Here is a 56,941-nt window from a genome sequence, read left to right on the forward strand (position 1 = left end):
GTGTCTTGCACCGCGGTCCCGGTGTCTTGCACCGCGGTCCCGGTGTCTTGCACCGCGGTCCTGTTGTCTTGCACCACGGTCCTGTTGTCTTGCACCACGGTCCTGTTGTCTTGCACCGTGGTGCTGTTGTCTTGCACCGCGGTCCTGTTGTCTTGCACCGCGGTCCTGTTGTCTTGCACCGCGGTCCCGGTCTCTTGCACCGCGGTCCCGAGCTCTTGCACCACGCTCCTGAGCTCTAGCCTCATACAAAAAGGCATAGCTCTTTATAAGCTATGCCATGAATGATACCTATTATTTTCCCTGCCTTTGTAACAGGGCAACGTTTATTTGATAAAAAGCTACATGGATTGAATCATTGATGTTATTAAAATTCAGCACACCAAAGTTCAATTTCAATTTTTAACTCGGGCAATCCTAATGCTGAGATGTAAGCCACAGTCATAGCTGGATAGCGGACGGAAACAGTTTATCCCATTGAGCGTCTAAGAAGTTCCAATCGATTTGTTCGGTCGCCCAAATGTTAACTTTAATAATATTTTTTTTCACTTAGAGTCTCTGATGTTAGGATTTTCTGTATGTTTGAAAATGTATTTGTGACTTGATCATTGAATTCAGGTGGGAGATTGCCATCTGAATCTGTTCCGATTTGACCTGATGTTACGACCAAACCGGCTCCTTTTGGAACTCGTGTAACATGACTGTAATTCCCTACGGGCTTAGCCATTGAATCTGGGTTTTTCCTGCTGATGTTTTGCATTGTATACCCTCACTTCTAGATTTTTTCTGCTCGATTTCTTAAAAAAAAGATAGACTTCACCAATATTATGAATTCTAGAAGAAAACAGCAGTAGAGAATCCATAGCCGAAAGATAAAAACATGAGAATTTTCTTCTTCATAACATGGACACTCCTTTTCTCCATTTTGTAAGGGTTCATTGCTCGTTTTATTAAATGTTTAAAGTACAAATTGTTTTGTCATTGTCGCTACAGCATTTTCTGAGAGTGTCATGAAGTTGTCTCTATAAACGTGTGCTGTGTCTTTAATCATACCAAAGAGTTTTATAAAGTGGGTAGAAAAAAACTTCTTTATAAAATGCTAGACGGCGTGATGTTCGAATGTTCCATGTTGTGTGAAATTAGTGTGATAGAATAGACCTAACATTTTATATGGGGGTAAAAGGATATGGAAATGGTAACGCCACAACGTTTAAATAAGGGTGACACGGTTGCCGTATTGTCCCCATCAGCAGGGGTGCCGAGCGTATTCCCACATATCTTTGATCAAGGAATACATATTCTAGAACAGGAACTCAATTTAAAAGTTAAGGAAATGGATACTGCCCGTGCAGCTGCTGAACAACTACATCAAAACCCGAAACAGAGAGCAGAAGATATTAATCGAGCATTTGCTGATCCGGAGATAAAAGCAATTTTCTGTTCCATAGGTGGTGATGATTCAATAAGAATTCTCCCCTATTTAGACACGGATTTAATAATGAAAAACCCTAAGATTATCATGGGGGCATCGGATAACACGACGTTCTTAACGTATTTGAATCAATTAGGGATGGTGACGTATTACGGTCCTACGGTTATGGCTGGTATTTCGCAGCTTCATCGTTTAGAAGAGAATTATAAACGCCATGTTCTCGATATGTTGTTTAACCCAAGTGATACGTATGATTTTCAACCGTATACACGCTGGTCTGAGGGCTATCCTGATTGGGCAGATCCCAACAACACAGGTAAAATCAATGCAAATAAACTGAATACAGAGGGCTGGCGTTGGTTACAAGGTGAAGGGATTAACAGCGGGAAGTTGTACGGAGGCTGTATTGAAGTATTGGAAATGTTAAAAGGGACAAGGTTCTTTTGTGATGTTGAGTTTTTTTAACGATAAGATTTTATTCCTAGAGAATGCTGAAGGCACAACAACAGTCGAGCAAATCAGAAGGACCATTCGTAGCTATGGCATGCAAGGGATGTTGGAACGAATACAAGGTCTCTTAATTGGCAGAGCTAGAGATTATTCCGATCAGGAAAAAGAACAATTAGATGATGCGATTACCAGCGTCGTTCGCGATGAATTTCAAAACCATACGTTGCCGATCATCACAAATGTTGATTTCGGTCACACCGATCCAATGTTCATTTTGCCAATTGGAATTCGTACTGAGATCAACTGTGAAGAGAAGCGAATCAGGTTGGTGGAGCCTAGTGTGTTGTAAAGGTGAACGCCAAACCAAACGTTCAAGAGAAGTAGCTCACAGTAATGACTCTACGAGTTATTACTTGATTATGGTGGAGGGTAGCAATGATCATTCGAAATGTCATACGTTCAGATTATGAACTCGTCTCGCCGCGATTAAATGAGTGGTGGGGTGGCAGGCAAATGTCGGACATGTTGCCAAGATTATTTTTTTTGACCATTTTAATGATTCGAGCTTTATTGCTGAAGTTGAAGGGGAGGTCATAGGCTTTCTAATAGGCTTCCTTTCTCAGACTCATAAGGATGAAGCGTACATCCATTTCGTCGGTGTGAATCCAAATCATCGCAAACGAGGGGTTGCTAAGGAGCTTTACCATACGTTCTTTACTTACGTCCTAAAAGAAGAGCGGTCGATCGTGCGCTGTATTACGTCGCCTGTAAATAAAACATCGATTGCGTACCATACAACGATGGGATTCTACATTGAACAAGGCGACAAAGAAATTGATCATGTACACGTTAAGTCAGATTACGATGGACCTGGTCAAGATCGGGTAATGTTTGTGAAGGAACTTTAGTATTCGACATTTGGACGAAGTAAAAAGACTTGTCGGAACAGTTGATGTAACCATACATGATCGTCAACTTGTAATGACTGAAAGGAACCCAGTGATGCAAATCTTCTTAGCTGTACTTTTTTCTGGAATAATTATAGCAATCACAGTAAGTTCAATCATTAAAGTATTACTTATTGCACACCGAAGAAAAGAAATTTCTAAACGTCAATTCGCTTCTATGGCGACTATGAGTACGATCGTTGGAATCGTTGTTTTAACAGTTCTACCAGCTTTATATGATGTTGTTTTTACATATTTCAATAGCCTCACCTAAAAGAACATCTCTATAAAGAAGTGATTAAAAAGGAGATGAGAGTATGACGTTAGAAGTTGGCAGCACACTTAGTTTTAGTCGTACATTTACGAAAGAAGATGTTGATACGTTTACTAAGCTTTCTCTTGATGAAGGTGTTCATCATGTAAATCCTGATGAGAATGGGAACGTAATTGTTCAAGGATTATTAACCGCAACTCTTCCAACGAAGATTGGGGGAGAGAATGACGTTCTTGCGCATACGATGAATTTCAATTTTCTTAAGCCAGTAGTCACTGGAGACACAATTTCATGTGTTGTGACCATTGATAAATACAAAAAGAAAGACAGTGGCCGAAGGTCGATAATGGCTTCATTTCGTTGTACCAATCAAGATCACATTGAAGTCATGAAGGGTTATTTGCAGGCGTTATAAAATAAATCGATGTGAACAAGGAACGATTTAGCTGCCTACTTTCTTGGATGGACGTAATGACTTGTACTATATTTGGATATAGTAAGAGTGTTTTTACGTTCGAATGGAGGAAGTTATGGATCAACGTAGGTATTTTTCCATTGGTGAGGTATCAAAATTAAAAAAATGTAACGATTAAGGCGCTTCGTTATTATCATACGATTGGTTTGCTTAATCCAGCTTATGTCAATCCTGACAATGGTTATCGATATTATACGATGGGTCAATTCATTTACATAGACATTATAAAACTTTGCCAACAAAGCAATGTCACAATCAAAGAGACTAAAGCTTTATTTGAAAAAGCAGATACGAATGAACTTAAGCTTTTCTTAGAAAAGAAGAGTAAAGAAATTGAAGAAGAGATGGTAAGTCTAGAGCAGCTTCAGAAACGAATAAGCTTATTGCAGAACACCATTCATTCTTCAGAAGTTGAACGTAAAAAAAGCGGGTATTCACATACAAGCATTTGAAGAGCGGTACCTTCTACGTTCACCTACACAAGAAGGCGAACTAAATGAGGTTTTATCATTTGATCAGTTAGACGAGCAGTTAGCTGAATTTACGAATCATACATTCGAGTATGGGTTAATTTATTCATTTTTGCACGACGAGCTGAACGTTCGTGACGTATTTCGAATGATCACCGTAGAAGACTACCAATTGCTAAAAGAAACTGCAACGGTTTCAGTATTGCCAAGCGGACAGTACGTAACGGTAAATTGCACGAAGGAATCTGAGGAAGAAGCGCTACATTTGTTGGTAGACTATTTAAAGACGAACGGTCTAGAGTACCATGATCTATACATGTTGTACTTAGTGGCGGACGTATTTAATCAAGATAATTATCATGCTCAATTCCAAGTAAACGTTCAGCCCACCCCATGACATGAGGTGGGCTGAACTTGGTATGCCTAAAACGTATATTCATAAATGAAATTTGTGTTCTTAAATGCACCATCAGGGAGATCAAACACGGTGATTTCTTCGTCTAGACAAACAAAGCCATTATGATCATAAAACCGTAGTTACTCATCGTGTCGGTATAGACATAGATCTTGTCTGTGTTCGTTTCGGTGAAATATGAAAAGAGCTCATTCAGCAATTTCTTTCCAACTTTTTTTCCTCGAGCTTGTTCAGATACAGCAAAGAATTCTAAACAACCTTGGAATTCATGTTCTTTGCCTTGTATTAATTTCTTGTAGGCTTCATTCGTTGAGTTCGTTAATTGAACGAACAAATCTCGGTCGTCGTTTTCTTGGTTGAGTAAGTGTAGCATTTCCTTCGTATAATCTTCTTGCAACATGCGATATGTCGGTGCCTCGCCAACTCTTGAACCGAAAATCACACCAACAACTTCTCCGTCTAACGTCGCAACTCTTCCGAAGCTGCTTTTATTTAAGATTGGACTTACAAACATCATCGTAACAGCAGCATCCAATAACTGTTCATCCTCAATAAACCCTTTAGCAAAAGCTTCAATGGTAATCGTTTTGATCGGTTCAATATCTTCTTTTCTTACTTCTCTAATCTCAACGTTCATGTTATTGCCTCCTTTGATTGATTACTTGTAGTGTAAGGCCTCCCCTATAGGGGAGAGTCAATCCATTACATGTAGCAGGAAAGTGAAAAGATTTAATTGAATAGTTATATCACTATTAGAAACAATTGAATAGGAGGTTATGATGAATCAAGTTACGCAGGAAATCACAGCCCAAGTGCAAAAAAATGCGTAAATTGCATGAGCAAATGGCAAGAGGAGAGTTCGAAGAATTAAATACGTATTAGTCAAAGGATTTTATTGGATATCTATATATGCCTAAAGCTGGCGACGTTGAACAGATGAATTACGAAGCGATTACCAAAGGAAATAGCGATGCTGCGAACTTCTATAAGGGGAAAGACATTCAATTTGAGTACTCTGCATTAACGATTATGCCTCAAGCGAGTGAGCAAGCTGCGGTTTCTTATGAAATTCTATTTAAAGAGCAAGATATGCAAGTAAAGGCACTGTCGCTAGAGGTCTGGAAGAAAGAATGTGACGGGGTATGGAGAATGATTAGATGGTATGAAGAGAAAGGACCTGCTTCGCAGCGTGAAAGAGTCACAGTTGACGACTAATGTTCAGTTTGGAAATGAACTGCCTGTCCTCAATTTACTTAACTTAGTAACAACTTTGGTATAAACAAGGAGGCCAAAGCTTTTATGAAACCAAGAATTACGATCATCACACTCGCTGTTGATGATTTAGAAAAATCAATCGCCTTTTATCAAAATGGATTAGGGTTCTCAGCAGAAGGGTTCGTTCAAGGTTCAAATCAAGTCGTGTTTGAATTAGAAAATGGAATCACCTTCGTATTAAATCTTCGAACTGAACTTGAGGAAATTGATCAAAGAAGCGCTGATTCTAAAAGATCTTCTGAAGTAATTTTGAGTAGTATTGCTGATCGTAAAGAAGAGGTCGATGCAACTTTAAGGAGAGTTTCGGAATTCGGAGGCACAATTTTGCCTCGTCAGCCGAAGGATTATGAGTGGGGCTATTCAGGCCACTTTAAAGACTTAGATGGTCATATTTGGGAAATTGTTTATTTTTATTGAGCGAAGCTAAAAGTAAAAGCGATCAGGCTACTTCGGGTAGCCTGATCGCTTTATTCATTCATGAACAATTGCTCTTCTAGCGCCTTCATCTGTTTGAAGTAGCCATCCTTTTGCATGAGCTCATCATACGTTCCACTTTCAATAATTTGACCATGATCTACGACGATAATCTGATCCATTTGATCAAGTCCAGTTAAGCGGTGGCTAATTAGGATAACGGTGGCATCTTTTGTGCGCTCAAGAAGAAGGCGCAGCATACGTTCTTCTGTAAGTGCATCAAGTGATGTTGTTGGTTCGTCTAGCACCCATAACGGCGCTTCACGAAGGAGCAAACGAGCGATTGCGAGTCGCTGTTTTTCACCACCAGAGAGGTTTTGTCCCTTTTCCTCAACACGACTATCGAGTTCAAGGTGGGGCAATTCCGCTGCGTGTAACGCTTTTTGGAGAGTAATGTCGTCTGTCGTCTCTTCTGTAACGAATAGATTATCTCGAACGGTACCGACAAAGAAATGATTCGACTGCAATGAGACATTTGTGTTCTTCCAAAGTGTGTCTTCTGAGATCGTTGATAGCTCGTGTCCATCGACTTTGACAGTGCCTTGATCATAAGGCAGTGCTTTTAGTAGTACATTCGCGATGGTCGTTTTACCCGAGCCACTTGCACCGATAATCGCAGTTTTGCTGCCTGATGGAATTTGGATGTTCACATGTTGAATTGCAGGGCGAAGTTGGTCCTCAAATTGAAGCGTAACATCTTGGAACTCGATGCCTAAGGCTTCGTTGAAGTGAACGTCAACAGATCGTTCAACGCGATCGTTCTCTTCTTCAAGGGATTCAATCCGCTTTGCTGCATGAGCGCTTTCTTGCAAATGATACGGTAAGGTTGCCATCGGTGTAATCTGTTCAAAGACGGTGAGTGTAATCATGAGTAGTAACGCCAGTAGAATACCTGCCAAATTACCTTCGGCAACTTGGAAACCAGCATAAAACAAGACGGCAACTGAAACGAGAAAGGAGAGCAAGCCGATTGTTGCATCGCTCCACATTTGAACTGATTGTGATTTTTGTTTTTGCTGTTCGTATTGCTTAATCGTGTTACGCACCTGTTGCTCCCGTTGTTGACGGGCTTGGTGAATGGTCAGTTCTCGAAAACCGTAAACGTATTCCGCAAACGTAGAAGAAAGTTCTCCACGCGTTTCTCGAATCTGGTCGTTGACTCGTCGTTGGCTGAGAAAGAACAATGCAGGGATGACGAGTAATGAGAGTGCTAAACCGACTATGATTAGTACAGCAGTGCCTATTGAGAACAAGGTCGTAAATGCAATGGTTGCAAGAAATACTGAAAGCATGACGATCGGTGGATAAACGACACGGAGTAAGACATTTTGAAGAGCGTCAACATCTCCGACAATCCTGGAGAGAATATCTCCACTCGTATAGCGGTTAAGAATTCGATTTGAGACGGGTTCTAGTTTTTCGTATACACGTAACCGAATGTTGCTAAGCATCGTAAACGTCGCTCGGTGAGAATAATAACGTTCACCGAAACGACTGACAGCGGATGTGATTCCGAGTAACTTTACGATCGCAACGATGACCATCAACGTTGCGATAGGAGGAGTTAGTGCAGCGTGAGAAATTAAATACCCGCTAGCAGAAAACAAACCAACGGCAGTTATTCCTGCGATAAAACCAGCAAGGATCGAAAGAAAGAGGTCCCTTTTTTTCAGCGAAAATGAGTTTGATAAAAGGTGTGAGTGCTTTCATGACTGAGTGCCTCCTTGCTGCGTAGTAATCATGTCACGGTATAATTCGTCCTCGTTCCAAAGTGTTTCGTGTGTACCGCTCGCACGAATCGTCCCGTCTTCTAATAAAAAGATGCGGTCAGCTTCTCGAATCGTGTACAGTCGGTGAGCGACAATAATTACGGTCGACTGTTCGCTCAGTTTTTTTAAGTGATGTTTGAAGCATCGCTTCCGTTCGAAGATCAAGTCCGGTTGTAGGTTCATCGAAAAACACGACGTTTGGTTTTTTGTAAAACGCTCGAGCCATAAACACTCGTTGACGTTCCCCGCCAGACAGGCCTCGTCCTCCTTCACCAACAAGGGTGTGGATGCCATCAGGCAATTGCTCGATCCACTCGATAATTCCAGCTTCTGTTGCCGCATTTAAAACAGCTTCATCAGTTGGTTTCATTTTGAAACCAAGTGTAATGTTCTCCGCAATCGTCCCTGCAAACAAATAGCCATCTTGAGAGATCAACGTCATTTGGTCGTACCAAGAAGACGCTTCAATCTCATGTAAATGCATGTTCCCTAACTGATAACTTCCTTTTGTGTGGGGGAGTAGTCCAGCTAATATGTGCAGAAGAGTCGTCTTTCCTGACCCAGTAGCACCGATCAAAGCAATCTTTTCATACGGTTTGGCAACAAAGTTGATGTGGGACAGTTGAAAGCCTTCAGGATAAGAAAACTGTACATCATTCATTAAAAGTGTCGGTGGTTCTGTCTGATCAAGTGCGTTCGAACCGAACGGTTGCTTTTCATCGGATTCTTCGAGCAATGCTTCAGTTTTTTCCAGAGCTCCTTTACTCACTTTTCCTGAATGAAATGCGGAGCCGAGGTCTTTTAGCTTATTAAACAGTTCAGGTGCCAGAATCAACATTAAGAACCCTGAATAAAAGGTTGTGTCTTGTACGATGATCATACGAATGGCAACTTCTAAAGCGATAATTCCGATGCTTAACATTGAAATGAACTCAAGTGCGAGCGAGTTCGTGAACGCGACTTTTAAGACATTCATCGTAGCGTCACGGAATTCAATACTCTTATCTTTAATTCGTTGATGTTGCTGCTTCGTTCGTCCAAAGAACTTAATCGTGGACAATCCTTGAAGTGTGTCGAGAAACACACTTGAAAAATCAGCCATTTTCTCAACTTGTTGTTTCGACTGATCACCGGTACGCATACCAATAATGATCATATAGACGAAAATAAACGGAGCTGTAATGAGAATAATGACACCTGATGCCCAATGTTCATAGAAAATCACTATTAAAAGCATAATTGGGATAATGGTTGATTGAATCATTTGTGGGATGTATTGATTAAAATACGCAGCCGTTTCATCGACTGTATCTAGAAAATAACTCGTCGTCTCACCTGTTTTTGTTTTCTTAGATGAGGTAAGGGTGCGATTTGAAAAGTGATGCAATAGTCGTTCACGTAGCGTGATTTTAACGTTTGTGGCAATGGTGTTCGCCAATCGATCAATTAGAAATCGACTAAAAATGCGCGCGAACAATGCAATCAGTAACGTGACAAATTGAGGCATAACTTCTTGAAAAGAAAGCGATTGAAGAAATAACCGATCAATAATTGAAACAATCATAAAGGCTTGAACTACGATCGCAACCCCTGTAATGACGGTAAGTAGGGTCATCGTAGTGAGGTGTGTACGACTAGGACGCAAGTGTTCGTTCAACAGAAGTCCTCCTAAACGTTTCTTTCTAGCTCTAGTGTATCTCTTATGTGAAGACTTTCACAATCCTTAGCTCTTATTCATCGTTATTGTTCCAATTATAGTCACATTCTAGTGACTGATCTGTCAAAAAAGCTTTGTGAAAGTAAAAAAAATGCCACATAGGCGTGGCATCTTACTTGCGAATTTCATCCAAATAGTTATAGATCGTTTGTTTCGTAACACGGAGGTAATCAGCAATTTGCTCTGCAGAACCTTGAATAAGAAAGGCGCCTTTACGGTCAAGATGTTTAACAAACGCAATTTTGTCATCACGCTTCATTGAAGTAATCGAAATACCGATCGTTTGCTTTGCTTCTTCAAGAAGGGCATGGAACATTTCTTGAATATCTTTGCCGTAAAATTCTTGTTCTACTGGAGCTTGATCGTCGCTTGAGGAAACAAGTGTATTCAGAAACTTTGAGGTTGAAATGAGTGCTGTGATATCAAGGTTAATGCCGAGACAACCGATTACATGTCCATCGGAATTGCGGATGTAAGAGAGTGAAGCTTTTAGCCAAAGGCCATCTTTTGTCCGGGTCGTAAATCCGTAGTTATCTTCAATTTCATTCCCGTACTTTCGCCAATCTTGAAACATGCGATCGGTCATCGGTGCGCCAACTTTTCGATTGGTGACGTTTCCTTTTATATAAACGAGAGATGCGCTTACATCGGCAAAGTCGTGGATGACAACTTCTCCTTGATCACCGAAGTTCTCTGCAATCATGTTCGCGATCGGTACATAGCTTGCAAGTTCAGGTCGAATGGTAACCATTGCTTCAACCCCTTTCTAGTCATTCAATGAGAGTGTATCACATTTATATTTTATTATTAGTAAATATTTATTTTACTTATTTTAAAATATGGTATACAGTAGACGTAAATCGATCGGAGGTGGTCATGGTGATTGAATCGGTCCGTTGGCCAGATGGCCAAACAGTAGCTGCTGTTTTGACGTTTGATGTAGATGGAGAGACTGCACATTTAGCAGAGCCACGTAATCAAGATCGTCCATCATTGTTGTCCATGGGCACATATGGCCGTGGAATTGGACTTGATCGTTTACTGTTGATTCTTCGTAAACATGACGTTCTCGCAACCTTTTTTTGTGCCGGGGGCAATCGCAGAAATGGATTCGACAGTCGTAGAGCGAATCATTGGCGGAGGCCATGCGATTGGACATCACGGTTATTTGCATAAGCCAAATGATCAGTTGACAAAGGAACAAGAAGAAGCAGAACTCATAAAAGGAATCGAAATGCTTGAGAAAACGATGGGAAAAAAGCCGATTGGTTATCGTGCGCCACTTTGGGAAATGCATGACCGTTCTCTTTCCCTTCTTAAGCAGTATGGGTTTTTGTATGATGCAAGCTTACAAGCAAACGACATCCCTTACGAGGTCCAGGTAGAAGGTGGGAAATTGCTCGAAGTTCCTGGAACATGGGTCTTAGATGATTGGGAGCAGTTTGCATTCTCAGGAGATTGGGGAAGTTCGTTTCACATCGAGGAGCCTGACAAAGTGTATCGATTGTGGAAGGCGGAGTTTGATGCACTTTATGAAGAAGGGCGAATGTTTCATTTAACGATGCATCCTCAATTAATGGGACGAGCCTCTCGCGCTCAATTGCTTGACCAGTTAATTACACATATGAAATCAAAGCCCCATGTCTGGTTTACGACCATTGATGAGGTTGCGCTTAGATGGCAAGCAGGAGAATTGTCTTTTCCAGTTATGGACCAACCAAATCGTGAACTATTATTTCCAGCGAAAGGAGAACAAAGTCATGATCATTAGAAATGCTAAATTGTATGGTCAAAGTAGGCTAGTTGACCTTGTGATGACGAACGGAATCTTTGAGAAGATTTCGCCTGCTTCTAGCGAGCGAAATGAAGGGGAGATTGATGCTCAAGGAAAGTTGGTCATTCCACCGTACGTGGAGCCTCACATACACCTTGATTATGCACTCGCCGCTGGCACACCAAGATGGAATGAATCAGGAACGTTGTTTGAGGCGATTCAGCTATGGTCCGAACGTAAACAAGTCGTTCATGAAACGAAAGAAGATATAAAATTGCGGGCGAAACAAGCGTTGTTCATGCAAATCGAACATGGTGTTCAGCACGTCAGAACGCACGTTGATGTGACAGACCCATCGTTAACCGGGTTACATGCATTACTTGAGCTACGAGAAGAAATGAAGCTATGGGTGGATGTACAACTTGTCGCTTTTCCTCAAGAAGGAATGTACGGTTACCGTGGTGGCGATGCACTCGTTGAAGAAGCAGTAAAGCTCGGTGCGGACGTTGTTGGTGGAATTCCACACTACGAACCGACGTATGAAGAAGGCGTTGCATCCATTAAGAAAGCATTTGATCTTGCTGAGAAATATGACAAACTGCTCGATTTTCACTGCGATGAAGTTGACGATGAACAATCTCGTTTTGTCGAAGTCATCGCAAGAGAGGCAGATCGCAGGCAGATGGGGGGGCGTGTCGTTGCCAGTCATACGACTGCCATGGGCTCTTATAACGATGCATATGCCTACAAGTTATTCCAAAAATTAAAGCGCTCTGGCATTCACTTCGTTTCTCTACCAAAAGCGAATTTACACTTGCAAGGTCGGTTTGACACGTATCCGAAACGGCGCGGTCTAACGCGTGTGAAAGAACTGCTCGAAGCAGATATGAACGTTGCCTTCGGACTCGATTCGATCCAAGATCCGTGGTATCCACTTGGTAATGGCAATTTAATGAGCGTGCTCGATACCGGCATTCACGCGGCTCATTTGACCGGGTACAACGAGATTGTTCGATCACTTGAACTCATTACTTTGAACGGAGCAAAGGCGTTAAACCTTATGCAGTACGGAATTGAAGAAGGGCATTCAGCGAATTTACTCATTATTGATGCAGAAGACGAATACGAAGCTGTACGCAAAGAAGCAATTGTCCTTTATTCAATTCGAAACGGAGAAGTCATCGTAAAGCGAAAAGCGCCGGTAGTGGAGTTTCCTCAGTTTAATAGGATGACATATGAGAAGAACGGAGCTGAACGACAGGCCCCGTCCCTGTGAAAAAGAGATAACCATTGAAATTGGTCATCTATAAAACACGCCCGCCAACAATTAGTGTTGGCGGGCATCTTTATTCTAATAACCACTGTCACTTTCACTAAGACTTACATTCTTTAATTGCAATACTCCGTTTGGCAAGTGGATAAAGCCATCTACGTGGTCAGACAAGCCGACGATATAGTCGTTGTGAACGGTAAAGATTGCAGGTGCATCATCTACGATTTGTTGTTCAATTTGTTCATAGAGTGCGAGTCTTGCATCTTCATCTGTTTCTTCACGTGCTTGAATGAGCCACTCGTCAACCTCTTCGTTTTGGTAGAATGTCTGGTTCCCAGCTGAACCTAGGTTGTCAGAGTGATAGTTCGGGTGCAGTGCATAATCCGCATCCCCTGTAGCTGAAGACCAGCCAAGAACGAACATGTCTGAATTCCCCTCGCCAACCGCATCGAGGTAAGCTCCCCATTCCATTAATTCAATGGACAACGTTACGCCAACTTCTTGAAAGTAATCTTGTACAAGTTCGGCGACTTGTACACGTAATGGATTCGCATCGTTCGTTAAGATTGTTGCTTCAAATCCATCTTCATACCCTGCTTCTGCTAGTAATTCTTTTGCTTTTTCAGGGTTGTATTCTAACGGTTCAATGTTGCTTGAATACCCAAACGTATTCTCAGTAAGTGGCGATTCAGCGACAAGTCCATACCCATCGTACAAACCTTCAAGTAACGTTTCACGATTTACGGTCATTGTTAACGCTTGGCGAACGAGTGGATCGTCAAACGGTTCCACCTCGGTATTGAAGCCGATGTATTCGTAGCCTAATTGTTCTTGAGTGATTACAGAAACGTCATCCATATGTTCGAACTGACCGACATTTGCAGGTTCGATTTGTTGCATATAATGAGCTTCTCCTTGCTCCATCATGGCAATACGAGTTGACTGTTCAGGTACAACTTTGAATGTTGCTTGGTCAATTGCAGGAACTTCTCCGTAATAGGATTCATTTGCGGATAATACGAGTTCATTTCCTTGTTCCCAAGAATCGAATTCGAAAGGACCTGTCCCAACAGGATTCATCGTTAGATCTGATTCACCTGCTTCATCTTGCTCAATTGCTTTTGGGCTCACAATTCCAGCTGATCCGTGAGCAAGGTGAGCGGGAAGAGGTGCAAATGGCGCCGATGTTTTGAAATGGACGGTGTACTCATCAACCGCCTCAATGTCTTCAACGAGTTCAAATAAAGACGCGCGTGGTGATGCGGTGTCAGGATCTAGAAATCGCTCGAAATTTGTGACAACGGCATCTGCGTTAAATGGCTCGCCGTCATGGAATGAAACGTCTTCACGTAAGTTGAATTCCCATGTCAAATCGTCGATCTGATCATAAGATTCAGATAACGCAGGTTGTAATTCCATGTTCTCATCATTCATCACAAGATTCTCATAAATGTTCGTAAAAACGATGGTTGAAGGAATATCCGTCGCTGCGTGAGGGTTTAACGTAACAGGATCTGAGGGCATCGCCAATATGAAATTGCCGCCTGCTTCAACTTCACTACTCGTTTCATTAGCATCTGAACTTGTCTCGCTCTCTTCTGGATCACTTGAACAAGCGGTGAGTAGCAGTGCACTACTAAGTCCAAGGGCAAGTGCGTTTCTTTTTCTCATCATTATCAATCTCCTTATTCTCTTAGGTGTCTACTTCCTTTAGAAGTGTAACGCGTTACTACTAATTAGTCCTTTAAGTATACAAGTAATTCTGAATAGTTCAATGACCAATTCACTGCTTTTTGTTATTTTTGGAAAGTTGTTGACGTAGATTATGACATCAACCGAACATGTACTATAATAAAAAAGTTGTTACTTTAGCCTTTGTATGATGGAATGGGGTTTATTTGTGATTGAATTGCAAAACGTAACGAAAAAGTTCGGTAACTATACGGCTATTCAAAACGTTTCCTTAACAGTACATAAGGGCGAAATTCATGGTTTGATCGGGGCAAGTGGGGCTGGAAAGTCAACGATGCTACGGGTAATGAATTTACTTGAAATTCCAGATTCGGGATCGGTTTATGTCGGTGATCGTGAGTTAACGACACGTTCAAAACGCGAGCTGCGAGAAGCTCGCAAACGAATAGGCATGATCTTTCAACATTTCAATCTTGTCTTAAATAAAACTGTCGAACAAAATGTAGCGGTTTCTTTACAGCTTGCACAAGTGCCTAAGCATCAGCGAACGGATCGTGTGCGGGAATGTTTACGCTTTGTTGGATTAGAAGATCAAATGGATAAGTACCCTGCTCAGTTAAGCGGAGGACAAAAGCAACGTGTTGCTATTGCACGCGCATTAGCAAATGAGCCTGAAGTTCTTCTTTGCGACGAACCGACGTCGTCACTTGATCCTCATACGACTTCAGAGATTCTAACCGTAATCCGTGATATTCATGAACGACTCGGTGTGACAGTGATTATCGTAAGCCATGAAATGACCGTCATCAAAAGCATCTGTCAACGAGTCACCGTTATGGATCAAGGAACGATTTATGAAACGGTTCCGATTGAATCTTCGGGAATACCGAGAAGTGATCGAAGTCCTGAAAGGTTTATAAAGGAGTTAAAAAATTATGCCTGACATTCTTTTGCGTTATCAAGCGGAAATTTGGCAGGCAATCGGAGAGACGTTTATTATGGTAGGCGTTTCACTTCTTGCTGCTATTCTAGTAGGACTGCCTGTTGGAACACTGCTGTATTTGTGTCGAAAAGGCAATTTGTTAGAAAGTCGTTTCGTTTTTTTCTTCGTTGAACCTTCTCGTTAACATTATTCGCTCGTTCCCGTTTTTGCTTCTAGTCGTCTTCTTAATTCCTTTTACTCGTCTTATTATGGGGACAGCGATTGGTACTGCAGCTGCAACGGTGCCACTATCAATCATTGCGTTTGCCCATTATTCTAGGCTCGTGGAACAATCCATGTTAGAAATTCCTAAAGGTGTGATCGATGCAGCGGTTTCCATGGGAGCTTCGGTGAAAGAAGTCGTCTTTAAATTTCTACTTGTAGAATCAAGGTCGGGATTAGTCGTTGGACTTACGATGTCGACGATTAGCTTTATTAGCTATTCAACGATTATGGGGGTAGTTGGAGGCGGAGGCGTTGGTGACTTTGCCATACGTTATGGTTATCAACAGTTTCAAACGGATTTAATGCTATATGTCATTGTTATTATGGTTATACTCGTTCAGATGATTCAATTTATCGGAATGACCATTGCAAGAAAGATCGACAAACGTTAGGAGAGATTGATTCACCATGAAAAAACTTACGACACTAGTTGCAATACCTGCTCTATTATTAGCTGCATGTGGAACATCTGAAGATCAACAAGAAACAGATTCAACCGAAGAAACGACGGAAAGTGCAGAAGAAGCAACTGAGGTAAGTGAAAAAGTTACTCTAGACGTTGCTTCCTTAATTCCTCCAATGACTGAAATTCTCGAACTAGTTGAACCAGAACTGGCTGAAGAGGGCATTGATCTAAATGTTGTTGTACTTGGAGACAATATTCAACCGAATGATGCTTTGCATCATGAAGAAGTAGATGCGAACTTTTTCCAACACGTTCCGTTTATGGAAGAGTACAACATTAATAACGATGCATCTCTAGTACCTGTGGAGCCAATTTATTTCGCTAATTACGGTGTGTATGCTGCTGATTATGAATCGATGGACGAACTTCCAGAAGGTGCAACGATTGCAATTGCAAATGACATCTCTAATATTGACCGTTCGCTACAGCTACTCGCACAGCATGACGTTATTGAGCTAGAAGAAACAGATGAGCGTTATTATACACAGTCTCATATTAGCGAGAACCCGAATGATTACAACTTTGAAGAAGTCGATTTGCTTATGCTCGCCAGAATGTATGACGATGCAGATGCGGTTGTCATAACTCCGGCTTATGCTGAGCCGTTAGGATTAACTCCTGCAAATGACGCGCTTCTCACTGAAGGCACAGAAAATGAATTCGCAATTACACTTGTCGCTCGTGAAGATAACGTAGACGAAGAGGCAATTCAAACACTCGCAGAGGTGATGACGAGTGACATCGTTCGTGACTTTCTAGAAGAAAATTACGACGAAACAGCAATCCCTGCTTTTGATCATGAATAGAAAACGAATGACTTGGATGAATTTCCAAGTCTTTTTTTTGTTGTTTTTGTATTCAAAAGTAAGCAAAATCATTGTATTTATCTAGTAGAAACTGGTATCGTAATTCTAACTAATTGAGAAAATGTGAGGTGCAACGATGAAAATTGCGCTACTTATGGTAGTTAGTATGTTGTCAGTTGTCATTGCAAGTCACGTAGAACCATCCAGTGAAGAAGTCATCCAAGCAGCCGATGAAAAAGACGATGAAGGCACTTTATAAATGTTACTCTACAATGTTTTTCTTCTGCCGCTTTGCCAGTGACAAGTAGTCATAGGCTTTCTCGTAATTGCTATTGACATAGTAATAATCGGATACCTCGTGAGCCAACTCAATGAGCTCGATTTGGATTCCGAATTTCTTTAATAGCTGAAAACCTTCCCAAATCATCCCATCATGAAAAGGCTTATATAAGAACACACCTCTAGAGATCATGCTTTTAGCACGAAACTCTTCATATCGATTGTGATCTTTTGTAAGTGCTTCTTCAATTTTATGTAATAACTGATCTCCTTCTTTTTGTTTACCTTGTCGAAAGCACGAATTTGCAAGCCGATAGAGGGTATCCGCTTGGAATTCTAGTCGTAATTCTTCATCAACGTTCAAAGCATTCTTAAATCCATGTTCTGCATCATTGTTGTAATGAAAAAGGTAGTCATTTTTAGCGATGCTTTGATATAAAACTGCACGTTGGCGGTCTTTAAGTCCTTGAATGGTAAGTGCATCTTCGAATGTGGATTTTGCTTTTTCATAATAGCCAGTTTTTGAATAGATGTTCCCGATCAGCACTAGCGCACGGACGGTTTTTTTTCGTAGATGCATGACTTTTCTTATATGTGTCGTAGGCTTTGATCGCATAGTTTAAGGCTGTTATGCTTTCTCCTAAATGATGGAATGTGTTCGCTTGTCGAAGATAAAAGTTTGCTTGATCGATATCGCATAACACACCAAGCTGTTTTTCAGCGGCAGTGTAATGCTTTAACGCTTTATAATAGTTTTTGGAGTGATTAAGGAGCGTCCCTTCCATATAATGATAAAGGTACATTAATGTTTGTTCTGAATCCTTTTCTGAAGAAGGTTGCTCTTGAAAAGGTTCATTTGGATGGTCGTTTTGTTTTTTCGTTTTTTTTGAGAGCATCATTTGGTGTTTAGAATAAAGCAAGTTGTAGTATGATTTTGTTTGTGGATCTAACTGTAGAATGGTAGATTTTCAGTAAGTTGATCTCGGATCTGAGCGGCTTTTTCAAGATCGTTAAGAGATAAACAATGTAGCCAAGATCCTAAGTCTTTTATGATTTCGTATTCTTCAGTCAAGTTGAAATACTCCTTTCCTGTGTCATTCCATGAATAATCGCACTTTCTATATATTTAACTAGCATAATACAACAAAAATCTCTCGAATAAAATATATTCTGGTAGTTTAAGGAATATTAGATAGGATTCGACAGCGGTTGTCTAAAACGAGACTGAACGATGTCGTAATTTAAATGGAGGATGAATTTTGTCTAACGAAGTAAACGTTTATAAGGAGGAATAATAGGGCGAACGAAACGCTACTTATTTATCGAGGGAGGTAGTGCGATGAAGCATTCTCTGAGTGAAATTGCATTTGATGGCAGAGTTTATCGTTGGCAAAAGTGGCTTGGGGTGCTCTTTTTCGTTGTAATTGTGTTAACCATTGGCTATTTTACAGATTTGATAGCGGTATTGTATGCAGCAACTGTTTTATCTTCGCTCGTTGCATCTACTATTCTCCTTTTAGCGATCCTATTATATCGCCATTACAAACCTCGAGGAGAGGTAATTAAAGATGGTGTTAGTCTTGCAGTTTGTGTGATAATTTTTATCGTTTTTTTGAATCTCTAACATGAAAGTGGGGAATTAAAGTGACTAAACAAGTGTTATTTATTCATAGTGCAGGCCCGCAAAATGCCCACGAAGGAAGTGACGCTTTAAAGGGGTCACTTGTTCAACAATTAGGCAATGACTATGAATGGATGGCCCCGCCAATGCCGTTCCCAGAAGATCCTAAATACGCTCAATGGAAAGCCGTTCTAGATGAATCCTTTGCATCTATGCATGACGGCGTAGTTTTAATCGGGCATTCGTTGGGTGGATCGGTTTTGTTGAAATACCTCTCTGAAGAAAAGTGTCATGTATCCATTTCTGCTTTGTGTTTAATCGCATCGCCATTTTGGGGTGTGGCTGATTGGAGACGAGAGGACTTTGTGTTATGTGAGGACTTCGGTACGAGGTTGCCAACCATTCCTCACATGTATTTCTATCAAAGCAAAGATGATGACCAAGTGCCGGATACACATATGGTGTATTATGCAGAGAAAATCCGAAGCTTAAATCCGAGACTGCTTTCAGGAAAGGATCACCTGTTTCAAGACGGCTTGCCTGAATTGGTTACTGATTTAAAACAGCTGCAATAAACACTGTTCGAAGCTTCATTGTTGATTCACGTAAGGTGTTCGTTCTAAACTAAGAAAGAAGCACAGTTTAATCGCATCGTAGAGGCATAGAGGAGGAATAATGCGCATGAACTGTTTAATTTTAGGCGCTACTGGAAGGGTAGGAAGTCATGTCGTAAATCATGCACTTCAAGAAAACTACCGCGTGACGGTCTTGGTACGAACACCAGAGAATGCCAAGACTGAGCATGAAAACCTAACGATTATAAAAGGAAATGTCTTAAATAAAGATGATATTACTCATGCAATCGAAGGTGTGGACGTTGTCATTAGTGCACTCAATACAGATGGATCAACAACGCTGTCGGAGAGCATGCCACTCATCATAGACGCTATGAAAGGACAAGGGGTAAGGCGAATCATTACGGTAGGTACAGCTGGGATTTTACAAAGTAGAACATCACCTGAATTGCTTCGTTATCAATCGAGTGAATCAAAGCGTAAGCTAACTCGAGCAGCAGAAGACCATCACCGAGCATATGATTTTTTGAAGGCATCAGGTCTTGATTGGACGATCGTTTGCCCAACCTATTTACCAGATGGGGAGTACACTGGACAGTATCGAGTAGAACGTGACTTCTTGCCAGAAGGTGGAGCGAAAATATCCGTGCCTGACACAGCGGAATGTACCTGGAAGCAAGTCGAATGTGATAAGTACATAGGAGCTAGAATCGGACTAGCTTATTAGAGATAGGGATTTCATTCATGTTTATGTGCATACATTAAGCTCGCAATTTACTTAGAGTACTAGAACGTGTTGATGAAAAAAGCCTCAAAGATTGAGTAGTCGTAAATGAAAGTTAAGAATTATGCACGCAGTTCTGATTATGCAAAAATGCATAATTAGAACTGCGTTTTTTCTTGATGGGACTGTAAAAGTAAGTTGGCAAGTTTTTGCAGGTTCAATTCTCTTAAAAAGATACACGCAAAAGGAGAGAAGGGAATGAAAGAAGCAAAGCAACCGACATTGCTCATAGCGTTATTGCCAATTGCTTTTATGATTGTTGCATTGGTCGTTGCGATTGGGGGATACGGTGCAGACCCACACTTTCCACTGTTTATTAGTGCAGTAGTTGCCGTCATCATTGCGATGGCTCTAGGTCACACGTGGAAAACATTAGAATCGGGGATGTTAAAAGCTATTGGACTTGCCATGCAAGCGATCATCATTTTAATTATTATCGGAACGATTATCGCGTATTGGATTGCCGGGGGAATCGTACCAACGATGATTTATTACGGGTTGAGTATTCTATCTCCTGGCTATTTTCTTGTTGCTGCTTGTATTATCTGTTGTGTCGTTTCGTTAGCTGGCGGTAATGCCTGGACGGCCGCGGGTACGATCGGTATTGCTTTAATGGGTGTTGGTGAAGGACTCGGAATGAATCCAGCGATGGTTGCAGGTGCAATTATTTCAGGTGTTTACTTTGGAGATAAAATATCACCGCTCTCTGAGACGACGAACTTAGCGCCAGGGGTGCTCGGGGTGAATTTGTTTGAGCACATACGTCATCTCCTTTATACGACGATTCCCGCACTGATTATTTCGTTGATCATTTATACGATTATGGGCTTTTTCTTACATCAATCTGGATCGGATACGTCTCAAATTGCTTATCTGCAACAAAATTTAACAGAATTGTTTACGATCACACCGTGGTTACTTCTTGTTCCTCTGATCGTTATTATTCTCATGATCATGAAAACCCCTGCAATTCCGGCACTCGTCATCGGTTCAGTACTTGGGCTAATCTGTGCTATTTTTGTTCAAGGGGTAGCGTTTGAAGATACAATCGGCATGCTTGTTGAAGGTTATGTCGTCGAAACGGGTGATGAGGCTGTCGACAACTTGTTAACAAACGGTGGCGTTGAAGCGATGATGTGGACCGTTTCGTTAATTATCATTGCGATGAGCTTTGGAGGAATATTGGAGTCCGCAGGGTTTTTCAAGGCGATTGTTGAAAGTCTGATGCGTCTTGCAAAATCTACAGGAAGTTTAATTGCAACGACAGTTGCCACTGCGTTTGCATCGAATGTCGTTGGGTGTGATCAATATTTGAGTATTATTTTACCGGCGCGAATGTATGAAGGTGAATACAGAAAACGTCGCTTGAAATTAAAGAACTTATCACGGACGGTTGAAGATGCAGGGACGATGACATCACCATTAATTCCTTGGAACACGTGTGGAGCGTTTATGTTCGCAACGCTTGGTGTAAGCGCGTTTAGTTATGCGCCGTACGCATTCTTGGCGTTGTTAAGTCCGATTGTAGCGATTATTTATGGCTATATTGGCTTTACAATTGAGTATGAAGACGATGAACCGACGACAGAAAGTAAGCAAGCTAGTTAGATAATTTATCAACAATTCTAACAATCTCTCTACTTTTTTTAGTATACTGATAGAAAGGGAGAGTTTTGTTATGTTAATGGAACAACTGCGACCAATTTACACCATTCCTGAACATTCCGATGAAATAACAGAATACTTGCAAGAGTGCAAAGAGCCGTTCCTTTTCTTGGAAAAGGATAATCAACTGCAAGCCTATGTCGAGTTGAAAGATAGTGACGGCATTCAGTCGCGCAAAGACTTAGAGTTAGTTTCTACATCCATGCACAATGTCGGGGTGATTCAACCGGATCAATCGTTTACACTTCCATTGATATTTCATTTAATGGGTGAGCCGATTGTGATTGTTCATGATGAATCAGAGTCACCAATTGGATTCATTGAACGAGAAGATGTGTTAATTGAGCTGTTTCAACGAGAACATCATAACGCGAATCTACTAAAAATTCTGTTGTCTTCGATTCCAATGGGCATGTTCATCGTTGATAAAAATGAACGAATTATGAATAGTAATGATAAGGCGCTGCAGATGATTCGGTCGACACATAAACAAGTCGTCGGTAAATCAGCTGGTGAAGTGTTTCAACAAGATCACGTACATCGTGTGTTTACATACGGTGAAACGCTTCTGAATCAAATTCTCATTACAGATGAAATGGGAATCCTCGTCGACTATAGCCCGATTAAGAATGGAACCGGAGAAGTAGAAGGGGCAATAATCATCGTTCAAGATCTGCCAATGTTGAACAGATGGCAATGGAAATAGAATTTGTGAAAGACTTGAACCGGGACTTAAATGCGATTTTGTCCACGATGTATGATGAAGTGTTAATTGTTGATAAAGATGGCACATTGCTACGCCATAGCGACAAGTATATTGAAGGATTATGGCCTGATGGGATCGATGCGCTCGTTGGTAAGAATTTATTAGAAGTTGATTTACAAGGGTTACCTCCATCGGTGACAAAGCTCGTCTTAAAACAACAAAAGAAAGTGTCTGTCGTTCAAGAGATTCCTTCGGGTGACAAAGTGCTTGCGATTGGAAACCCTGTATTTAATGCAAGAGGGGAACTTGAGCGAATTATTATTGCCTCGAGGGACATAACAGAGAATATTCAGTTGAAATCAGAGTTGAGGCAAACGAAGGCCATCTCGAATCGTTATAAGGAAGAACTAGAAAGTCTAAAGAATCAACAAACCCCAAAGCATACGCTTATTTACGCTAGTGAGAAGATGGAAAGAATCATGAAGAACATCGAAAAATTATCAATGTTCTCGTCGACTGTCCTCATTCACGGGGAAACGGGTGTTGGAAAAGAACTGATTGCGAAATCCATTCATGAGAAAAGTGCAAGAAGTAGCGAACCGTTTTTAGCGCTAAATTGTGGCTCTATTCCTGAATCACTCCTCGAAAGTGAGCTGTTCGGTTACACGAAGGGATCATTCACTGGTGCTGATTCAAAGGGAAAGCCGGGCTATTTTCAGCAGGCAGATCGCGGTGTGCTTTTTCTAGATGAAATTGGTGATATTCCAATGTCATTACAAGTGAAGTTGCTTCGTGTCTTGCAAGAAGGGGAAGTCGTGCCAATTGGTTCACAAACGCCAATTCCTGTTGATGTGCAGATTATTGCAGCCACGCATAGGAATTTGGATGAAATGGTACAAGAAGGTAGTTTCCGTGAAGATTTGTTTTACCGCATTAATGTCGTGCCCATCCATGTGCCACCATTACGAGAGCGACCTGATGATATACCACTGTTAGCGTACCACTTTATACGAAAGCTAAATGAGCGTTATCAGATGCGCCATTCGTTCTCGCCCGATGCACTTAGCTTACTTGAGACGTACGTATGGCCTGGGAATATTCGCGAACTTCAAAATGTCGTCGAGCGATTGTTCGTGACTGCAGACGATGATTTAATTTCTGCAGAAGCAGCTAGTCAATTTTTACGTGTCGAAAAAGTGATTAAACCGTCAACAACTTCACCGGTCTTGGCTTCTGTTATGCCTTTAAATGACGCAAAGCAACTCATTGAGAATCAGTTATTGCGTCTTGCGATGGAACAATTTAAGACAACGACAAAAGCTGCGAGAGCATTAGGAATTAGTCAATCGGCTGTTAGTCGAAAATGGGCAAAGCTACAAAGCGAAACACCTGCAAGAGAGTAAGGCGTGCAGGTGTTTCGTTTTACATGTATGCACCGAATCATCATTTATGCAATTATGCATAAAGTGAAGTGGGTTTATGCGTGATTGAGTAAGGTTTTGTGTTGGCATAAGAATTGCATTTTAACTAGGTATAGATTGCATACTTAGGAGGCGTTTTTCATGGTTAAAACGGTAGCAAGCGATGTTCATACATTAATTGAGCAAGATAAAAAGCACTATATTCATCCGACATCATCACCGAAGCTGCAACAAGAAGAAGGAACGCCGCTTATTTTCACGAGTGGCGAAGGTGTCTACGCCAACAGTAAAGACGGAAAGCGATATTTTGACGGCTTATCTATGCTTTGGAACGTAAATATCGGCCATGGTCGTAAAGAACTTGCGACAGCGGCGTATGAACAAATGACTCAAATGGCTTATGCTTCTTCTTTTAAAGGGTACTCAAATGAACCGGCGATTAAATTAGCAGAGAAACTAGCAAGCATCTCACCAGGCGATTTAAACGCAGTGTTTTACACGTCGGGTGGTTCAGAGTCAAATGATACGGCGTTTAAATTAGCACGGTTTTATTGGGCGCAAAAGAACAAGCCGAAAAAGCGCAAGATTATTGCATTAGAAAATGCGTACCACGGTGTAACAATTGGTGCACAAACGGCAACGGCAATCCCGTTGTTCCATAACTTCTCAGAGTCAGGGATTGCAGATGTTCTCCATGCGAAAGCTCATATTACTGCTTGTGAAAGCGGTGACAAAAATGACTCGGATTATGAGTTATCGATTCGCGCGACGATTGAGCGTGAAGGTGCCGATTCCATTGCTGCTGTTATATTGGAGCCTGTTCAAGGTTCTGGCGGTGTGTACATTCCACCTGCAGGATATTTGGAAGCAGTACGAGCACTGTGTGATGAGCATGAAATTTTGTTCATTGCAGATGAAGTCATTTGTGGGTTTGGACGTACAGGCAAGATGTTTAGTGTAGAGCATTGGGGTGTTACACCAGACATGATGAGCATCGCAAAAGGAATCTCGAGTGGCTATGCCCAATTAGGTGGGGTCATGGTTAACGATGCAATTCATACGGTTATTAACGAATATGACGGTGTATTGGCTCACGGGTTTACGTACAGTGGACATCCGACGGCTTGTGCGGTTGCGTTAAAGAATATTGAGATCTTAGAAAATGAGAAAATCGTAGAACATACTGCTCAGATGGAAAAAGAGTTACTTGCACAATTAAAGAAACTTGAAGAAAAACATGCTCACGTTGCCAATAGTCGTTCGATCGGTATGTTAGCGGCATTTGAAGTCGTAAAGAATGCTGAAACGGGAGAACGCTTCGCTGAAGATGTTGCACCTGCAGTCAAAGTCGTTGATGAATGCTTTGAACGCCAACTTATTTTACGAGCATTAGGTCCCAATCGAGATGTAATTGCCATTGCACCGCCGTTAACGATTACTAAAGAAGAGATTGTGGAAATGATTTCGATCATCGATGAGGCATTAACAGCCTCCTTTTAATCCATGAAAAGGAAGTGAGCGGATGATTAAACGTTTAACGTTAGCAGGTTCTGCAAAAGAAATCGGTAAGAAACACGGTGAGCTTGGAAAAGAGCAAGTTGTACAAAGTTTGGATTTATACGAGCGTCTTTTCCATGGATACCAAAATATCACGTGGCAAGAAGCGCGTGAGCGGGCGCTCGTTCACGTAAAAGCGATTGAAAAGCACGATCCATCGATGTTAGAAGAAATTGAAGGTATTGCGTCAGGTGCTGGAGTTGATTTTGAAGACATTTTAGCGTTAAATGCGCGAAGTGAAATTGCTCTAGCAGGTAGTGGACCGAGTTTTTCAGATGGCTGTACAGCGATGTCTGTGTATCCGCCGTTAACCAATGACACGATCATTGCACAAAATTGGGACTGGAAAGGGGAACAAGAGAAAAGCTTGTTACTCCTTGATATCGAAGCGGTTAATGCGCCAAAAATTACGATGGTAACTGAAGGTGGCATGATCGGCAAAATTGGCTTTAATGAAGCGGGGGTTGGGATTTGTTTTAACGCTCTCATTACAGACAAAAAGTCTGATCAGTTGCCAATTCATCTCGGATTACGGGCTGTGCTCAATTCTTATAGTATGAGCGAAGCCATTGCGAAGATTAAGCAAAAACAAATCGCGGCAGCAGCAAGTTTTCTTATTGGTTATGACAATGGCAAAGACGCTGGAATGAGTGTCAACGTTGAAGTATCACCTTTTGGAATGGATTACGTGAGTGGTGAAGACGGCAGGCTTGTTCATACGAACCATGTACTATCACAGAAAGTATTGCAAGATTTAACCGATATGAATGAGTTGCGTTTTGAAGATTCAATGCTTCGTAAAAACGTGCAGAACAGCTTATGCTCGGCGCGCTCGTAGATAATGAGCGTATTGATGAAGACACTTTTAAATCATGGCTAGGTGATACGTACAACGCACCGAATGCAATCAATCATTTCAAAAACAAAGCGGCACCAACGCATCGACAGATGGAAACGGTCTTTTCTGTTGTGATGAACTTATCAAAGCGTACGATGGATCTTTGTGTCGGCAAACCTAGCGAAAATGAATTTGTATCGATTACTCAGGAGGGGCATTATGGCGTACATTAATGGAGAATGGTTGGAAACGACTGATCAAGAGAATGTGTATAATCCAGCAACAGGAGAGGTCATCGGCTCTGTCTCTGTCGTTGGCGCAAACGAAACGAAAGAAGCGATTCAAGCTGCCAGTGAAAGCTTCAAAACGTGGCGTAAGCTACCGGGTGCAACGAGAGGTGCCTATATGGCAAAAGCAGTTGAGATTATGCGCTCTCGTGCAGACGAATTGGCTAATACGATTACAAAAGAAAATGGTAAGCCACTTGCTGATGCAAAAGGAGAAGTCACGAGTGGAATTAACTACTTAGAGTGGTATGCAGAAGAGGCGAAGCGTGTGTATGGCGATGTTGTACCAGCATCTCATGAAGACAAGCACCTTATGGTTCTTCGCCAACCTGTCGGAGTCGCAGCGGCAATTACGCCATGGAACTTTCCTTTTTCAATGATTACGAGAAAAATTGCTCCAGCATTGGCTGCGGGGTGTACGGTCGTATTGAAGCCTGCACCGGCTACACCACTTTCTGCGATTAACGTATTTGAATGTTTCCATGAAGCGGGAGTGCCTGCAGGAGTTGTGAATTTAGTCATTGGAGATGCAGAAGCGATTGGTAAAGAAATGACGAGCAGCACGGATGTGCGTAAGTTGACGTTTACGGGTTCAACGGCTGTCGGTAAGATGCTCATGCGTGATTCTGCGGCGACAATGAAACGCATGAGTATGGAGCTTGGCGGTCATGCCCCTTTTATCATCTTTGAAGATGCGGATCTTGAAGCAGCGGCAAACGGTGTGCTCATGTCTAAGTTTAGAAATGCAGGTCAGACGTGTATTAGCACAAACCGTGTTTACGTTCAACAATCGGTTGCTTCAGAGTTTGGAGATCTTTTAGCGCGTAAAGTATCAGAGTTAACGGTTGGTGATGGGACGAAAGAAGGTGTAGATGTCGGTCCTCTAATTAACGATGGTGCGGTTCAGAAAGTAAATGAACATGTTCAAGATGCTTGTTCTAAAGGTGGCAAAGTCTTAAGTGGAGGGAACATCATCGAAAGTGATGGGAATTTCTTTGAACCGACAGTCATTCAAGGAGCAACCGACACCATGCGGATTGCGACTGAAGAAACGTTCGGACCGGTCGCGCCGATCTTCTCATTTGAAACGACGGAAGAAGTCATTGAACGGGCAAATAACAGCCGTTATGGATTAGCAGGGTATTGCTTTACGAATGATCTTAGTCGTGCATATGAAGTGATGAATGAACTTGAATACGGCATTGTTGGCATTAACGACCCGACTCCAATTACCGTTCAAGCCCCATTTGGTGGAATAAAAGAAAGTGGAACAGGCAAAGAAGGCGGCAAATATGGGCTTGACGACTATCTTATCGAGAAATTTGTGTCCATAAAAACCAACTAACTCGTGATGGAGGTTGCTTTATGAGTCGTGAACCCAAAATCATCGTTAGGCAGACGACGTTTGCTGATATCGATCAAATCATTACTGTAAATGCGATTGGCTTTGGTATTCCTGAAATCGCTTTTAAAAGAAAACACTTTGAAAGCCAGTTGCGAACATTCCCAGAAGGTCAAGTCTGTGTCGAATACGACGGTAAGATTATCGGTTCTTGCTCAAGTTTAATTATCGATTTTGATGATTATGGAGAAGACCATCGTTTTGAAGACATCGCCGATGACGGATATATTCGCAACCACAATCCGAATGGTCGACATTTGTATGGCATTGAAGTCGTCGTACATCCAGACTATCGCCATATGAAAATTGGCCGTCGCCTATACGAAGCAAGACAACGGATTTGCCAATTATTTAATCTTGAAAGCATTTTATTTGGCGGACGATTGCCGAACTATCATAAGTATGCGGATCAATTTAGCGCAAAAGAGTATGCTGAAGAAGTGATTAAGAAGAATATTTACGATCCAGTATTAACGTTTCAATTATCGCACGGATTCAAATTGCGAAAAGTTTTAGCGAGCTACTTGAAACATGACCGTGAATCGTTAGAGTACGCGTCACTCATGGAATGGAAAAATCCTCATTATGTACAGCCTGATGAGGCGTTGTATCAACGTTCATTGCCTGTGACATTTGCAGCAAGCCAATATGAACTATCTCAAATTTCATCTTTTGAAGATTTTGCGATTCATGTGGAGAATGACGTGCAGATCGCATTGGAACACCATGCGCAAGCGATCGTATTTCCCGAATTGTTAACGTTGCAATGGTTATCGTTCAAAGAAGAAACCATTCCAAGCAAGCAAGCGAGAGCGGTTGCTGAAGATTACGAGAACTACCGTTCATTGTTTCATACTCTTGCAGTTCGTTATAACATGAACATTTTTGCAGGTTCAACTTTTGTAAAAGACGAAGGAACGCTTAAAAATCGAGCACACCTTTTTCACCGTAATGGGACGGTTGATGTTCAAGACAAACTGCATATAACTGTCGAGGAAGAACGGAAGTATGGTGTAGCACCTGGAGATGAATTAAACATCTTTGAAACGGACTTTGGCAAGGTGTCGCTCATGTTAGGGTATGATTTGCAGTTCCCAGAAATTGTAAGGTTGGCAGTCGAACGTGGTGCACACTGGGTAGTCGTACCTTTCGCAGGCTCAACCCAAGCGTCGTCACTAGAAGTGGAGCGAATTGCCAAAGCACGCGCAATCGAAAACCAAGTTTTTGTTGTCACATCGTCACTCGTTGGCAGAGTGCCAACTGTGAGTCAGAGCAAAACGTATCACGGAGTAACAGGCATCTACTCGCCACTTGCACCGCAACTTTCAACTACCGGTGTGCTAATTGAATCGAACGTTTCAACTGGAGATGTACTCGTTGCAACAACAGATAAAGAAGTGCTCCGCCGTGAGAGAATCAACGGTAGTTGGAGTCAGCGACGCCAGAGTTTGTATAAGGCTTCTGATCTTGAAGTCGTTCATCCTTAAGGAGGATTAAGTTTATGCGTATTGGAATTCCAAAAGAAGTAAAGAACAACGAAAACCGTGTGGCCATTACACCAGCGGGTGTTAGTCAATTGAAGGCAGCAGGACACGACGTACATATTGAGACGGAGGCAGGAGTTGCTTCTGGTTTTTCGGACCAAGAGTATCACGTAGCCGGTGCTGTTATTGAGCCAACTGCAGCTGATGTTTGGAAGATGGAAATGGTGATGAAAGTTAAGGAACCAGTTGCAAGTGAGTATGAGTATTTCTATGAAGGGCTGATTTTGTTTGCCTATCTACATTTAGCAGCAGAGCCTGAGCTTACATCAGCTCTCGTTTCAAAGAAAGTGACAGCAATTGCATTTGAAACGGTAGAAAGTGATAAAGGAACGCTTCCGCTTCTTACACCGATGAGTGAAGTGGCTGGACGGATGGCTTCTCAAATTGGCGCTCAGTTTCTTGAGAAGCCTAAAGGCGGGAAGGGAATTTTATTAAGCGGAATTCCTGGTGTGCCTCGTGGTAAAGTAACTGTCATTGGTGGTGGCGTTGTTGGGACTAATGCAGCCAAGATTGCAATCGGTCTTGGAGCAAGTGTGACAATTCTAGATACGAACCCTGTTCGTTTGCGTGAATTAGATGAGTTGTTTGGTAACCAAGTAACGACTGTGATGAGTAACCCCGTCAGCATTCACGAAAACGTCATTGATTCAGACCTTGTTATCGGAGCCGTATTAATTCCAGGTGCAAAAGCACCTCGTCTCGTCCGTGAATCAACAGTTCAGTTAATGAAAGCTCATTCTGTCATTGTTGATGTGGCAATTGATCAAGGTGGAATTTTTGAAACGGTTGACCGTGTATCTACACACGATGATCCGACGTATACAAAGCACGATGTCGTTCATTACGCTGTTGGGAATATGCCAGGGGCAGTGCCGAGAACGTCTACGATTGGATTAAGTAATGTGACAATTCCTTATGCTGTTCTAATCGCTAATGATTTAGATGGAGCATTACTTCACAATGTGAATTTACGTAAAGGTTTAAATACGTACCGAGGCCAAATCACATACGAAGCGGTTGCCACAGCGCACGGAAGTAAGTACGAGCCATTTGCAACGGTATAAACACATGGTTTTAACGGGTCACACGAAGGGTTATACCTTTCGTGTGATTTTTTGTGCAATATTACTTTGACACAAATAGTAATGTTGCATATAATGTATTTTAGGAGGTGAGGTTATGTCTGGAATTTCTACTGATTTGATCCGAGGACATACGGTCACAATTATTCTAAATATACTTCGTCAAGGAGATAGCTATGGCTATGACATTTATAAGAAGATCATTCAATTGAGTGACGATCAATACGAGCTCAAAGAAGCTACGCTTTACACGGCCTTTCGTCGACTTGAGAAAGAAGAGTTGATCACGTCTTACTGGGGCGATGAAACGCAAGGTGGGCGAAGGAAGTATTATCGTTTAACACCAGAAGGAGAAGAGCGGTATGAACAAAATCGACAAGATTGGGATTTTGCAAAAGAAGTCATCAATCAACTTATTAAAGGAGAGATTCTACATGACTGATGCGTTAGATAGAAAGATTGAGACGTACATCAATCATCTATTTAAAAATGTTGGAAGTAGTCAAGAAGCCTATGAAATGAAAGAAGAATTGTTTTCCAACATGAAGGAGAAGATAAGTGACTACAAGTCACGTGGCCTAGAAGAAGATCAAGCGTTTAAGGAAGCGAAAGCATCACTTGGGGATTTAAGTGGTCTAATTGAAGATTTGCAACGATCTTCACAAGAAGAAGCGAAACACAACATGTATTCATCAAAGTCTGCGCGCATTTCAAAAGTAGGGATTGTCGCTTCTGCAGTCCTCATTCTATTCGGTACTCTAACGTCGTTAATGCTCGTGTTTATGGATCTTGAGTCTGTCTCTGTTGTTGGACCGAACATTTTTACAGTTTCAGGTGGTGCACTTCTTGTCTATAGCATCCTAACTATTGAGACTACAAAAAGATATGCCATGCATCAAGGTCGTGCAGCGCTCTATGCTTTAGCAGTTGGTACGATGTTGTTCGCGGTGTTTGTTGGTTTCTCTGCAGGTGCTGCAACTGGAGAAATGTTCATTGCCATTTCTTCACTTATGGTGTTCTTAATCGCTGGTTTTGCTTTGTGGCTCGGTCTTTTACTATCAGGAAGGTCACGGAAGAAACAATAAGGAGTAGGTGCGATGCTTTCATTTTCTCATCAAAGCTCGACGAAACTAATCGTTGGGACCGACTCAGTTGAACGAGTAGGAAAAGAAATTCGCCAAGTAGGTGGTACGCGAGTTCTGCTTCATTACGGCAGCGATCGCATTAAACAAAATGGATTGTATGATCAAATCACCCAGTGGTTACAACGAGAACAAATCTCCTATGTAGCACTTGGTGGTGTGAAACCAAATCCGACACGCTCGCTTGTTCTCGATGGCATTGAGCTTTGTCGGGAGGAAAACGTAGATTTCATTCTTGCTGTCGGCGGTGGAAGTGTCATAGATTCAGCTAAGGCAATTGCAGTGGGCGTGGAGTATGAAGGTGACGTATGGGACTTCTTTAGTGACCAAGCGTCTGTGACGAAGGCACTTCCGATCGGTGCCTTGGTCACGTTACCTGCATCGGGTTCTGAAGCGAGTGCGGATTGTGTTCTCACTCACGATACGTTAGCGTCAAAGCGAGATATGGAGAGCAATGACTACATTCGCCCACAGTTTGCACTTTTAAACCCTGATTTTACGAACAGTTTGAGTAAGAAACAACTTGCGATCGCCTGTACAGATATTTTTTTCACATGTGTTTGAACGGTATTTTTCACAGCTTGAGCCCTTACCCTTTGTGCGAGAATGGCAAGAAGCGACATTGCGATCTATTGTTTCTGTAGCGAAAGATTTAGTTGAAGGTACAGACGGCGAGAGGACGCGTACGGAAATGATGCTACTTGCTACGGTGGCCCACAATGATTGGTTAAGTTTAGGTGGTATTGAAGGGGATTGGTCAAGCCATGCGATTGAACATGAACTCAGCGGCAAATACGCGGATCTTCCTCACGGTACAGGACTTGCAATCGTGATGCCTGCATGGATGAAATACGTGTACAAAACACACCCGGAACGATTCGCGGCGTTTGCTCATAACGTGTTCTCGGTTATACCAACTTCAGATGTTACCGTCGATGCCTACGAAGGAATTAAGCAAGTAGAGGCGTTTCTTACGACGATTGGAATGCCAACAAGCTTACAAGCTGCTAATCTTGCTGCAGAAGGATTCGAAGAAATGGCGAAAAACGCCACTTTATATGGTCCGATCGGTGACCTAGAACAATTACATGATAAAGATATCATACAGATCCTAACCCTTGCACAGAAATAGCCATTCCACTATTGGAATGGCTAGTTTTCATTAATGTTCAGGTTGATTTGCATGGGGATCACGATCTTCAAGCAACGGGAAATCGAGAATTTCTTGATTGCCTTCATCAACAAGCCTTGCATTGGTCGCATTAAAGTCGAGTGCGGTTAGAAATACGGCATATTCAAATGCTTGTTGTTGTTCCTCATCCCACTCACTCTCATCGGTAATTGAATAATGAAGTTGTGCTTTACCGTCGTCTTCGATCCAAGCGTCATGCAATTCGATAACGTCTGAAATTGGTGATTCATAATAAGCTCCGCCTTCAAATGTCTGCAACTCACGAAGGACTTCTCCGAAGTCTTCACTTATAATCGGATCGTCCGTTACTCTTGAAGGTATGAATACATTCTCATATTCACTATCTTCTGAGGAAATAGTTGGTCGATAATAACCGATTCCTTCTTCAAGCTCTACAGGTACTTCTTCCATTTCAGCAAGAGGATCTATCAGTACGCCAGGCTCGTCTCCGGTGTAGAAGTTCATTTGTTCTGCGCCAAAGCCGTCACTTACAGCGTGCAACATTTCCATAAACCCACGACTCTCGGTAGAAGCCATGCTTATAGGAGCTGTAGAAAGATCATCAGAAAATGTGAAATGAATAACATCATCTTCATCAATTTCTATGTTCGTCACGTACTCTGTAATGTTACCTTGAGTTCGATCGCTCGACGTAAATGAAGCTAGAAGTCGATGATCTAGATCCGATGCCGATGCAGTAATTGTCATCAAGGGTATTAATCCATATTCTTCATCAAAGAACTGATCATGATTCAATACGATATTCTCTGTAAAATAGTGTTCATCATGTTCGACAGACTCCTCTTCATTCGCTTCATCAACTTCATGACCTGGCGTTTCTGCGTTGTCTTCATCAGGATCTGCATTGACAGCCTCTTCTTCGACAGGCTCGGGATCTTCATCAGGATCTAGATCTTCATCGCTTGCTTCAGTCGTCTCAACGGGTTCATTTGTCGTGTTTTCGCCTTCTTGTGTATCACAAGCCATCGTTAGAAGGAAAGGTAAAGTTGGAACAAAGGCCATAATTTTCTTGTTCAAAATCTTCCCTCTTTTCTACGCTTTTACTCATCGATTCCCTTTGAATTCAACCGATAAACGCAATCCCTTGATTTGTGATACGATACGGGAAACGATTCGTAACGAAAGAGGGATCTAAGTGATGTGGAAGTTCGACCATAGTTATTTGCAGTTACCAGAAACGTTCTATTCTAAGGTAGAGGAAACACCAGTCCAGTCCCCTAAGATGTTTATGTGGAATGATGAATTAGCGAAAGAAATCGGTCTCGATGACCTTCATGAACAAGAAAAGGTCGATGTTTTTTTCAGGAAGCGAGCTACCGGAGTCATCAGCAAAGATTGCCCAAGCATACGCAGGTCACCAATTTGGCAATTTCACTATGCTCGGAGATGGTCGTGCGCTGCTCATCGGTGAACAACAAAAACCGAATGGCGAGCGCGTTGACATTCAGTTAAAAGGTTCCGGACGTACGCCATATTCTAGAAGTGGCGATGGTCGTGCCGCGTTAAAACCGATGCTTCGAGAATATGTGATCAGCGAAGCGATGCACGGCTTAGGAATCCCAACGACTAGAAGTTTGGCGGTTGTTACAACAGGTGAGCTTGTCCATCGAGAGACCGCGTTACAAGGTGCAATTTTAACCCGCGTTGCGAGCAGTCATTTGCGTGTCGGTACGTTTGAGTACGCCCGAGCGCTAAAAGACGATTCAATGCTAAAAGATCTTGCAGACTATGCGATTCAACGTCATACCCCGCAATTTCAAGATGAGGACAACCGTTATGCTTATTTTCTTGACGAAGTGATCAAGCGTCAGGCGAAGCTCGTTAGCAAGTGGCAACTTGTCGGATTTATTCACGGTGTAATGAACACAGATAATATGACGATTAGTGGAGAAACAATTGATTATGGACCATGTGCATTCATGGATACGTACGACCCGAGAACGGTGTTTAGTTCAATTGATCAAGACGCACGCTATGCTTATAGCAATCAACCGTACATGGCAAATTGGAATTTGGCTCGTCTTGCAGAGGCGTTAGTTCCCCTTCTAAGTGATTCACAGCAAGAAGGTGTTGAGGTCGCACAAGAAGCCATCGGCCGTTTCAAAGACTTGTATCAGATTGAAATGATTCAAGGTATGCGTTCGAAGCTTGGGCTAATGAGTGAGGAAAGTGGAGACGGTGAGCTTATTGGAGAACTGCTGTCGCAAATGGAACAACGTAAGACGGACTTTACGAATACGTTCCGTGCGTTAACACTACGAGAGTGGGCTGAAACAGGGTTATATGGGACGAAGCGTTTTGATGATTGGCTTGAGAATTATGAAGCGCGTCTCTCGCGTCAAGAAGCGACTAAAGAAGAAGTCATGTCACAAATGAAACGAGTTAACCCAGCGATTATTCCGAGAAACCATATTGTAGAAGATGTGTTACGCCATGCAAATCAGGGGGATTCATCACACCTCATTCAATTTGTTGAGGCGCTAAAGGATCCGTACTCTTATTCAAGTGATCACGATCTGTACACAAAACCGCCAGAAGGTCATCAGCCGTATACAACGTACTGTGGGACGTGAATTTGAACAGGGGTAGATGAGTGGACTCATCTACCTGATTTGTGATGCGTGTTATGATGTTCGTCTGTATATGTTAAGTGAACAGGGGATTTGACTATGAACTTTTACTCGCAATTACGAGCGAATCAACATTACAATAACGAACTTGAACAAGTCATCTTTCGTACGTATCATAAATTAGCTTCAGAAGCGACATCTTCAAATCGACCAGGTATGCTACTTGGAAACATTCAATCTGGGAAAACGAGAGCATTTATCGGTGTAATTGGTGTAGCATTTGATCGGGATTACGACCTAGCAATTGTATTAACAAAGTCATCAAATGCTTTGCTAAAACAGACGTGTCAACGGTTAATGAGCGAATTCCATGATCCGATTGAAAACGACCAAGCGAGAGTGTACGACATTATGAAGCTACCAAATCGCATTCGAAAGTATGAACGTAATCAAAAACTCATGCTCGTCGTAAAGAAGGAAACGAAGAATTTAGACCGATTACATGAGCTGTTTTTTGAGACGCATCCAGAACTCAAAGATAAACGTATTTTATTTATTGATGATGAAGCAGATTATGCAAGTGTTTCATATCATCATAATCAAGCTTCTAACATTACGGAATTACGAGTCATCTCTCGAAACTTGATCAACTTCGAAAGGGTCTATCGTATTCTTCTTATTTACAAGTAACTGCCACGCCGTACTCGTTGTACTTGCAACCTGAGGACCGTACGGTTCATGAACAAAAGAGTTACCTGCCTATTCGTCCAGCGTTTACTGAGATTGTGCCGATTCATGATCAGTATATTGGAAGTAAAACGTATTTTGATAGCGAATTATCAAACACGTTATTCTGGCCAGTGAATGAACAAGAAATAGAAGTCCTAAAAAAACAAGATCGTAGGCGCGTGAAGGAAACGACACTTTTAACGACGGGTAATGTGAAAGGACTGCGTCATGCGTTTATTAATTTTATCACCGCAGCTGCAGTTCGGTGGGAACAACAGCGACACGCCAATGAGCGTTGGAAGAAGTATTCGTTTCTGATTCACACAGACCGTGGGAAAAAAAGCGCATGAGTGGCAGGCGGACGTTGTCATAAAGATGGAAGAACAATTTCGCCAGCTCATGCACGGTGATGAGTTGGCATTTCAGAAAATCGTGCATGAGTCATATGAACATGTGATTCAATCGACGACACGTTTTAAGCCTACCTTTGAGCGCGTGTACGAGTGTGTGAAAAAAAGCTTTAAATGATGAGCATGTCGTAACGGAGGTCGTGAACTCAGAACAAGATGTGGAGAATTTGCTCAATAAGCAAGGTGAATTGCGATTGCATGCGCCACTTAATATTTTCATAGGTGGTCAAATTCTTGATCGTGGAATCACCGTTCAAAACGTCATTGGGTTTTATTACGGTCGAAATCCGAGGAATTTTCAACAAGATACGGTGATGCAGCATTCAAGAATGTACGGTGCAAGAGCAATCGACGACGTTGTTGTAACGAGGTTTTATACGACGCAAAAAATCTACAACGTGATGAAGCGGATGCATGAATTTGATTCTGAGTTACGCAGGTCACTTTCTAAAGAAGGGGAAGACCAGCAAGTCGTCTTTATAGAAAAAGCTGAGAACGAAGAACTGATTCCTTGCAGTCCGAACAAGTTATTGCTTTCTGAATTACAGACGTTGGCACCTCATAAGCGGATTTTGCCGACAGGCTTTCAAACGGATTATCGTACGAAGATTATTCCGCACGTAAAACGAATCGATCGGTTATTGCTTCCTTTTGAGGATAAGCAGGTTGGGAAGCTTTCGCTTTCTGCGGTCTCTAACATTTTTGATTTGATCAGTGAAACGCTCGTCATGGATGAAGGCTATTCTTTTCACGTTGATGATGTAAAGGCGATGATTGCGTATGCGGCAAAGAAAGATTTTGCTCACATTGTCGTAAAAACGAATCGTAACATCCGACGACTCACAAAAACAGGAGTATACGAGACATCACCGGACACAGCGAGTACAAAGAGCAGTGAATTAAGGGTTGCTCGTCAGTTAGCGAAAACAACACCAGCGATTATTTTCTTGCGTCAAAATGGAAAGGAAGAACACGGATGGAGTGGCACGCCATTTTGGTGGCCAGTTATTGTTCTGCCGAGCACGATGACATCGACGATCTATGCTAATAAAACGATCCAGACTCGTTAGAGTTTGGATCGTTTTATGTTCAATTGAATGGCAGTTATTTCTTCGGGCAAGCTATTCATAGACAAGGAGGTTCATGTCATGACACTCGTACGCCTAGGGTATGTAGCGATGAGTCAAGAACTCACGAACGCGTCACCATCTCAAACGATGACGTTTAAGCAGTTTCAATCAATTGATCACCGTGATGCAGCAATTCGAAAGTTAGAGCGAATTGCGTTATCGAATTTAGACAATACGTTGCGCATTTTAAAGCACAATAGAGCTTCTGATATTGCATTTTACCGATTAACGTCTAGGCTTATTCCACTTGCGAATCATGAAGAATTGCTTGATTGGAAATACATGCGTCCTCTTCGTGACAAACTTAAAGAGGTTGGTAAATACATTCATGAACATCAAATGCGCGTTGACTTTCATCCTGATCATTTCGTACTTTTGAATTCTCAAAAGAAGGAGATCTTTAAAGCTTCCCTTAAAACGCTCGGAATGCATTACAAGTTACTAAGAGGATGAACATTGACCCTACTCATCGATGTGTGATGCATGTGGGTGGTCTATACAAAGAGAAGGATCGTGCATTAGAACGGTTTATAGATAATTGGGGCGATGTGCCGTCTTCGTTACAGCAGATGATTATGCTCGAAAATGATGATAAATCGTTTACGTTAACTGATACGCTATATCTCTGTGAAAAACTACAGATTCCACTCGTATTTGATTACCATCACCATCTTGCGAATCATCATGATGAGCGTTGGGAAGATCATTGGGAGCGTGTTCTTTCGACGTGGGAGATGTCGCCTTTACCAGTGAAAATGCACATATCAAGTCCAAAAAGTGATGAACAATTTCGAGCACATCATGATTTTGTGCAACCAGACCTATTTTTCGAGTTTTTACATACGATTAAAGGAACTGTAAACCAAATTGACTGCATGATTGAAGCGAAACAAAAAGACAGTGCCTTGTTTACGTTAATGAATCATCTCAAACTAAGAGATGATGTGGAAATTATCGATGGCGCAAGCTTTAGAATGTTATGACTTTTTGTTGACAGCGTACTTCTTAATTATATAACATAATAGAAGAAGCCGTTTTGAAATCATGATATTTTAAGGTGGTGCAATCATTGTGAGTTCTACTCGTGAAGAAGAAGTGATGAAGGTTTTAGGTACGGTTGATGATCCGGAGCTTGCAGGAGTACGAATTCGAGATTTGGGCATGGTTCGTGAAGTTGCCGTTTGCGGTGAAGATGTACGCGTCATTCTCGTGCCAACATTTGTCGGATGCCCAGCACTCACGATCATTGAGAAGAACGTCAAAGAAGCGTTATGCACATTACCTTGGATCGCATCGTGTGACGTATCATTTTCGTTCGAAACGATGTGGTCAACCGAACAATTAACAGATGAAGGAAAAGAAAACTTGAAGAAAAATGGGATTGCGCCTCCTCCAACGGATTATGTGGAAGGTGAAGAATGGCACGTGGATTGTCCTTACTGTGATTCCCCGTATGTTTCGATGGATAACGTATTTGGTCCGACTGCTTGTCGTTCAATTTTATACTGTCGCAGTTGTCGGAATCCATTTGAAGCGATGAAGCCTGTTGTCCCTTTTACGTTAAACAACGCTCTTTCATAAGAAAGGGCTTTTTTTATTCCTTCTTTGTGATCCTATAGTACACTAGACAACAACGATGATTAAGGGGAGAACGTGATGGAATATCTTGATGTATTTGATGAGTTTTACAAGCATATCGGAGTTGAAGAACGAACGAAAGTTCATCAAAAAGGGCTCTGGCACCATACGTTTCATTGTTGGTTGATTAAGAAGGAACACGATGAGATGTACGTTCTTTTTCAAAAACGCTCGAACACAAAGGAAGACTATCCGAATTTGTTTGATATTAGCGCAGCTGGTCATCTTGAAGCAGGGGAAACGCCGAATGATGGGGTACGAGAAGTTGAAGAAGAATTAGGTTTGTCGTTCGCAATAGAAGAACTAGATTTCCTAGGTGTGATTCCAGTTGAAGCTTCGATGGGAATGGGGAAAATTGATCGAGAGTATTGTTACACGTACAGCAAACGAGTTGATGACCAATTGCTTAAGCAACTTAAGTTAGATACTAAGGAAGTTGAGTCTGTTTCATGGTTTTCTTTAAAAGAATGTGAACAGCTCTTATGTGACAACGAGGTTGACCCTCGTTTCGTTCCGCATCCGAAAGCTTACTATCAAAAAGTGATCGATGCGCTTTCTAAGATGTAAGGATCATTAGACGCACATCGTCAGCAGATTACAGAATTGACAGTTTTTTTCAGCGTGCTATACTTGTTCCAAAAGACACGTTAGCGCTTCGTCGTAGTGCATAATTGATGATCAGCTTTAACGTCGTGCCAATGGATTTACCGGGGGACATCATGAGAAAATTAATTACGTATTTAAAGCCCTATACATTAATTATCGCCTTAGCACTATTCATGATGGTTATAGAATTGACGGTTGAGCTTGCTCAACCGTTGCTTATTGCCCGAATGATTGATGAAGGATTGTCGTTGGAGAACTTAGCGTTGTCTTGCGATTAGGGTTGTTCATGGTCGCTTTATCGTTCGTGTCACTCGTTGCAGGAGTACTGAATTCCTTTTTAGCTGCACATGTTAGTCAACAAGTCGGTTGGCAATTGCGACAAGATCTCTTTACGAAGATTCAACGATTTTCTCTACATAACGTCACTCGTTTCAACAATGCGAAATTAACGACAAGGTTAACGAATGATGTCACTCAAATTCAGAATACGCTACTTATGTCAATGCGCATTATGGCCAGAGCACCGGCTTTAGTTGTCGGTGGTGTCATCATGGCTCTTGTTGTGAATTGGCGCATTGCGATCATCTTACTTATTACCGTTCCACTACTCTTCGTTTTACTACTTTGGCTATTTATCGCTGCTAGTTCACGTTTCCGTAAAGTCCAGCATCATTTAGATGAATTAAATACAATCGTCCATGAAAACATTCAAGCCATCCGTTTAATTAGAGCTTATGTGAAAGAACGCTCAGAACAAAAGCGCTTTGTTCAAGGAGCAAGCAAGTTACGTGATCAGACAATTTCTGCCTTTCGTTACGTTGAAGTGACGATGCCAATCATTCTTTTGTTAATGAATGTGAGCATCTTGGCAATTCTTTGGTTTGGTCAAGCGTATATTCAGACAGGTCAAGCAACGACAGGTGAAATTGTCGCCATCATTAACTATAGCACTCGTACAGCGATGGCTTTAGGAATTTTCTCGATGATTATTATGAACTTATCGAGAACAAAAGCGTCGAGTGCACGTCTATTTGAAGTGATGGAATCTCCAGTTGATGATTTAGAGAGCAATGTCCATCAAGGAGAAACTACAAAACTAAGCGGAAAGCTTGAATTTAGGAATGTGAGTTTCACCTACGATCCTAATCAGCCCCGTGTTTTAAAAAAGATATCGTTTACGATTAAGCCTGGTGAAAAGGTCGCCATACTCGGTGCAACAGGTTCAGGGAAAACGACGTTAATGCAGCTCGTCTCAAGGCTTTATGAACCGAATGAGGGAAGTATACTATACGACGATCAGCCAGGTTCAACCTATGCAACTTCTTCAATCCGAGCTCAAGTCGGGTACGTTGCACAACATGTGCATTTATTTTCTGGGCAGTTAAAAGAAGTTGTTGCCTTTGGCAAACAAAATGCGACTGAATCTGAGATCATAGATGCTTTAGAACGGGCTCAGTTATCTGAAACGATTGAAAAGCTACCAGAAGGAATCAAAACTAGAATTGGTCAAAAAGGGATCAACTTATCAGGAGGTCAGAAACAGCGACTCACCATTGCTCGGGCGTTACTACGGGATCCTGCAATTTTGCTGTTAGATGATAGTACGAGTGCATTGGATATGAAAACGGAGCATGCTTTCTTGCGTGCACTTGAAGATTTACGGTGTACGACATTGCTCGTAACACAAAAGGTCGCAACGACGAAGAAAATGGATCGAATTATGTTGTTAGACGATGGTGAATTAATCGCCACAGGTACTCACAAAGAGTTGTTAAAATCGAGTACGTTGTATCGAGAGATTACGAAGTCGCAACAAGATGGTGATCGTCTATGAAAACACAATTAAAAGCACCATTCAGCATGATGTCACCCATTTAGATGACATGCTAAAAAAAGCATTCTGCCACGGATCAACCGAATGGAAAGAAGCCAAAAAACATCGGTCAGACGCTATGGCAGCTGTGGGAAACGATGCGCAAAGAGCGTCTTAAGCTCGTAATCGTGTTTGTACTCGTTGCAATGAGTGCACTACTTGCATTAGCGGGACCATTTATCGTAGGAATGAGCATTGATCGTTTTATTGCGACTGGGGAAGTTAATGGATTCGTATGGATGCTCGGGTTGTTACTAATCGTATATCTATTTCATTCACTCACCGTATGGCTGCAACAATTTGTCATGATTGGCATTTCACAACGAACCGTTTATCGATTGCGCTCTCAACTATTTGATCACCTTTTGCAGTTGCCGATTCGATTTTTTGATCGCTCTGAGCAAGGTGATCTCATGAGTCGAGTGAACAATGACATCGAGAACGTTAGCAATACGTTGAACTCATCGGTAATTCAAGTGTTTACGAGTGTGATTACACTTCTTGGAATAGTCATTGTCATGCTTTACTTAAGTCCAATTTTAACGCTCGTTGCCATGCTGGTCGTTCCGATGATGTTCTTTGGTATTCGATGGATTACGAAACGAACGCGAGTGTTATTTAAAGAACAACAATCTCATCTTGGCGAGCTGAATGGTTATAGTGAAGAGGCGATCTCCGCTCATTCAATTACGAAAATGTTCTCACAAGAAGATCAAATGATAGAGCGGTTTCAAGAGAAAAATGCAACACTTAGGGAAACTGGATTTTGGGCGCAAGTGTATTCTGGCTGATCCCTAAGTTTATGAATGCGTTAAACAGCTTTAGTTTTGCGATTATCGCCTTAGCAGGTGGTGTGTTAGCTGTTAATGGACTCGTCACTGTTGGTGTAATTGTAATTTTTGTAGAATATTCAAGGCAGTTTACACGTCCGTTAAACGATCTTGCTAACCAATTTAACCTTGTATTGTCAGCGATTGCAGGAGCTGAGCGGGTATTTAGTGTGCTTGAAGAAAAGAAGGAACAAGCAGATGAACAGGATGCAAAAGTCATCGATTGGGAAGTCCAAGGGAATGTTCAATTTCAAAATGTATCGTTTTCTTATGATACAACGCCGACTATTCAAGATGTTACGTACCATGTAAATGCAGGGCAAACGGTGGCTCTTGTCGGTAAGACGGGAGCAGGAAAAACGACGATGATGAATTTGTTGACTCGATTTTATGAACTTGATGAAGGGGAGATCCTTCTTGATGGCATTTCCATATCGACACTAACGAGAGACAGTTTACGAGAGAATATGGCAGTTGTTTTGCAAGATCCATTTTTATTTCATGAGACGGTATTGGAAAATGTTCGCTACAGTGTACCAGAAGCAACAAGGGAAGAGGTCATTGAAGCATGTAAATTAGCCAATGCCCATCCGTTTATCCGTGAGTTGTCTCAAGGATATGACACGTTGCTTGAAGATGGAAAAGGAATTAGCCAAGGCCAAAAACAATTGCTGTCCATCGCCAGAGCAATATTACGTAACCCTAAGTTATTGTTGCTTGATGAAGCCACAAGCAGTATCGATTCAGTAACAGAAATGCATTTGCAACGGGCATTGGATACGTTGATGCAAGGAAGAACGAGCTTTGTTATTGCCCATCGACTCAACACTGTGAAAAATGCTGATCAATTGTTCATCTTTGATGACGGTACAATTGTTGAGCATGGAAGTCATGAAGAACTGATTGATCAACGTGGGGTGTACTATGAACTTCACACAGCCCAACAGTTTGATTAAAGGGGAGATCTCGGTGATGAAGACTGTGATTGCAATTGATGGAGGCGGGACAAAAACGATTGCGGTGCTCGTGCACGAGCGTAGGGTTGTTGCTTACTCGAAAGTCGAGGGAACAAATCTCGCAAGCGTTGATACAAACAAAATCCAAGCGCTATTAAAACAAGCGATGAACGACTTAGAAACGCAGGATGAACAGGCATTTGCAAGTGTTTCCGCCGTATTTGCCGGAATGTCTGGTGGTGGAAGGGCGACTGAACAGCTGCGCGTGAAACGGTCATTACAACCATACGTAAGTGCAAATGCCAAAATCATCGTCGATAGCGATGTGTTATCAGCATTGTATAGTGGGACATTCGGAGAACGAGGAATCGTATCCATTGCTGGAACTGGTGCTGTTGTTTACGGGCTAAATGCTCGTGACGAGTATGCGCGAGTGGGTGGATGGGGTTATTTGTTTGAAGATGCAGGCAGTGGGTTTGAACTCGGGCGTCAAGCAATTCTTCGAAGCATGCACAATGACGATCAAAATCGTACGCGTACTCGTCTCGATCAAGCAGTGCTTCAGCATTACGACGTGAAAAATACGCAAGCGTTGATTCCGATCATTTATGAGAACGGTAAAGAACGGGAGCGAATTGCTTCATTTAGCCCAGTGTTATCACAATTAGCGTGTGCTGGCGATCTTGAAGCTAATGAGATCATTTCAAACGCTCGTGTGAAGCAAATTGACGCAATTAAACAGGTGAAATCACAGTTGTTTCAACAAGACGAGGCGTGTGTGGTCGTCCTTGCAGGTAGTGTTTATCAACAGCTGCATTTATGGAAACCATTCTTCGAAAAAAAGCCTTGATTTAGTAAAAGTGACTCGCCCGCAGTACCAACCTATTGCTGGTGCAATTGTTGCTTGTGATCTTGCTATGCAGCAAATGCGTACAAAAGAAGCGTATAAAAAGTTATTTGAAATGTTGCCGTAAGTCGTTTCCGTTCTATCACTAATGAAGAAGTGATACACTTGCACCAAAGAAATTCGTGGATTTGTTTTGATGAAATACCATTTCCCGGGGAATAATTCTTTTGTACTGTTTCTTAACGTTTAGTTAAAAACCGGTGTGAAAGTAAGCAATCGTGATGGAGAGTTCTGGAGGGTGTTATTGTGTTACAGCCTATGAAAGGTCAATTGGAACTAGCGATATTTGTAGAACGTCCAAACCGATTTATAATTATGGCGAGACGTTCAAATGGGGAGCACGTACGTGTACATCTTCCTGACCCTGGTAGGCTTCAAGGGATTCTCGAACCGGGTAGAGAGCTTTATTTACGTTTTCATGACAATCCAAACCGCAAAACGAACTGGTCGGCCGTTTTAGCGGAGCGAGAAGATCAACGTGGCTTTGTCGCACTTGAGACGACAAACGCGAATGCCCTTGCAAAGCTTGCTATCGAAAATCAGGTAATCCCATCACTTGAGACGTGGTCGATTGTTCGTCAAGAATATACGTATGGTGACTCAAGGTGGGATTTTCTTTTAGAAAACGGAAAAGAACAAGCTTTGTTAGAAGTCAAAAGTGTTACATATGGTATTGACGGAACGGGTTACTTTCCGGACGCAGTGACAAAGCGGGGCACAAAGCATGTTCAAGAATTGCAGCGAATTGCCAAGTCAACAAACTACAAAAGTATTGTATTATTCATTGCTCAGCGAGACGATCTTTCGTGTATTCGACCTGCTGAACACATTGATCCGCAATTTGCAAAAGCGTTGACTGATGCGTACGAAGATGTAACGATTGTTGGTTTGAAAACGAGACCAACAATAGAGGGATATGAGATACTTCATGAACTACCAGTTATATTTTCAACAGAGGGAAGTGAGGAAGAAAAATGACCTTAGAGCAATGGTTTGAAAAGGGAATGTCAATTGAGCGATACGTGAGTGAGATGGAAAAGAATAAAGAACATCTACACTACATTTATGAGCAGTTTAAGCTGCCAGAAGGGCAAGATCAGTTTGGGCAAAACCTTAGAGCAATTATTTTAACTGAAGATTGGTGCGGAGATGCGATGGTAAATGTGCCGATTCTTATGCATATTGCAGAGCATCACAATATCGAATTACGTGTGTTATTGCGTGATGAGACTTGGAGTTAATGGATCAATACTTAACAAACGGTACAGCTCGCTCGATTCCGATCTTTATCTTTATCGATGATGAAGGACATGAAGTTGCCAAGTGGGGACCAAGAGCACCAGAAGTACAAGAGCGCGTCAGTGCTCTTATGAGCAAATTGCCTGAGAAAACAGCACCAAACTATGATGAAGAATTCAAAAAAAGTAATCAAGACAATGACGACGATGTATCGAGAAGACGAGCAAATTTGGTCAGACGTCTATCATAGCATTCAGTCAACATTGCGATAAAAAAACAGAGCGAGTTATACTTCCTCGCTCTGCTTGTAAGTCCAAAATGTTTCGTAACGAATCCATGCTTCAGGGTCAGTTGCACCTTCTTTGAGTTTTTGCTTCGTAATGGCGTCAACTTCGAGTGCTTGCGATCGGTGCGCGCGAATGGCTTCTTTCTTCATCTCTAGATATGGAGAGATGTCGAAGACTACGTCAGGTTCACCGATATGTTGCTCAGCATCTGCTGTGATGGCTTTTGTTAGGAGTGTTGGCCTTTTAGAATGATCCATCATTTTGATTGCTTCGACGACAGCTTCGCCAGTTGCATCATGGTCGGGGTGAATACTAAGGCCAGGATAGAACGTAATTACCGTTGTTGGTTGATGTTCTTCAATAACGTTAAGCAAGTGGTTAGCCACTGTACTCGTCAGTTCAAATTCTAACGTTTTGTCACGATAGCCAAGGTGAATAAATTGGTCAACGCCCATGATACGTAAGGCATCTTCCAGTTCTTTTTTTTCGGATGTGTGGCAACGTCTCACGATTGGCAATCGGGGGCATCCCGAAGTTCCTGCCCATTTCACCGAGTGTTAAAGAGACTGCGCTAACATACGCGTCTTTTGTACGTTTATAGTGTTGAACCGTTCCGGCAGCTGAAAAAGTTTCATCATCAGGATGTGGGAAAATTAACATTACGTGTTCGGTCATCGTTTTTTTTCACGTCCTTACTCAAATGGTGTTGTGCTAAGTTGTAAAGCGATTTGCATTTTGCCATCATCGTCAAATCCATACATCAAAAGTGCTTCAGTAAAAGTATGATCACTATGCGTCAAACCATCAGCATAAAGCCATCCATCGCTCGTTTTTAAGCCGACGCGAAATGGAGAATCTCCAGTTACTTTCCCTTCAATTAACTTCGCTTTCGCATTTCGAACAAAGCCAGAAGCGGCTTTGCCATGACGATATGCAGCATAAGCGCCGTTCGTCATCTCAAAATGTACGTAGATGTCATGATTAAAATACTGTGATAAGTTTTCTTGAAGTTCGTCTTTGTTTATCTCAATCATCGTCTCATCCTTTCTCTTAATTTAGTGTAGCGTCTTTCTCTCTTTATGGAAAAGAATTTGCATAGGTCTGTCGTCTATTTCATATAGTGTACCCAACGACCAAACGGAACGTGAGGTGAGATGGTTGTAAGACCTGCAAGTTTACAAGCGAATGATACGGTTGGTATTGTCAGCTTAGGAAGTCCACTCGATCCGAATATTATAAATGAACGTATTCTCTATTTAGAAAGTCTTGGCTTCAATGTTCTTGTTGGAGAAAGTGTTTTTCGTTATACTGGGTTTTTATCTGGCAGCGATGAAGAACGTGCGAATGATTTTATGCGTATGATTGTTAATGAGCAAGTAAAGTGGATTTTGCCAGTTCGAGGTGGAGTCGGGGTAGCTGGGATCTTGCGATACTTAGATTGGGATTTGATTCGTCAGAACCCTAAAATCGTAACGGGCTATAGCGACATTACCGTACTGCTTAACGCGCTTTATCAGTTTGCCGACTTAGAAACGCTTCATTCCCTTATGTTAATTGATTTTAAATTGTCGACACCGGCGTTTAATTTCAATCAATTGTTCCGAGCAATTTCAAACACTCAAGTGCCTACACAATTGAAAACCCTAGACGTATGCTTCGGTATTCAATTGTTCCTGGTGTTGCTGAAGGGGAAATTGTTGGAGGGAATCTTACGTCGATCATTGGTACGCTTGCTACACCATATGAGATCGATACTACAGGTAAGCTATTTTTTATTGAGGAAGTAAATGAACCGGTCCATCGTGTATATCGACAATTGCTTCACTTAGAAGAAGCTGGAAAGTTCGACGATTGCGCTGGTGTGTTAATCGGACGATGTACGAACTGCCAAACGTCATATGGTGTAAATTATGAACAGTTATTAGAAGAATTCTTCTCATCAATTGGAAAACCAACGCTTGCGAATATCGCCTCAGGACATGGGCAATATAAGACGACAATTCCAATAGGTGCAGAAGCAATTATGGACAGCGAGAACGATGTGATTGAAACGATAAATCCAGTCGTTATCTAGTTTTTGGCACAAAATCTTTTTATACACCCTCTTGCTATTAAGATTTTACCGTGCTATACTCAGTTTGTCGAAAGTGATTGAATGTACGGTGTATTATTTTTTTTCGGCCTCTGCTATACAGTTTAGGACGCAAAAAGGTTCACCATCTTTTCAATTATTTTACACTAATTTTTTTTGTTCAAGAAGGAACGTACCTTTTTGAACCGCCTATTCAAAGGAGGCCACAAGCATGACTGGTAAAGTAAAATGGTTTAACGCTGAAAAAGGTTTCGGTTTTATCGAGCGTGAAGACGGAGACGACGTATTCGTACACTTCTCTGCGATCCAAGCAGAAGGTTTCAAGACTCTTGAAGAAGGTCAAGACGTTGAATTTGAAATCGTTGAAGGCGACCGCGGACCACAAGCTGCTAACGTAGTAGGTCTTTAAGAAGAGCTGAATACTCAGGAATAGAGGGGTATATTCCATATGGAATATACTCCTTTCTATTGTGCAAAAGTGAGCTAGACTTAGGTTTAGTGGAATTATCGTGATTAGGTTCGTTCCGTTTTTGGGATTGGAAGTCTTCGAGCGCTTTTGCATCATACATTCCTTAGAAGAAATAGAGAAAAGAGATGTAAAGGAGCATTTTTTTGAATGAAGTTTAATGAATTAGATTTGCCTCTTGAGTTACTCGAGAGCATTGAAAAAATGGGTTTCGAAGAAGCAACCCCAATCCAAGAACAAGTATTACCTGTAGCACGAGAAGGTCATGACGTTATTGGCCAAGCACAAACAGGAACAGGAAAAACAACAGCATTCGGTCTTCCAATGTTAGAGAAGATTGACATGGATAACCCGAACGTTCAAGCACTTGTCTTAGCACCGACTCGTGAGCTTGCAGTACAAGTTGCTGATGAGCTTACTCGTTTAGGGCGCAATAAAAAGGTGAAAACCGTTGCAGTTTATGGTGGAGCTGACATCAGCCGCCAAATCCGTGAACTAAAATCACGCCCACAAATTGTCGTTGCGACGCCTGGACGTTACATGGACCATACACGTCGTCGTACAATTCGTCCTGCTTCAATTGAGACAGTTGTCCTAGATGAGGCAGATGAAATGCTTAGCATGGGATTCGTCGAAGACATTGAAGCGATTCTTGAAGAGGTTCCAGATGAGCGTCAAACGTTGCTATTCTCAGCGACAATGCCAACTCGTCTTAAGAAAGTCTCTGATCGCTTTATGAAGGATCCTAAAACGGTTTCGGTTAAAGCGAAGACGTTAACGTTGATAACATCGAGCAATTTGCGGTAAAAGTACCAGAAAAGCACAAATTACTTGCTCTTACTCGTATTATTGAGCTTGAAGATCCAGAGCTTGCGATCATTTTCGGGCGTACAAAGCGTCGTGTTGATGAATTATCAGAAGCTCTTGAGCATCAAGGCTATGCAGCTGCGGGAATCCATGGTGACTTAAAGCAAGCACAGCGTACGAACGTTTTGCGTCGTTTTAAGCAAGGATCAGTGAAATTCCTCGTTGCAACAGACGTTGCGGCTCGTGGAATTGACGTATCGGGTGTTAGTCACGTCTTTAACTTTGACATTCCTCAAGAATCCGAAAGCTATGTTCACCGAATTGGACGAACAGGACGTGCGGGTCAATCTGGTAAAGCATACACATTTGCAGCACCGGTTGAGATGGATCATTTAAGTATGATTGAGCGTGAAACAAAAGGGAAAATCAAAACGATTGATCTTCCTTCGAAAGAAGAAGCAAGCGATGTACGTCAATCTCGTTTAGCTGATGAGCTTGTAAAAGTAATTCAGAGCAACGGGCAAGCGAATTTCGAAGCAACTGCCGAGAAATTACTACAATCGTATGATGCGAAAGACGTTGTAGCTGCAGCGCTTGCATCAATTCAAAACGACACGAAAGAACCAATGAAGACATTAACTGGTGAACGTCCTGTCGTTAACAAAAAGCGCTCAAAAGCGCCAAGTTCTAAGCATAAAAAAAGGTGGACGCCGTTTCTACGAAGATCGTGACGGTAGAAACCGTAATCGTCGTCGCTCTAGCGGTGGTGGCGGTGGAGGAAGTCGTGGACCACAATCGTCTGGTGGAAGACGCCAAGATCGTCGACGTCAACCTCGTTAAGAATGAATTAAGAAACGCTTGCTATCCTAGCAAGCGTTTTTTTTGTTTTGTTTTTCGACACAAAAGCCGGGCAGGAAAGTGTAGGTGATTGTCGAATTCGTTATTGAAGAGCATACGAAGGGGGATAAGGTATGGGTGCAATTCTAACTCAAACGACCCAAGCAAAGAATAGCCACAATATCATCATTCGAACAGCGACCGTAAAAGATGCAAAAGCAATTCTTGGATTCAATGAAGAGGTGTTAGCAGAAGCCCCTTACTTACTAACGACCCGTGAGGAATTTACTTTAACGTTAAAAGAAGAAGAGAAGTTTCTGTCGGATATGTATGATCACAAAAACAAATTGGCAATTGTTGCAGAGCTTGATGGTAAGGTTGTCGGTTTTCTCGATTTTCATGGAGGAGGTCGCAGGCGAAATCAACATGACGGTACTCTCGGAATGAGTGTACGTGAGCATTGGAGAAATCAAGCATTGGTGATTTACTTCTTCGTGCTCTGTTTGACTGGGTGGAACGACATGAAACGGTTGAGAAGGTAAGTTTAGAAGTGTTTTCTCAGAACATTGGCGCCATTCACCTCTACATTAAACAAGGGTTCGTTCAAGAAGGCCGCAAAGTGCATGCCATTAAACTAGATGACGGACAGTATATGGATCTCATTATCATGGGGCGCATCCTCAAATAACTTCGGGGTCAGTCCCCCATCGCTTTAAAGCATGGGGGACTGACCCCGAACGTTAGATGATGTGTTTTGAGCTTTTATTTGTTGTTTGTTGTGATTCAACGATGAGATCAGCGGTAAGTTGACCAGACAATGTAACCATCGGTACGCCTCCGCCGGGGTGTGTGGAACCTCCAACGAAATACAAGTTGTGGTAAGCGCTACTTTGACTTGGAATTTTAAAACCGCCGTTCGTCTTACGATTTGCCGTTACCCCGTATATGGAACCACCGACCGAACCGTAGAGATCGTGGAGGTCATTCGGTGTAAATGTATAGTCGAATTCAATACAATCCCGAAGCCCAGTTAAGCCGTTCCGTTCTAATTTGGAAAGCACAACATCGCGGTACGATCCGTATTGTTCTTGCCAATTTTCATTATCGTTTAATGGAGGCACATGTGTGAGAATGAAAAAGTTCGCTTTCCCTTCTGGTGCTTGTGTTGGATCGCTTTTTGAAGAGATGCCAATGTACACTGTCGGATCATCTGCTGGACGTTTTTCTTCATAGATCTGTTTGAACTCAAGTTCAGGATCTTTTGAGAAAAAGAAATTGTGGTGTGCAAGCTGTTCATAATCTCGATTTATGCCGAGTAATAAGACGAGTCCAGAGACGGTCGGTTCATATTTGTGAATGAGTGGTTTGTTCGTATGTTCAGGCAACAAATCAGCATAAGTAGAAACAACTTCACGGTTTGAGACGACATAATCACTTTTGAACGTTTGACCAGATGCTAACTCAACACCAGTAACCATGCCTTTCTCGTTTACGATTTTCGTAACCTTTGTCTCCGTCTTAATCGTAACCCCTAGTTTTGTTAATACTTGTTCCATCGCTTTTACGATGTTGTATAATCCACCCTCAACATAATAAATACCAAGTCCAAATTGAACGTGAGCAAGTTGAGACATCACGGCTGGTGCTTGATAGGGAGAGGATCCTACATACATGACGAGAAAGTTTAACAATTGTTGAAGGTGAGGATCTTCAATGTAACGCTTCGTTCCTGATGCCATACTTTTTAATGGATCAAGCTTTAACAGCTCTGGCAGTGTGTGATAACTTCGTAATTCCGTTAACCCGGTCAAGCTTCGCTTATAAAAACTTTTCATGCATAGCTCGTACATCTTTGAGCTGTAATTCATATATTGCAAAAATCCTTGCGCATCTGCTTTTGAAATGCGCTCAATTTCTTTTAACATTGTCGGTAAATCACCATGTAAATCAATCGTTTCTCCGTCTTCGAAAAACGTTCGCCATTGAGGTTCTACACGAGTAAGCGTTACATAATCGTGCAAGTTCTCGCCTGCACGTTCAAATAGTTGTTCTAAAACCCAAGGCATCGTCAAAATTGAAGGCCCCGTATCAAACGAAAACCCTTCTCCTTCGCGTACATTGCACTTCCCACCAATGCGCTCGTTTTGCTCAAGAACAGTTACATCAAAGCCTTCAGAAGCGAGGCTAATTGCAGCGGAGAGACCGCCTAATCCCCCTCCAACAATCGTTACGCTAGTCATCGATATCACTCCTAATTTTTAATAAATCCAAGGGAACACTACCCAGCGTTTTTTTCTTCCACTGGTCGTACCTTCCTTTTAATGTAAGGTGAAGCGCAGATTCTTCTTTTCGAATTCTTACCCATAAAGCAAATGGAAATAGACTAACTGACATCATCATTGCAATGGGTGATTGCATAAACAGAGCGAAGCCGAACACGATTAATGCTAGACCAACGTATAAAGGGTGCCGCAGTAACTGATACGGTCCTTTGGATGACAGAACCATATCTTGCTTTGCATCGATCCCTCGTGTGAAAGCATTTCCTAGACTTTTTATGGACCAGTAGCGTAAAAAAATACCAAAACCAAACAATACGACACCGAGTAGTTGAATAAAGTAAAAGTCAAAGCCAAAGCTGTTGGCGGTAAAGCTTGCGGTCGCAACGATGACGATGACGGCAAACAAGATAAAATAAAAACTACTGTCCTTCTTGGCGGTTTGTTGCTCTTTTTTTTATAAAAACTCCGCAATCCAAATGAAACAAAGACCGTAAAAAAGCAAGTGAAGCAACAAAGTCACACCTCCCATATGGCATAGTGTTCCCAAACTGGAAAAACGATCCTCAAAAAAAATTTTAACGAAACACTTGAAAGTCAAAGATAGTCAAACTATAATGGAGTTAAGAAAGGTTAAATATAGTCAAAGTCAAAACAACAACAATAAAAACCGTTAAGAAAGAACGAGGAGGAAAACCATGATGAACTGTACTCATTGTCAAACGAACCAAGCTCGTATTCAAATACGCTTTCGAATGAACGGACATCAACACCAGATGCACTTATGTGAGACGTGTTATAAAGAGATCCAGAATCAAATGCACCAACCATCAGGTTTTGCTGCAAGTTCTCCATACAATGCAATGAATGGTCAAAGCTCGAAGCAGCAATACACGATGACTACCGATGAAATGAATTCAGGTGGAATTCTAGATGAATTAGGCAAAAACTTAACTGCGGATGCGAATAACGGAACAATTGATCCGGTGATCGGACGAGATGCAGAAGTTGAACGTGTCATTGAGACATTAAACCGCCGTAACAAAAACAACCCAGTCTTAATCGGTGAACCTGGTGTTGGTAAGACGGCTATTGCTGAAGGGCTTGCACGTAAAATTGTCCAAGGTGAAGTCCCAAAGAAATTAAAGAACAAGCAAATTTACTTGTTGGATGTGACTTCTCTTGTAGCTGGAACGGGTGTTAGAGGTCAGTTTGAAGAGAGAATGAAGCAACTAATCGAAGAAATGAAGCAGCGCGACGATGTCATTTTATTTATCGATGAGATTCATCAGATTGTCGGTGCTGGCTCTGCCGAAGGATCATCAGATGCAGGCAACATCATGAAACCAGCGCTCGCACGTGGTGAGCTTCAACTTATTGGTGCAACAACATTAAACGAATACCGCAAAATCGAAAAGGACGCAGCTCTTGAACGACGCTTCCAACCAGTGATGGTCGATGAACCTTCAACTGAAGATGCGCAAAAGATCTTACTCGGTTTAAAACCGTACTATGAGAAGTATCATGAAGTTGAATATAGCGATAAAGCGATAGAAGCTGCGGTGCAATTATCAAATCGCTACATTCAGGATCGTTTCTTACCAGATAAAGCGATTGACTTAATGGATGAAGCGGGCGCAAAAATGAACTTGCACATTTCTGAGAGCACGATCGACGAAATTCAAGAACGGCTTGATGTCATTCAACAAGAAAAAGCTGACGCAGCAAGTAAAGAAGAGTATGAACGAGCAGCACAACTTCGTACTGAAGAACTGCAACTACGAGAAAAACAACAAGCAACGAAACAAGACAATAAAGATAACGTCATCCACGTTGCAGCAATCGAAGCACTCGTTGAAGCAAAGACAGGAATTCCAGTCCGTCGCTTGCAAGAAGATGAACAACAAAAAAATGCGCAACTTACCAGAACGATTAGATCAATCAGTGATCGGGCAAGAAGAAGCCGTCAATAAAGTTACGAAAGCCATTCGTAGAAACCGTACAGGGTTACGTCGTGGCAATCGTCCGATTGGTTCATTCTTATTCGTTGGACCGACCGGTGTCGGTAAAACAGAATTGACGAAGCAACTTGCTGTAGAATTGTTCGGTGACAAAGATGCGATGATTCGCTTTGATATGAGTGAGTATATGGAGAAGCACTCTGCGTCTAAATTGATCGGTTCACCGCCTGGTTATGTCGGTCATGAAGATGCAGGCCAGTTAACAGAGCAAGTACGAAGAAAGCCGTATAGTATTATTTTGCTAGATGAAATTGAAAAAGCACATCCAGACATTCAGCATATGTTCTTGCAAATTATGGAGGACGGTCGTTTAACGGATTCTCAAGGTCGTACAGTAAGCTTCAAAGATACCGTCATCATTATGACGTCAAATGCCGGCAGCTCAGTTAAAAAAAGCAACGGTCGGATTTGGAGCTAGTGAAGACGATCAAAAGCAAGTTACACAAGGCTTGCAAGATTATTTTAGACCAGAATTTCTTAACCGCTTTGATGCCATTGTTCAATTCAATGCGTTGACGAAGGAACATTTGCTATCGATTGTAGATCTTATGCTTACCGATTTAACGGAAGTGGCTAACGAGCGAAAAGTTACGCTTACGGTTGATCAAAAAGCAAAAGAAAAAAATCGTAGAATTAGGTTATGACCCTGCCTTTGGTGCACGCCCACTACGCAGAATTATTGAAGAGCACGTTGAAGATGGAATTAGCGATGCCATGCTTGAAAATGAACACGCAAATGCAATGCAAGTGACAGTAATTAATGATCAAATTGTCGTCCAAGCTTCCTAATGTTGGAAGAGCCCGAGATTTCTCGGGCTTTTTTTCTATTTATAGTTCCGAAATCACCGATGGACTGGTACACTAAGGAAAGCAGGTACATCATAAAGAGGTGAACGTAGGATGGACAAGATTAAGATTGTGACCGACTCGACGACAGATCTCCCCGAGGAGGTTCTTGAACATCATCAAGTCACGGTCGTCCCCTTGACGATTTTAATAGATAACAATAGTTACAAAGATGGCGTTGACTTGAATCCAGATCGTTTTTTTAGAATGATGAGAGAAGCAGAAGAATTACCAAAAACGTCTCAACCCTCTCTTGGGGAACTTATTGAAACGTATGAGGAATTAGGCAAGGATGGTAGCCAAATTTTATCCATTCATATGACTTCAGGAATGAGTGGGACGTATAAAGCAGCAAGTATTGCTGCAGAACAAGCAGACGCAGACGTAACGGTTGTAGACTCTACGTTTATTGCTAATGCCTTAGGGTTCCAAGTCATTGAAGCAGCAACGATGGCAAGTGAAGGCAAGAGTATGGACGAGATTCTAGAGCGTTTAGATCACGTGCGTAAGAACTCGAAGATTTTCGTCGTTGTGAGTACACTTGAGAACTTATTAAAGGGTGGGCGCATCGGTCGTGGGAAAGCATTTATCGGCTCGCTGCTCAAGTTGAAACCGATAGCGGCCCTAGAAGACGGTGTCTACACACCGGTCACGAAAGTGCGAACACAAAATCAAGTCGTTCAAACATTAATGAATCACTTCAAACAAGACACTGAAGGTAAAATAGTCAAAGGCGTGAGTATTTCGCACGCAAACGGCTTGGAACTTGCTCATAAGCTTCGTGAGAAATTAAGTGAACACAAAGTGTCGATCCAATCAACAACACCTGTCATCAGTACACACACAGGTGAAGGAGCCATTGGTTTTATGTATTATACAGATTGAGGTTGAGCTCGGTACTTGGTGCCGGGCTTTTTTTGTTACTATTCTTTATTGGAGGGGAGCTACGTGACAATTTATAATAAGTTAGTCCGTGATCGTATTCCTGAAATTATTGAAAAACAAGGCAAATCATGTTCAACTCGAATTTTGTCGTTAGAAGATTACAAAAATAAATCACGAGAAAAATTACAAGAAGAAGTTAAGGAGTATTTAGACACAACTAGTGAGGATCAAGCTGTGGAAGAGTTAAGTGATGTGTTAGAAGTTGTCTATTCATTAGCAAAGATGCATGGGGTAACGTTTTCCGACATTGAGAAGGTTCGCATAAAAAAAGGAGAAGAAAGAGGAGGGTTTACCGAAAGAGTGTTGTTAGAAGAAGTGTTTAACAGTAAAGTCTAATGTAATAATAAGACGCAAAAAGAAAGCATCACTCAAGTCGGGTGATGTTTTCTTTTTATGATACTAATTGAACTGTAATCTCTAGGAAAAAGGTTTTGTTAGTTAGCT

The 56,941-nt window shown here is 41.9% G+C and carries 64 protein-coding genes and 8 pseudogenes; 56 read left to right on the plus strand and 16 right to left on the minus strand.

All coding sequences use genetic code 11. The features are described from left to right. Together JCM19055_RS18575 and JCM19055_RS18580 are read right to left on the minus strand one after the other, a co-directional pair. Positions 1-249, minus strand: a 249-nt coding sequence (locus tag JCM19055_RS18575) for an internalin (protein WP_265182343.1), incomplete at its 3' end; no start/stop codon positions are given. Between the two features lie 115 nt (positions 250-364). After that, positions 365-757, minus strand: a pseudogene (locus tag JCM19055_RS18580) (RidA family protein). A gap of 426 nt (positions 758-1,183) precedes the next feature. On the opposite strand from JCM19055_RS18580, the gene JCM19055_RS18585 reads away from it, so the two are divergent. The 7 genes and pseudogenes from JCM19055_RS18585 (at position 1,184) to JCM19055_RS30330 (ending at position 4,442) form a co-directional block, all read left to right on the plus strand. Then, positions 1,184-1,894 (plus strand): LD-carboxypeptidase, encoded by a 711-nt coding sequence (locus JCM19055_RS18585; RefSeq protein WP_052366524.1) that lies wholly within the window; start codon positions 1,184-1,186, stop codon positions 1,892-1,894. After that, positions 1,878-2,228 (plus strand): hypothetical protein, encoded by a 351-nt coding sequence (locus tag JCM19055_RS30320; protein WP_052366525.1) that lies wholly within the window; start codon positions 1,878-1,880, stop codon positions 2,226-2,228. The genes JCM19055_RS18585 and JCM19055_RS30320 overlap by 17 nt, the downstream gene beginning before the upstream one ends. A gap of 86 nt (positions 2,229-2,314) precedes the next feature. Beyond that, positions 2,315-2,787: pseudogene (locus JCM19055_RS18590) on the plus strand (GNAT family N-acetyltransferase). Between the two features lie 10 nt (positions 2,788-2,797). Beyond that, positions 2,798-3,100 (plus strand): hypothetical protein, encoded by a 303-nt coding sequence (locus JCM19055_RS18595; protein WP_052366526.1) that lies wholly within the window; start codon positions 2,798-2,800, stop codon positions 3,098-3,100. 43 nt (positions 3,101-3,143) lie between these two features. Next, on the plus strand, positions 3,144-3,515 hold the full coding sequence (locus tag JCM19055_RS18600) for a MaoC family dehydratase N-terminal domain-containing protein (RefSeq protein ID WP_042360815.1): 372 nt from the start codon (positions 3,144-3,146) through the stop codon (positions 3,513-3,515). 200 nt (positions 3,516-3,715) lie between these two features. Then, positions 3,716-4,027 carry a hypothetical protein gene (locus JCM19055_RS30325; RefSeq protein ID WP_265182360.1) on the plus strand — a complete coding sequence of 104 codons (312 nt, stop codon included), beginning with the start codon at positions 3,716-3,718 and terminating at the stop codon, positions 4,025-4,027. Then, positions 3,987-4,442, plus strand: coding sequence for a hypothetical protein (locus JCM19055_RS30330; RefSeq protein WP_265182344.1), 456 nt, complete (start codon positions 3,987-3,989; stop codon positions 4,440-4,442). Before JCM19055_RS30325 ends, JCM19055_RS30330 begins: the two co-directional genes overlap by 41 nt. Before the next feature lie 103 nt (positions 4,443-4,545). Here JCM19055_RS30330 and JCM19055_RS18610 read toward each other — a convergent pair whose 3' ends face one another. Next, positions 4,546-5,097 carry a GNAT family N-acetyltransferase gene (locus tag JCM19055_RS18610; protein ID WP_265182345.1) on the minus strand — a complete coding sequence of 184 codons (552 nt, stop codon included), beginning with the start codon at positions 5,095-5,097 and terminating at the stop codon, positions 4,546-4,548. A 272-nt stretch (positions 5,098-5,369) separates the two neighbouring features. Between JCM19055_RS18610 and JCM19055_RS18615 the strand changes: the two genes are divergently transcribed. Both JCM19055_RS18615 and JCM19055_RS18620 read left to right on the plus strand, forming a co-directional pair. Then, positions 5,370-5,675, plus strand: a complete 306-nt coding sequence (locus tag JCM19055_RS18615; RefSeq protein WP_042360816.1) for a hypothetical protein — start codon at positions 5,370-5,372, stop codon at positions 5,673-5,675. Positions 5,676-5,759: 84 nt separating this feature from the next. Further along, complete coding sequence (locus JCM19055_RS18620) at positions 5,760-6,152, plus strand: VOC family protein (protein ID WP_042360817.1); 393 nt, start codon at positions 5,760-5,762, stop codon at positions 6,150-6,152. A gap of 50 nt (positions 6,153-6,202) precedes the next feature. On the opposite strand, the gene cydC is transcribed toward JCM19055_RS18620, so the two are convergent. The 3 genes from cydC to JCM19055_RS18635 form a co-directional block, all read right to left on the minus strand. Beyond that, positions 6,203-7,882 (minus strand): thiol reductant ABC exporter subunit CydC, encoded by a 1,680-nt coding sequence (gene cydC / locus JCM19055_RS18625; RefSeq protein ID WP_042360818.1) that lies wholly within the window; start codon positions 7,880-7,882, stop codon positions 6,203-6,205. Positions 7,883-8,036: 154 nt separating this feature from the next. Next, on the minus strand, positions 8,037-9,635 hold the full coding sequence (cydD, locus tag JCM19055_RS18630; protein WP_265182346.1) for a thiol reductant ABC exporter subunit CydD: 1,599 nt from the start codon (positions 9,633-9,635) through the stop codon (positions 8,037-8,039). Positions 9,636-9,807: 172 nt separating this feature from the next. Continuing rightward, the gene (locus tag JCM19055_RS18635) at positions 9,808-10,446 is read right to left on the minus strand and encodes a transcriptional regulator (RefSeq protein ID WP_042360819.1); all 639 of its coding nucleotides are present in this window, start codon (positions 10,444-10,446) and stop codon (positions 9,808-9,810) included. 128 nt (positions 10,447-10,574) lie between these two features. Between JCM19055_RS18635 and JCM19055_RS26695 the strand changes: the two genes are divergently transcribed. The 3 genes from JCM19055_RS26695 to codA are packed head-to-tail and all read left to right on the plus strand — an operon-like array spanning position 10,575 to position 12,745. After that, positions 10,575-10,871 (plus strand): hypothetical protein, encoded by a 297-nt coding sequence (locus tag JCM19055_RS26695; protein ID WP_052366527.1) that lies wholly within the window; start codon positions 10,575-10,577, stop codon positions 10,869-10,871. Beyond that, complete coding sequence (locus JCM19055_RS18640; RefSeq protein WP_193745503.1) at positions 10,801-11,466, plus strand: polysaccharide deacetylase family protein; 666 nt, start codon at positions 10,801-10,803, stop codon at positions 11,464-11,466. The genes JCM19055_RS26695 and JCM19055_RS18640 overlap by 71 nt, the downstream gene beginning before the upstream one ends. Beyond that, complete coding sequence (gene codA, locus JCM19055_RS18645; RefSeq protein WP_081833823.1) at positions 11,456-12,745, plus strand: cytosine deaminase; 1,290 nt, start codon at positions 11,456-11,458, stop codon at positions 12,743-12,745. Before JCM19055_RS18640 ends, codA begins: the two co-directional genes overlap by 11 nt. A 75-nt stretch (positions 12,746-12,820) precedes the next feature. Here the strand turns inward: codA and JCM19055_RS18650 are convergent, their stop codons facing one another. After that, a complete protein-coding gene (locus JCM19055_RS18650; RefSeq protein ID WP_265182347.1) occupies positions 12,821-14,413 on the minus strand; it encodes a glutathione ABC transporter substrate-binding protein in 1,593 nt (530 codons plus the stop codon). 229 nt (positions 14,414-14,642) lie between these two features. On the opposite strand from JCM19055_RS18650, the gene JCM19055_RS18655 reads away from it, so the two are divergent. The 4 genes and pseudogenes from JCM19055_RS18655 (at position 14,643) to JCM19055_RS30335 (ending at position 17,172) form a co-directional block, all read left to right on the plus strand. Next, positions 14,643-15,377, plus strand: a complete 735-nt coding sequence (locus JCM19055_RS18655; protein WP_052366529.1) for a methionine ABC transporter ATP-binding protein — start codon at positions 14,643-14,645, stop codon at positions 15,375-15,377. Beyond that, positions 15,370-16,033, plus strand: a pseudogene (locus JCM19055_RS18660) (methionine ABC transporter permease). Before JCM19055_RS18655 ends, JCM19055_RS18660 begins: the two are co-directional and overlap by 8 nt. A 16-nt stretch (positions 16,034-16,049) precedes the next feature. Continuing rightward, positions 16,050-16,913: a MetQ/NlpA family ABC transporter substrate-binding protein gene (locus tag JCM19055_RS18665; protein WP_042360822.1), complete on the plus strand. Its 864-nt coding sequence runs from the start codon at positions 16,050-16,052 to the stop codon at positions 16,911-16,913. Positions 16,914-17,049: 136 nt separating this feature from the next. Next, positions 17,050-17,172, plus strand: coding sequence for a hypothetical protein (locus JCM19055_RS30335; RefSeq protein ID WP_265182348.1), 123 nt, complete (start codon positions 17,050-17,052; stop codon positions 17,170-17,172). A gap of 3 nt (positions 17,173-17,175) precedes the next feature. Here JCM19055_RS30335 and JCM19055_RS18670 read toward each other — a convergent pair whose 3' ends face one another. Genes JCM19055_RS18670 through JCM19055_RS30340 form a run of 3 tightly spaced genes read right to left on the minus strand, consistent with a single transcriptional unit; the run spans position 17,176 to position 18,264 of the window. Continuing rightward, the gene (locus JCM19055_RS18670; RefSeq protein ID WP_193745504.1) at positions 17,176-17,772 is read right to left on the minus strand and encodes a tetratricopeptide repeat protein; all 597 of its coding nucleotides are present in this window, start codon (positions 17,770-17,772) and stop codon (positions 17,176-17,178) included. Next, complete coding sequence (locus JCM19055_RS27660) at positions 17,699-18,088, minus strand: hypothetical protein (RefSeq protein WP_265182349.1); 390 nt, start codon at positions 18,086-18,088, stop codon at positions 17,699-17,701. The genes JCM19055_RS18670 and JCM19055_RS27660 overlap by 74 nt, the downstream gene beginning before the upstream one ends. 50 nt (positions 18,089-18,138) lie before the next feature. Further along, entirely contained in the window at positions 18,139-18,264 is a 126-nt protein-coding gene (locus JCM19055_RS30340; protein WP_265182350.1) for a hypothetical protein, read from the minus strand. 267 nt (positions 18,265-18,531) lie between these two features. On the opposite strand from JCM19055_RS30340, the gene JCM19055_RS18680 reads away from it, so the two are divergent. The 15 genes and pseudogenes from JCM19055_RS18680 (at position 18,532) to JCM19055_RS24610 (ending at position 32,948) form a co-directional block, all read left to right on the plus strand. Beyond that, entirely contained in the window at positions 18,532-18,816 is a 285-nt protein-coding gene (locus tag JCM19055_RS18680; RefSeq protein ID WP_042360825.1) for a hypothetical protein, read from the plus strand. A gap of 20 nt (positions 18,817-18,836) precedes the next feature. After that, positions 18,837-19,388: an alpha/beta hydrolase gene (locus JCM19055_RS18685; protein WP_042360826.1), complete on the plus strand. Its 552-nt coding sequence runs from the start codon at positions 18,837-18,839 to the stop codon at positions 19,386-19,388. Positions 19,389-19,494: 106 nt separating this feature from the next. Then, positions 19,495-20,115: an NAD(P)-dependent oxidoreductase gene (locus tag JCM19055_RS18690; protein WP_042360852.1), complete on the plus strand. Its 621-nt coding sequence runs from the start codon at positions 19,495-19,497 to the stop codon at positions 20,113-20,115. Positions 20,116-20,370: 255 nt separating this feature from the next. Then, on the plus strand, positions 20,371-21,780 hold the full coding sequence (nhaC, locus tag JCM19055_RS18695; RefSeq protein ID WP_042360827.1) for a Na+/H+ antiporter NhaC: 1,410 nt from the start codon (positions 20,371-20,373) through the stop codon (positions 21,778-21,780). Between the two features lie 70 nt (positions 21,781-21,850). Continuing rightward, a pseudogene (locus JCM19055_RS18700) lies at positions 21,851-23,946 on the plus strand (sigma 54-interacting transcriptional regulator). A 159-nt stretch (positions 23,947-24,105) separates the two neighbouring features. Then, positions 24,106-25,464: an aspartate aminotransferase family protein gene (locus JCM19055_RS18705; protein WP_042360828.1), complete on the plus strand. Its 1,359-nt coding sequence runs from the start codon at positions 24,106-24,108 to the stop codon at positions 25,462-25,464. Positions 25,465-25,486: 22 nt separating this feature from the next. Then, positions 25,487-26,359, plus strand: a complete 873-nt coding sequence (locus JCM19055_RS18710) for a C45 family peptidase (protein WP_042360829.1) — start codon at positions 25,487-25,489, stop codon at positions 26,357-26,359. Then, positions 26,341-26,592, plus strand: coding sequence for a hypothetical protein (locus JCM19055_RS30350; RefSeq protein WP_042360830.1), 252 nt, complete (start codon positions 26,341-26,343; stop codon positions 26,590-26,592). Before JCM19055_RS18710 ends, JCM19055_RS30350 begins: the two co-directional genes overlap by 19 nt. Then, on the plus strand, positions 26,579-27,991 hold the full coding sequence (locus JCM19055_RS18720; protein WP_081833825.1) for an NAD-dependent succinate-semialdehyde dehydrogenase: 1,413 nt from the start codon (positions 26,579-26,581) through the stop codon (positions 27,989-27,991). Before JCM19055_RS30350 ends, JCM19055_RS18720 begins: the two co-directional genes overlap by 14 nt. Before the next feature lie 20 nt (positions 27,992-28,011). Next, positions 28,012-29,535: a GNAT family N-acetyltransferase gene (locus JCM19055_RS18725; protein ID WP_042360832.1), complete on the plus strand. Its 1,524-nt coding sequence runs from the start codon at positions 28,012-28,014 to the stop codon at positions 29,533-29,535. 14 nt (positions 29,536-29,549) lie between these two features. Beyond that, the gene (ald, locus tag JCM19055_RS18730) at positions 29,550-30,656 is read left to right on the plus strand and encodes an alanine dehydrogenase (protein ID WP_042360833.1); all 1,107 of its coding nucleotides are present in this window, start codon (positions 29,550-29,552) and stop codon (positions 30,654-30,656) included. Positions 30,657-30,771: 115 nt separating this feature from the next. Further along, positions 30,772-31,116, plus strand: coding sequence for a PadR family transcriptional regulator (locus JCM19055_RS18735; protein ID WP_042360834.1), 345 nt, complete (start codon positions 30,772-30,774; stop codon positions 31,114-31,116). Then, positions 31,109-31,759 (plus strand): permease prefix domain 1-containing protein, encoded by a 651-nt coding sequence (locus JCM19055_RS18740; protein ID WP_042360835.1) that lies wholly within the window; start codon positions 31,109-31,111, stop codon positions 31,757-31,759. The genes JCM19055_RS18735 and JCM19055_RS18740 overlap by 8 nt, the downstream gene beginning before the upstream one ends. A 12-nt stretch (positions 31,760-31,771) precedes the next feature. Next, positions 31,772-32,380, plus strand: coding sequence for an iron-containing alcohol dehydrogenase (locus tag JCM19055_RS24605; protein WP_052366530.1), 609 nt, complete (start codon positions 31,772-31,774; stop codon positions 32,378-32,380). 34 nt (positions 32,381-32,414) lie between these two features. Further along, positions 32,415-32,948, plus strand: coding sequence for an iron-containing alcohol dehydrogenase (locus tag JCM19055_RS24610; protein ID WP_265182353.1), 534 nt, complete (start codon positions 32,415-32,417; stop codon positions 32,946-32,948). A 30-nt stretch (positions 32,949-32,978) separates the two neighbouring features. On the opposite strand, the gene JCM19055_RS18750 is transcribed toward JCM19055_RS24610, so the two are convergent. Next, the gene (locus JCM19055_RS18750; protein ID WP_042360836.1) at positions 32,979-34,046 is read right to left on the minus strand and encodes a hypothetical protein; all 1,068 of its coding nucleotides are present in this window, start codon (positions 34,044-34,046) and stop codon (positions 32,979-32,981) included. 121 nt (positions 34,047-34,167) lie between these two features. Here JCM19055_RS18750 and JCM19055_RS18755 point away from each other — a divergent pair. From JCM19055_RS18755 to JCM19055_RS32240, 15 genes and pseudogenes are all read left to right on the plus strand, one after another. Further along, positions 34,168-35,602 (plus strand): annotated as a pseudogene (locus tag JCM19055_RS18755) (YdiU family protein). Between the two features lie 96 nt (positions 35,603-35,698). Beyond that, positions 35,699-36,289, plus strand: coding sequence for a hypothetical protein (locus tag JCM19055_RS24615; RefSeq protein ID WP_052366532.1), 591 nt, complete (start codon positions 35,699-35,701; stop codon positions 36,287-36,289). A 23-nt stretch (positions 36,290-36,312) separates the two neighbouring features. Next, positions 36,313-36,678: a hypothetical protein gene (locus JCM19055_RS24620; protein WP_052366533.1), complete on the plus strand. Its 366-nt coding sequence runs from the start codon at positions 36,313-36,315 to the stop codon at positions 36,676-36,678. Further along, positions 36,659-36,856: a hypothetical protein gene (locus JCM19055_RS27665; RefSeq protein ID WP_052366534.1), complete on the plus strand. Its 198-nt coding sequence runs from the start codon at positions 36,659-36,661 to the stop codon at positions 36,854-36,856. Before JCM19055_RS24620 ends, JCM19055_RS27665 begins: the two co-directional genes overlap by 20 nt. A 22-nt stretch (positions 36,857-36,878) precedes the next feature. Continuing rightward, a complete protein-coding gene (locus JCM19055_RS24630; protein WP_052366535.1) occupies positions 36,879-37,808 on the plus strand; it encodes a Z1 domain-containing protein in 930 nt (309 codons plus the stop codon). Between the two features lie 78 nt (positions 37,809-37,886). Then, positions 37,887-38,851 (plus strand): annotated as a pseudogene (gene uvsE, locus JCM19055_RS18765) (UV DNA damage repair endonuclease UvsE). Positions 38,852-38,939: 88 nt separating this feature from the next. After that, the gene (gene paaD, locus JCM19055_RS18770; protein ID WP_265182354.1) at positions 38,940-39,449 is read left to right on the plus strand and encodes a 1,2-phenylacetyl-CoA epoxidase subunit PaaD; all 510 of its coding nucleotides are present in this window, start codon (positions 38,940-38,942) and stop codon (positions 39,447-39,449) included. Positions 39,450-39,524: 75 nt separating this feature from the next. Further along, on the plus strand, positions 39,525-40,073 hold the full coding sequence (locus JCM19055_RS18775) for an NUDIX domain-containing protein (RefSeq protein WP_042360837.1): 549 nt from the start codon (positions 39,525-39,527) through the stop codon (positions 40,071-40,073). A gap of 152 nt (positions 40,074-40,225) precedes the next feature. Beyond that, positions 40,226-41,946: pseudogene (locus tag JCM19055_RS18780) on the plus strand (ABC transporter ATP-binding protein). Between the two features lie 137 nt (positions 41,947-42,083). Continuing rightward, entirely contained in the window at positions 42,084-42,776 is a 693-nt protein-coding gene (locus JCM19055_RS30355; RefSeq protein ID WP_265182355.1) for an ABC transporter ATP-binding protein, read from the plus strand. After that, positions 42,752-43,771 (plus strand): ABC transporter ATP-binding protein, encoded by a 1,020-nt coding sequence (locus tag JCM19055_RS30360; RefSeq protein ID WP_265182356.1) that lies wholly within the window; start codon positions 42,752-42,754, stop codon positions 43,769-43,771. The genes JCM19055_RS30355 and JCM19055_RS30360 overlap by 25 nt, the downstream gene beginning before the upstream one ends. A gap of 16 nt (positions 43,772-43,787) precedes the next feature. After that, positions 43,788-44,621 (plus strand): BadF/BadG/BcrA/BcrD ATPase family protein, encoded by an 834-nt coding sequence (locus JCM19055_RS18790; protein ID WP_265182361.1) that lies wholly within the window; start codon positions 43,788-43,790, stop codon positions 44,619-44,621. 303 nt (positions 44,622-44,924) lie between these two features. Continuing rightward, positions 44,925-45,656, plus strand: a complete 732-nt coding sequence (gene sfsA / locus JCM19055_RS18795; protein ID WP_152549977.1) for a DNA/RNA nuclease SfsA — start codon at positions 44,925-44,927, stop codon at positions 45,654-45,656. Continuing rightward, on the plus strand, positions 45,653-45,919 hold the full coding sequence (locus JCM19055_RS32235) for a thioredoxin family protein (RefSeq protein ID WP_370543225.1): 267 nt from the start codon (positions 45,653-45,655) through the stop codon (positions 45,917-45,919). Before sfsA ends, JCM19055_RS32235 begins: the two co-directional genes overlap by 4 nt. Then, a complete protein-coding gene (locus tag JCM19055_RS32240; RefSeq protein ID WP_370543226.1) occupies positions 45,919-46,167 on the plus strand; it encodes a thioredoxin family protein in 249 nt (82 codons plus the stop codon). Before JCM19055_RS32235 ends, JCM19055_RS32240 begins: the two co-directional genes overlap by 1 nt. A 36-nt stretch (positions 46,168-46,203) precedes the next feature. Here JCM19055_RS32240 and JCM19055_RS18805 read toward each other — a convergent pair whose 3' ends face one another. Genes JCM19055_RS18805 through JCM19055_RS18810 form a run of 3 tightly spaced genes read right to left on the minus strand, consistent with a single transcriptional unit; the run spans position 46,204 to position 47,238 of the window. Further along, complete coding sequence (locus JCM19055_RS18805; protein ID WP_052366536.1) at positions 46,204-46,659, minus strand: PIG-L family deacetylase; 456 nt, start codon at positions 46,657-46,659, stop codon at positions 46,204-46,206. Then, the gene (locus JCM19055_RS30365; RefSeq protein ID WP_052366537.1) at positions 46,649-46,879 is read right to left on the minus strand and encodes a PIG-L family deacetylase; all 231 of its coding nucleotides are present in this window, start codon (positions 46,877-46,879) and stop codon (positions 46,649-46,651) included. The genes JCM19055_RS18805 and JCM19055_RS30365 overlap by 11 nt, the downstream gene beginning before the upstream one ends. Positions 46,880-46,896: 17 nt before the next feature. Next, complete coding sequence (locus JCM19055_RS18810) at positions 46,897-47,238, minus strand: DUF1806 family protein (protein ID WP_042360840.1); 342 nt, start codon at positions 47,236-47,238, stop codon at positions 46,897-46,899. A 120-nt stretch (positions 47,239-47,358) separates the two neighbouring features. Here JCM19055_RS18810 and JCM19055_RS18815 point away from each other — a divergent pair, with 120 nt between their 5' ends. The 7 genes from JCM19055_RS18815 to JCM19055_RS30380 all read left to right on the plus strand — a co-directional run bounded on the left by JCM19055_RS18815 (position 47,359) and on the right by JCM19055_RS30380 (position 51,094). Next, entirely contained in the window at positions 47,359-47,991 is a 633-nt protein-coding gene (locus JCM19055_RS18815; protein WP_370543227.1) for an LD-carboxypeptidase, read from the plus strand. Then, positions 47,925-48,278 carry a hypothetical protein gene (locus JCM19055_RS32245; RefSeq protein WP_370543228.1) on the plus strand — a complete coding sequence of 118 codons (354 nt, stop codon included), beginning with the start codon at positions 47,925-47,927 and terminating at the stop codon, positions 48,276-48,278. The genes JCM19055_RS18815 and JCM19055_RS32245 overlap by 67 nt, the downstream gene beginning before the upstream one ends. 229 nt (positions 48,279-48,507) lie before the next feature. Further along, positions 48,508-48,705, plus strand: a complete 198-nt coding sequence (locus tag JCM19055_RS18820; RefSeq protein WP_042360841.1) for a cold shock domain-containing protein — start codon at positions 48,508-48,510, stop codon at positions 48,703-48,705. A 207-nt stretch (positions 48,706-48,912) separates the two neighbouring features. Next, positions 48,913-49,569, plus strand: a complete 657-nt coding sequence (locus tag JCM19055_RS30370) for a DEAD/DEAH box helicase (protein WP_265182358.1) — start codon at positions 48,913-48,915, stop codon at positions 49,567-49,569. Between the two features lie 71 nt (positions 49,570-49,640). Beyond that, entirely contained in the window at positions 49,641-50,300 is a 660-nt protein-coding gene (locus tag JCM19055_RS30375; protein WP_265182363.1) for a C-terminal helicase domain-containing protein, read from the plus strand. A 240-nt stretch (positions 50,301-50,540) separates the two neighbouring features. Continuing rightward, complete coding sequence (locus JCM19055_RS18835; protein WP_052366538.1) at positions 50,541-50,948, plus strand: GNAT family N-acetyltransferase; 408 nt, start codon at positions 50,541-50,543, stop codon at positions 50,946-50,948. Further along, positions 50,918-51,094, plus strand: coding sequence for a GNAT family N-acetyltransferase (locus tag JCM19055_RS30380; RefSeq protein WP_265182359.1), 177 nt, complete (start codon positions 50,918-50,920; stop codon positions 51,092-51,094). Before JCM19055_RS18835 ends, JCM19055_RS30380 begins: the two co-directional genes overlap by 31 nt. Before the next feature lie 52 nt (positions 51,095-51,146). Here JCM19055_RS30380 and JCM19055_RS18840 read toward each other — a convergent pair whose 3' ends face one another. Together JCM19055_RS18840 and JCM19055_RS24640 are read right to left on the minus strand one after the other, a co-directional pair. Beyond that, positions 51,147-52,646: an NAD(P)/FAD-dependent oxidoreductase gene (locus JCM19055_RS18840; protein ID WP_042360843.1), complete on the minus strand. Its 1,500-nt coding sequence runs from the start codon at positions 52,644-52,646 to the stop codon at positions 51,147-51,149. Further along, complete coding sequence (locus JCM19055_RS24640) at positions 52,639-53,094, minus strand: isoprenylcysteine carboxylmethyltransferase family protein (RefSeq protein WP_052366539.1); 456 nt, start codon at positions 53,092-53,094, stop codon at positions 52,639-52,641. Before JCM19055_RS24640 ends, JCM19055_RS18840 begins: the two co-directional genes overlap by 8 nt. 292 nt (positions 53,095-53,386) lie before the next feature. On the opposite strand from JCM19055_RS24640, the pseudogene JCM19055_RS18850 reads away from it, so the two are divergent. The 3 genes and pseudogenes from JCM19055_RS18850 to JCM19055_RS18860 all read left to right on the plus strand — a co-directional run bounded on the left by JCM19055_RS18850 (position 53,387) and on the right by JCM19055_RS18860 (position 56,833). Continuing rightward, positions 53,387-55,495, plus strand: a pseudogene (locus JCM19055_RS18850) (ATP-dependent Clp protease ATP-binding subunit). A gap of 111 nt (positions 55,496-55,606) precedes the next feature. Further along, complete coding sequence (locus JCM19055_RS18855) at positions 55,607-56,437, plus strand: DegV family protein (protein WP_042360844.1); 831 nt, start codon at positions 55,607-55,609, stop codon at positions 56,435-56,437. A gap of 63 nt (positions 56,438-56,500) precedes the next feature. Next, positions 56,501-56,833 (plus strand): nucleoside triphosphate pyrophosphohydrolase, encoded by a 333-nt coding sequence (locus tag JCM19055_RS18860; protein WP_042360845.1) that lies wholly within the window; start codon positions 56,501-56,503, stop codon positions 56,831-56,833. The last annotated feature ends 108 nt before the right edge of the window (positions 56,834-56,941 follow it).

Source organism: Geomicrobium sp. JCM 19055, assembly GCF_000698185.1.
Taxonomy (GTDB): domain Bacteria; phylum Bacillota; class Bacilli; order Bacillales; family Marinococcaceae; genus Geomicrobium_A; species Geomicrobium_A sediminis.

Coding starts and splice junctions, on each gene's coding strand:
- JCM19055_RS18585 (WP_052366524.1), top strand. CDS start 1,184: ATGGAAATGGTAACGCCACAACGTTTAAATAAGGGTGACACGGTTGCC.
- JCM19055_RS30320 (WP_052366525.1), top strand. CDS start 1,878: ATGTTGAGTTTTTTTAACGATAAGATTTTATTCCTAGAGAATGCTGAA.
- JCM19055_RS18600 (WP_042360815.1), top strand. CDS start 3,144: ATGACGTTAGAAGTTGGCAGCACACTTAGTTTTAGTCGTACATTTACG.
- JCM19055_RS18610 (WP_265182345.1), bottom strand. CDS start 5,097: ATGAACGTTGAGATTAGAGAAGTAAGAAAAGAAGATATTGAACCGATC.
- JCM19055_RS18615 (WP_042360816.1), top strand. CDS start 5,370: ATGCCTAAAGCTGGCGACGTTGAACAGATGAATTACGAAGCGATTACC.
- JCM19055_RS18620 (WP_042360817.1), top strand. CDS start 5,760: ATGAAACCAAGAATTACGATCATCACACTCGCTGTTGATGATTTAGAA.
- JCM19055_RS18635 (WP_042360819.1), bottom strand. CDS start 10,446: ATGGTTACCATTCGACCTGAACTTGCAAGCTATGTACCGATCGCGAAC.
- JCM19055_RS18640 (WP_193745503.1), top strand. CDS start 10,801: ATGGATTCGACAGTCGTAGAGCGAATCATTGGCGGAGGCCATGCGATT.
- codA (WP_081833823.1), top strand. CDS start 11,456: ATGATCATTAGAAATGCTAAATTGTATGGTCAAAGTAGGCTAGTTGAC.
- JCM19055_RS18650 (WP_265182347.1), bottom strand. CDS start 14,413: ATGAGAAAAAGAAACGCACTTGCCCTTGGACTTAGTAGTGCACTGCTA.
- JCM19055_RS18665 (WP_042360822.1), top strand. CDS start 16,050: ATGAAAAAACTTACGACACTAGTTGCAATACCTGCTCTATTATTAGCT.
- JCM19055_RS30335 (WP_265182348.1), top strand. CDS start 17,050: ATGAAAATTGCGCTACTTATGGTAGTTAGTATGTTGTCAGTTGTCATT.
- JCM19055_RS18670 (WP_193745504.1), bottom strand. CDS start 17,772: ATGCATCTACGAAAAAAAACCGTCCGTGCGCTAGTGCTGATCGGGAAC.
- JCM19055_RS27660 (WP_265182349.1), bottom strand. CDS start 18,088: ATGCTCTCAAAAAAAACGAAAAAACAAAACGACCATCCAAATGAACCT.
- JCM19055_RS18680 (WP_042360825.1), top strand. CDS start 18,532: ATGAAGCATTCTCTGAGTGAAATTGCATTTGATGGCAGAGTTTATCGT.
- JCM19055_RS18690 (WP_042360852.1), top strand. CDS start 19,495: ATGAACTGTTTAATTTTAGGCGCTACTGGAAGGGTAGGAAGTCATGTC.
- nhaC (WP_042360827.1), top strand. CDS start 20,371: ATGAAAGAAGCAAAGCAACCGACATTGCTCATAGCGTTATTGCCAATT.
- JCM19055_RS18705 (WP_042360828.1), top strand. CDS start 24,106: ATGGTTAAAACGGTAGCAAGCGATGTTCATACATTAATTGAGCAAGAT.
- JCM19055_RS18710 (WP_042360829.1), top strand. CDS start 25,487: ATGATTAAACGTTTAACGTTAGCAGGTTCTGCAAAAGAAATCGGTAAG.
- JCM19055_RS30350 (WP_042360830.1), top strand. CDS start 26,341: ATGCTCGGCGCGCTCGTAGATAATGAGCGTATTGATGAAGACACTTTT.
- JCM19055_RS18720 (WP_081833825.1), top strand. CDS start 26,579: ATGGCGTACATTAATGGAGAATGGTTGGAAACGACTGATCAAGAGAAT.
- JCM19055_RS18725 (WP_042360832.1), top strand. CDS start 28,012: ATGAGTCGTGAACCCAAAATCATCGTTAGGCAGACGACGTTTGCTGAT.
- ald (WP_042360833.1), top strand. CDS start 29,550: ATGCGTATTGGAATTCCAAAAGAAGTAAAGAACAACGAAAACCGTGTG.
- JCM19055_RS18735 (WP_042360834.1), top strand. CDS start 30,772: ATGTCTGGAATTTCTACTGATTTGATCCGAGGACATACGGTCACAATT.
- JCM19055_RS18740 (WP_042360835.1), top strand. CDS start 31,109: ATGACTGATGCGTTAGATAGAAAGATTGAGACGTACATCAATCATCTA.
- JCM19055_RS24605 (WP_052366530.1), top strand. CDS start 31,772: ATGCTTTCATTTTCTCATCAAAGCTCGACGAAACTAATCGTTGGGACC.
- JCM19055_RS24615 (WP_052366532.1), top strand. CDS start 35,699: ATGAACTTTTACTCGCAATTACGAGCGAATCAACATTACAATAACGAA.
- JCM19055_RS18775 (WP_042360837.1), top strand. CDS start 39,525: ATGGAATATCTTGATGTATTTGATGAGTTTTACAAGCATATCGGAGTT.
- JCM19055_RS30355 (WP_265182355.1), top strand. CDS start 42,084: ATGCGCAAAGAGCGTCTTAAGCTCGTAATCGTGTTTGTACTCGTTGCA.
- JCM19055_RS18790 (WP_265182361.1), top strand. CDS start 43,788: ATGAAGACTGTGATTGCAATTGATGGAGGCGGGACAAAAACGATTGCG.
- JCM19055_RS32235 (WP_370543225.1), top strand. CDS start 45,653: ATGACCTTAGAGCAATGGTTTGAAAAGGGAATGTCAATTGAGCGATAC.
- JCM19055_RS32240 (WP_370543226.1), top strand. CDS start 45,919: ATGGATCAATACTTAACAAACGGTACAGCTCGCTCGATTCCGATCTTT.
- JCM19055_RS18805 (WP_052366536.1), bottom strand. CDS start 46,659: ATGGGCGTTGACCAATTTATTCACCTTGGCTATCGTGACAAAACGTTA.
- JCM19055_RS30365 (WP_052366537.1), bottom strand. CDS start 46,879: ATGACCGAACACGTAATGTTAATTTTCCCACATCCTGATGATGAAACT.
- JCM19055_RS18810 (WP_042360840.1), bottom strand. CDS start 47,238: ATGATTGAGATAAACAAAGACGAACTTCAAGAAAACTTATCACAGTAT.
- JCM19055_RS18815 (WP_370543227.1), top strand. CDS start 47,359: ATGGTTGTAAGACCTGCAAGTTTACAAGCGAATGATACGGTTGGTATT.
- JCM19055_RS18820 (WP_042360841.1), top strand. CDS start 48,508: ATGACTGGTAAAGTAAAATGGTTTAACGCTGAAAAAGGTTTCGGTTTT.
- JCM19055_RS30370 (WP_265182358.1), top strand. CDS start 48,913: ATGAAGTTTAATGAATTAGATTTGCCTCTTGAGTTACTCGAGAGCATT.
- JCM19055_RS18835 (WP_052366538.1), top strand. CDS start 50,541: ATGGGTGCAATTCTAACTCAAACGACCCAAGCAAAGAATAGCCACAAT.
- JCM19055_RS18840 (WP_042360843.1), bottom strand. CDS start 52,646: ATGACTAGCGTAACGATTGTTGGAGGGGGATTAGGCGGTCTCTCCGCT.
- JCM19055_RS18855 (WP_042360844.1), top strand. CDS start 55,607: ATGGACAAGATTAAGATTGTGACCGACTCGACGACAGATCTCCCCGAG.